This window comes from Rhizobium sp. BK316 (assembly GCF_014193695.1).
In the GTDB taxonomy this organism is placed as follows: domain Bacteria; phylum Pseudomonadota; class Alphaproteobacteria; order Rhizobiales; family Rhizobiaceae; genus Rhizobium.
Genome location: NZ_JACHZR010000007.1, coordinates 115,344 through 173,014 on the forward strand (window position 1 = coordinate 115,344; position 57,671 = coordinate 173,014).

The 57,671-nt window shown below is 59.9% G+C and carries 47 protein-coding genes, 1 pseudogene and 1 riboswitch (1 of these 49 only partly in view); of the genes and pseudogenes, 13 read left to right on the forward strand and 35 right to left on the reverse strand.

Annotated elements, in window-relative coordinates; all coding sequences use genetic code 11:
• The 6 genes from FHT87_RS27840 to metA form a co-directional block, all read right to left on the reverse strand.
• A protein-coding gene (locus tag FHT87_RS27840) for an SIS domain-containing protein (protein WP_183734471.1) crosses the window boundary here: on the reverse strand, positions 1–458 show its 5' portion. 271 nt of this gene lie to the left of the window's left edge; 458 of the gene's 729 nt are visible here — the first part of the coding sequence; its start codon is at positions 456–458; the stop codon falls past the left edge of the window.
• A gap of 13 nt (positions 459–471) precedes the next feature.
• Positions 472–1,623 carry an N-acetylglucosamine-6-phosphate deacetylase gene (nagA, locus tag FHT87_RS27845; protein ID WP_183734472.1) on the reverse strand — a complete coding sequence of 384 codons (1,152 nt, stop codon included), beginning with the start codon at positions 1,621–1,623 and terminating at the stop codon, positions 472–474.
• The gene (locus FHT87_RS27850; RefSeq protein ID WP_183734473.1) at positions 1,623–2,654 is read right to left on the reverse strand and encodes an SIS domain-containing protein; all 1,032 of its coding nucleotides are present in this window, start codon (positions 2,652–2,654) and stop codon (positions 1,623–1,625) included. Before FHT87_RS27850 ends, nagA begins: the two co-directional genes overlap by 1 nt.
• On the reverse strand, positions 2,651–3,424 hold the full coding sequence (locus FHT87_RS27855) for a GntR family transcriptional regulator (protein WP_183734474.1): 774 nt from the start codon (positions 3,422–3,424) through the stop codon (positions 2,651–2,653). Before FHT87_RS27855 ends, FHT87_RS27850 begins: the two co-directional genes overlap by 4 nt.
• A gap of 112 nt (positions 3,425–3,536) precedes the next feature.
• Positions 3,537–4,559 carry an aldose epimerase family protein gene (locus tag FHT87_RS27860; RefSeq protein WP_183734475.1) on the reverse strand — a complete coding sequence of 341 codons (1,023 nt, stop codon included), beginning with the start codon at positions 4,557–4,559 and terminating at the stop codon, positions 3,537–3,539.
• Between the two features lie 140 nt (positions 4,560–4,699).
• Positions 4,700–5,623 (reverse strand): homoserine O-succinyltransferase, encoded by a 924-nt coding sequence (metA, locus tag FHT87_RS27865; RefSeq protein WP_007825420.1) that lies wholly within the window; start codon positions 5,621–5,623, stop codon positions 4,700–4,702.
• Between the two features lie 47 nt (positions 5,624–5,670).
• Positions 5,671–5,748: riboswitch (SAM riboswitch) on the reverse strand.
• Positions 5,749–5,896: 148 nt separating this feature from the next.
• On the opposite strand from metA, the gene FHT87_RS27870 reads away from it, so the two are divergent.
• Positions 5,897–7,738, forward strand: coding sequence for an ABC transporter ATP-binding protein/permease (locus FHT87_RS27870; RefSeq protein ID WP_183734477.1), 1,842 nt, complete (start codon positions 5,897–5,899; stop codon positions 7,736–7,738).
• 50 nt (positions 7,739–7,788) lie between these two features.
• Here FHT87_RS27870 and FHT87_RS27875 read toward each other — a convergent pair whose 3' ends face one another.
• From FHT87_RS27875 to FHT87_RS27900, 6 genes are all read right to left on the reverse strand, one after another.
• Positions 7,789–8,418, reverse strand: a complete 630-nt coding sequence (locus FHT87_RS27875) for a DUF5666 domain-containing protein (protein WP_183734478.1) — start codon at positions 8,416–8,418, stop codon at positions 7,789–7,791.
• A 165-nt stretch (positions 8,419–8,583) separates the two neighbouring features.
• On the reverse strand, positions 8,584–8,982 hold the full coding sequence (locus FHT87_RS27880; protein ID WP_183805918.1) for a VOC family protein: 399 nt from the start codon (positions 8,980–8,982) through the stop codon (positions 8,584–8,586).
• Positions 8,983–9,085: 103 nt separating this feature from the next.
• On the reverse strand, positions 9,086–10,909 hold the full coding sequence (locus FHT87_RS27885) for an ABC-F family ATP-binding cassette domain-containing protein (RefSeq protein ID WP_183734480.1): 1,824 nt from the start codon (positions 10,907–10,909) through the stop codon (positions 9,086–9,088).
• Between the two features lie 3 nt (positions 10,910–10,912).
• Complete coding sequence (locus tag FHT87_RS27890; protein ID WP_246698184.1) at positions 10,913–11,569, reverse strand: thiamine diphosphokinase; 657 nt, start codon at positions 11,567–11,569, stop codon at positions 10,913–10,915.
• A gap of 60 nt (positions 11,570–11,629) precedes the next feature.
• A complete protein-coding gene (locus FHT87_RS27895; RefSeq protein WP_183734482.1) occupies positions 11,630–12,304 on the reverse strand; it encodes an OmpW family protein in 675 nt (224 codons plus the stop codon).
• A gap of 93 nt (positions 12,305–12,397) precedes the next feature.
• Complete coding sequence (locus tag FHT87_RS27900; protein ID WP_183734483.1) at positions 12,398–12,925, reverse strand: MarR family winged helix-turn-helix transcriptional regulator; 528 nt, start codon at positions 12,923–12,925, stop codon at positions 12,398–12,400.
• A gap of 114 nt (positions 12,926–13,039) precedes the next feature.
• On the opposite strand from FHT87_RS27900, the gene FHT87_RS27905 reads away from it, so the two are divergent.
• Together FHT87_RS27905 and FHT87_RS27910 are read left to right on the forward strand one after the other, a co-directional pair.
• Complete coding sequence (locus tag FHT87_RS27905; protein ID WP_183734484.1) at positions 13,040–14,581, forward strand: MDR family MFS transporter; 1,542 nt, start codon at positions 13,040–13,042, stop codon at positions 14,579–14,581.
• A gap of 382 nt (positions 14,582–14,963) precedes the next feature.
• Positions 14,964–16,508: a M48 family metalloprotease gene (locus FHT87_RS27910; protein WP_183734485.1), complete on the forward strand. Its 1,545-nt coding sequence runs from the start codon at positions 14,964–14,966 to the stop codon at positions 16,506–16,508.
• Between the two features lie 54 nt (positions 16,509–16,562).
• Here FHT87_RS27910 and FHT87_RS27915 read toward each other — a convergent pair whose 3' ends face one another.
• The 5 genes from FHT87_RS27915 to FHT87_RS27935 form a co-directional block, all read right to left on the reverse strand.
• A complete protein-coding gene (locus tag FHT87_RS27915) occupies positions 16,563–17,426 on the reverse strand; it encodes an RNA polymerase factor sigma-32 (protein WP_007825441.1) in 864 nt (287 codons plus the stop codon).
• Between the two features lie 379 nt (positions 17,427–17,805).
• Positions 17,806–18,378: a CarD family transcriptional regulator gene (locus tag FHT87_RS27920; protein ID WP_113299540.1), complete on the reverse strand. Its 573-nt coding sequence runs from the start codon at positions 18,376–18,378 to the stop codon at positions 17,806–17,808.
• Between the two features lie 400 nt (positions 18,379–18,778).
• Positions 18,779–19,117 carry a ferredoxin FdxA gene (fdxA, locus tag FHT87_RS27925; RefSeq protein WP_183734486.1) on the reverse strand — a complete coding sequence of 113 codons (339 nt, stop codon included), beginning with the start codon at positions 19,115–19,117 and terminating at the stop codon, positions 18,779–18,781.
• Between the two features lie 195 nt (positions 19,118–19,312).
• Entirely contained in the window at positions 19,313–19,717 is a 405-nt protein-coding gene (locus FHT87_RS27930; protein WP_183805920.1) for an RNA-binding S4 domain-containing protein, read from the reverse strand.
• A 2-nt stretch (positions 19,718–19,719) separates the two neighbouring features.
• Entirely contained in the window at positions 19,720–22,863 is a 3,144-nt protein-coding gene (locus FHT87_RS27935) for a helicase-related protein (RefSeq protein ID WP_183805921.1), read from the reverse strand.
• 858 nt (positions 22,864–23,721) lie between these two features.
• Between FHT87_RS27935 and FHT87_RS27940 the strand changes: the two genes are divergently transcribed.
• The 3 genes from FHT87_RS27940 (at position 23,722) to FHT87_RS27950 (ending at position 24,499) form a co-directional block, all read left to right on the forward strand.
• A complete protein-coding gene (locus tag FHT87_RS27940) occupies positions 23,722–23,877 on the forward strand; it encodes a DUF3309 family protein (protein WP_017962528.1) in 156 nt (51 codons plus the stop codon).
• A gap of 26 nt (positions 23,878–23,903) precedes the next feature.
• Entirely contained in the window at positions 23,904–24,158 is a 255-nt protein-coding gene (locus FHT87_RS27945) for a YMGG-like glycine zipper-containing protein (protein WP_007825452.1), read from the forward strand.
• A 194-nt stretch (positions 24,159–24,352) separates the two neighbouring features.
• Positions 24,353–24,499, forward strand: coding sequence for a hypothetical protein (locus tag FHT87_RS27950; RefSeq protein ID WP_183805922.1), 147 nt, complete (start codon positions 24,353–24,355; stop codon positions 24,497–24,499).
• Positions 24,500–24,683: 184 nt separating this feature from the next.
• On the opposite strand, the gene FHT87_RS27955 is transcribed toward FHT87_RS27950, so the two are convergent.
• A complete protein-coding gene (locus FHT87_RS27955; RefSeq protein WP_183734490.1) occupies positions 24,684–25,409 on the reverse strand; it encodes a beta-ketoacyl-ACP reductase in 726 nt (241 codons plus the stop codon).
• Positions 25,410–25,476: 67 nt separating this feature from the next.
• Positions 25,477–26,658 carry an acetyl-CoA C-acetyltransferase gene (locus FHT87_RS27960; RefSeq protein ID WP_183734491.1) on the reverse strand — a complete coding sequence of 394 codons (1,182 nt, stop codon included), beginning with the start codon at positions 26,656–26,658 and terminating at the stop codon, positions 25,477–25,479.
• A 233-nt stretch (positions 26,659–26,891) separates the two neighbouring features.
• On the opposite strand from FHT87_RS27960, the gene phaR reads away from it, so the two are divergent.
• Positions 26,892–27,464 carry a polyhydroxyalkanoate synthesis repressor PhaR gene (gene phaR / locus FHT87_RS27965; protein ID WP_183805923.1) on the forward strand — a complete coding sequence of 191 codons (573 nt, stop codon included), beginning with the start codon at positions 26,892–26,894 and terminating at the stop codon, positions 27,462–27,464.
• Here phaR and FHT87_RS27970 read toward each other — a convergent pair.
• The 5 genes and pseudogenes from FHT87_RS27970 to mtgA form a co-directional block, all read right to left on the reverse strand.
• Complete coding sequence (locus FHT87_RS27970) at positions 27,459–27,866, reverse strand: hypothetical protein (RefSeq protein ID WP_183805924.1); 408 nt, start codon at positions 27,864–27,866, stop codon at positions 27,459–27,461. The genes phaR and FHT87_RS27970 overlap by 6 nt on opposite strands.
• 146 nt (positions 27,867–28,012) lie before the next feature.
• On the reverse strand, positions 28,013–28,198 hold the full coding sequence (rpmF, locus tag FHT87_RS27975) for a 50S ribosomal protein L32 (protein WP_026186748.1): 186 nt from the start codon (positions 28,196–28,198) through the stop codon (positions 28,013–28,015).
• Between the two features lie 156 nt (positions 28,199–28,354).
• The gene (locus FHT87_RS27980) at positions 28,355–29,002 is read right to left on the reverse strand and encodes a glutathione S-transferase family protein (RefSeq protein WP_183805925.1); all 648 of its coding nucleotides are present in this window, start codon (positions 29,000–29,002) and stop codon (positions 28,355–28,357) included.
• 12 nt (positions 29,003–29,014) lie between these two features.
• Positions 29,015–29,730: pseudogene (locus FHT87_RS27985) on the reverse strand (DUF1868 domain-containing protein).
• A 98-nt stretch (positions 29,731–29,828) separates the two neighbouring features.
• Positions 29,829–30,566: a monofunctional biosynthetic peptidoglycan transglycosylase gene (gene mtgA, locus FHT87_RS27990; protein WP_183805926.1), complete on the reverse strand. Its 738-nt coding sequence runs from the start codon at positions 30,564–30,566 to the stop codon at positions 29,829–29,831.
• 134 nt (positions 30,567–30,700) lie between these two features.
• Between mtgA and FHT87_RS27995 the strand changes: the two genes are divergently transcribed.
• Complete coding sequence (locus FHT87_RS27995; RefSeq protein ID WP_183805927.1) at positions 30,701–31,615, forward strand: polyprenyl synthetase family protein; 915 nt, start codon at positions 30,701–30,703, stop codon at positions 31,613–31,615.
• Positions 31,616–31,674: 59 nt separating this feature from the next.
• Here FHT87_RS27995 and ispG read toward each other — a convergent pair whose 3' ends face one another.
• From ispG to FHT87_RS28010, 3 genes are all read right to left on the reverse strand, one after another.
• A complete protein-coding gene (ispG, locus tag FHT87_RS28000; protein WP_183805928.1) occupies positions 31,675–32,922 on the reverse strand; it encodes a flavodoxin-dependent (E)-4-hydroxy-3-methylbut-2-enyl-diphosphate synthase in 1,248 nt (415 codons plus the stop codon).
• Positions 32,923–33,017: 95 nt separating this feature from the next.
• Complete coding sequence (locus tag FHT87_RS28005) at positions 33,018–34,211, reverse strand: MFS transporter (protein ID WP_183805930.1); 1,194 nt, start codon at positions 34,209–34,211, stop codon at positions 33,018–33,020.
• Positions 34,212–34,271: 60 nt separating this feature from the next.
• Entirely contained in the window at positions 34,272–35,048 is a 777-nt protein-coding gene (locus tag FHT87_RS28010; protein ID WP_183734500.1) for a DeoR/GlpR family DNA-binding transcription regulator, read from the reverse strand.
• A gap of 132 nt (positions 35,049–35,180) precedes the next feature.
• Between FHT87_RS28010 and FHT87_RS28015 the strand changes: the two genes are divergently transcribed.
• From FHT87_RS28015 to FHT87_RS28030, 4 genes are all read left to right on the forward strand, one after another.
• Positions 35,181–36,128, forward strand: a complete 948-nt coding sequence (locus FHT87_RS28015) for a DMT family transporter (RefSeq protein WP_183805932.1) — start codon at positions 35,181–35,183, stop codon at positions 36,126–36,128.
• Positions 36,129–36,282: 154 nt separating this feature from the next.
• Positions 36,283–37,056 carry an amino acid ABC transporter substrate-binding protein gene (locus FHT87_RS28020; RefSeq protein ID WP_183734502.1) on the forward strand — a complete coding sequence of 258 codons (774 nt, stop codon included), beginning with the start codon at positions 36,283–36,285 and terminating at the stop codon, positions 37,054–37,056.
• A 104-nt stretch (positions 37,057–37,160) separates the two neighbouring features.
• Positions 37,161–37,841 carry an amino acid ABC transporter permease gene (locus tag FHT87_RS28025; protein ID WP_183734503.1) on the forward strand — a complete coding sequence of 227 codons (681 nt, stop codon included), beginning with the start codon at positions 37,161–37,163 and terminating at the stop codon, positions 37,839–37,841.
• On the forward strand, positions 37,838–38,599 hold the full coding sequence (locus tag FHT87_RS28030; protein WP_183734504.1) for an amino acid ABC transporter ATP-binding protein: 762 nt from the start codon (positions 37,838–37,840) through the stop codon (positions 38,597–38,599). Before FHT87_RS28025 ends, FHT87_RS28030 begins: the two co-directional genes overlap by 4 nt.
• A gap of 42 nt (positions 38,600–38,641) precedes the next feature.
• Here FHT87_RS28030 and FHT87_RS28035 read toward each other — a convergent pair whose 3' ends face one another.
• The 3 genes from FHT87_RS28035 to FHT87_RS28045 all read right to left on the reverse strand — a co-directional run bounded on the left by FHT87_RS28035 (position 38,642) and on the right by FHT87_RS28045 (position 43,705).
• Positions 38,642–39,214: an NAD(P)H-dependent oxidoreductase gene (locus FHT87_RS28035; RefSeq protein ID WP_183734505.1), complete on the reverse strand. Its 573-nt coding sequence runs from the start codon at positions 39,212–39,214 to the stop codon at positions 38,642–38,644.
• Positions 39,215–39,382: 168 nt separating this feature from the next.
• Positions 39,383–42,847 (reverse strand): pyruvate carboxylase, encoded by a 3,465-nt coding sequence (pyc, locus tag FHT87_RS28040; RefSeq protein WP_183734506.1) that lies wholly within the window; start codon positions 42,845–42,847, stop codon positions 39,383–39,385.
• A gap of 117 nt (positions 42,848–42,964) precedes the next feature.
• A complete protein-coding gene (locus FHT87_RS28045) occupies positions 42,965–43,705 on the reverse strand; it encodes a LuxR family transcriptional regulator (protein WP_183734507.1) in 741 nt (246 codons plus the stop codon).
• 308 nt (positions 43,706–44,013) lie between these two features.
• On the opposite strand from FHT87_RS28045, the gene FHT87_RS28050 reads away from it, so the two are divergent.
• Positions 44,014–45,777 (forward strand): glucan ABC transporter ATP-binding protein/ permease, encoded by a 1,764-nt coding sequence (locus FHT87_RS28050; protein ID WP_183734508.1) that lies wholly within the window; start codon positions 44,014–44,016, stop codon positions 45,775–45,777.
• 135 nt (positions 45,778–45,912) lie between these two features.
• On the opposite strand, the gene FHT87_RS28055 is transcribed toward FHT87_RS28050, so the two are convergent.
• From FHT87_RS28055 to FHT87_RS28075, 5 genes are all read right to left on the reverse strand, one after another.
• Complete coding sequence (locus FHT87_RS28055) at positions 45,913–46,152, reverse strand: hypothetical protein (protein ID WP_183734509.1); 240 nt, start codon at positions 46,150–46,152, stop codon at positions 45,913–45,915.
• On the reverse strand, positions 46,145–46,300 hold the full coding sequence (locus FHT87_RS28060; RefSeq protein WP_183734510.1) for a hypothetical protein: 156 nt from the start codon (positions 46,298–46,300) through the stop codon (positions 46,145–46,147). The genes FHT87_RS28055 and FHT87_RS28060 overlap by 8 nt, the downstream gene beginning before the upstream one ends.
• Positions 46,301–46,328: 28 nt before the next feature.
• Positions 46,329–47,099, reverse strand: coding sequence for a hydratase (locus FHT87_RS28065; protein WP_183734511.1), 771 nt, complete (start codon positions 47,097–47,099; stop codon positions 46,329–46,331).
• Positions 47,100–47,334: 235 nt separating this feature from the next.
• Complete coding sequence (opgC, locus tag FHT87_RS28070) at positions 47,335–48,564, reverse strand: OpgC domain-containing protein (RefSeq protein WP_183734512.1); 1,230 nt, start codon at positions 48,562–48,564, stop codon at positions 47,335–47,337.
• 98 nt (positions 48,565–48,662) lie between these two features.
• Positions 48,663–57,182, reverse strand: coding sequence for a glucoamylase family protein (locus FHT87_RS28075; protein ID WP_183805934.1), 8,520 nt, complete (start codon positions 57,180–57,182; stop codon positions 48,663–48,665).
• Positions 57,183–57,671 lie beyond the last annotated feature (489 nt).

Sequence of the window (57,671 nt, forward strand, 5' to 3'; positions counted from 1 at the left end):
CGGCCATTGGCGATCGCCGTCGAATAGGCGATCGAGGTGATGGCGATCACCTGGGCACCGATCTCGCGCGCATAATCGGCTGCTTCGATCGGTGCAGCATTCACGCCGGAATTGGAAGCGATGATGATGACGTCGCCCGGCTGCATGCCGTAGCGTTCCAGCATCGGCCGCACCAGGCCCTGCGTCCGCTCATAGACGGAGCTGATGACCGCGCCCTCATGCAGCATGGCCGAGCCGACGAGAACCGGCACCGTGAAGGCAAGCCCGCCGGCGCGGTAATGCACCTCTTCCGCCAACATATGCGAATGGCCGGTGCCAAAGACATAGACGCGCTTATCGTCACGGGCGGCCTCGAGGATCACGGCAGCGGCCTGCGCCATCGGCTCGGCAAGCGCCTGCTTCAGTTCTTGCAGCCGGCCGATCAGATCGGAGAAATAGGCATCGGTGATGTCAGTCATCGCCCATACTCCTTTACGCTGCTTCGCCGCTGAGCCAAATTGCCTTCACGTCGATCGTATCGGAGAAATGCACGAGATCGGCGCGCGCGCCCGGCGAAAGGTGGCCTCGATCGGCAAGCCGCAGGAAACGCGCTGGATAGAGCGTCGCCATCCTGAGCGCTTCGGCAAGCGTCAGATCCAGATAGGTGACGCCGTAGCGGATCGTTGAAGCCATATCGACATCCGAGCCTGCCAGCGTGCCGTCCGAAAGCACGAGTTTGGAACAGAAGCCGCCTCTCTCGCGCCGCACAGTGCGGCCATTCAGCGTGAACGTATCTTTCTCCGAGCCGACGAGCGACATGGCGTCGGTCACGAAGAACAGCTTGCCTTCGCCACGCTTGGCGCGCAGCGCCGTGCGCAGCGCCTTCGGATCGACGTGGTGGCCATCGGCGATGATGCCGCACCAGACGGCCGGATGGTCGATCGCCGCCCCGACGAGCCCCGGCGCGCGGTGCGCCAGCTGGCTCATGGCATTGAAGAGATGCGTGACACCCCGCGCGCCGGCGTCGAAACGAGCTTCCGCCGCCTCGCTGGTGCTATCGGAATGGCCGATACTGACGATGACGCCAGCTTCGCTGAGTTCGCGCACTTGCGAAACCGTCACCTGCTCCGCCGCGATCGTGACGAGCAGTGTGCCGATCGCCTCGCGTGCAGCGATGAAGGCCTTAACGTCCTTGTCCTCGACAGGGCGCATCAATTCGGCCAGATGCGCACCCTTGCGCGCCGGCGCCAGATGCGGACCTTCCAGATGCAGGCCGGCAACGCCGCGATTGGTCTTTACAGCGACTTCCGCCGCCTCGATCGCAGCGGCCGTTGCTTTGGCCGTATCGGTGATCAGAGTCGGCAGAAGCGCCGTCGTGCCATAGGGGCGATGCCCATCGGCGATCATGTACATGGAGTCAGACGACGGCTCATCGTTCAGCATGCGGCCGCCACCGCCGTTGACCTGCGCATCGATGAACCCGGCAGACAGGACGCCGCCATCAAGCGTCACGACTTGGCCTTCGGGCAGATCATTGCGGCCGACGATCGCCTCGATGCGTCCGTCCTTGACGATCAGCGCCCGCTCATCGTGGAAGCGTTCGCCGTCGAAGATACGTGCGCCGGTGAAGATCTTGCGGGTCATCAGACGGTCTCCGTCACCTTGAGCAGGTTTGCCGGCTTGTCCGGATCGAAACCCTTGCGGCGGGTGACGGACTCGATCAGGCGATAATAGACGAGCAGCGAAACCAGGGGATCGATGAGGCCGTTGCCGGTCGTGGGAACCTGCAGATTGACGCCGGCGAGCGGCTTTGTCGAGAAGGGCACGGTGGTGGCGCCGAGCGTCTGCAGCCGCTCCAGTGCCTTCACATTGTTGTCGAAGGCGGCATCTTCCGGCACGAAGCCGACAATCGGGAAGCCCGGCTGCACGAGGCGCATCGGTCCATGCATGAGCTCGGCGAGCGAGAAGGCCTCGGCATGCAAGCCGGCCGTCTCCTTGGCCTTCAGCGCTGCTTCGAGGGCAATGGCGAAGGCCGTACCGCGTCCACCGGTATAAAGCGATGCGGCGGTGAACAGTACATCCTCGGCAGCCTTCGTATCGATACCGGACGTCGCAGAGAGAGCGGCTGGAAGCTTATCGAGCGCGGTCTGCAGATCGGCCTTGCCGTCGATCGCAGCGGTAACGCCAGCAAGGGCGGCAACGGATGCGATGAAGGACTTGGTTGCTGCAACGCTCTTTTCAGCGCCAGCATTGAGGCCGAGAACGATATCGGCCTGCTTGGCGAGCGGACTGTCGGTGACGTTGACGACGGCAATCGTCGTCGCTCCGCCCTTCTTGGCCGCTTCTTGCAAAGCAACGATATCCGGGCTGGCGCCCGACTGTGAAACCGTGAAATGGATGCCACCTTTCAGATGCAGGGGCGCATTATAGACGGAAGCGATGGACGGGCCGATCGAGGCGACCGGCACGCCGCAGGTGATCTCGAAGAGGTATTTGAAAAAGGTCGCGGCGTGGTCGGAAGAGCCGCGCGCCGCTGTCGTCACGACACTTGGGCGGGTGGACGAGAATAGCCGGATGATTTCGGCGAAGACCGGCTTTTCCTTTTCGAGCAGGGTAGCGACCACTTCGGGCGACTGGCCGGCCTCCTGCAGCATCAGCGACTGGTTCTCACTCATAGGTCATCTCCAATTCTCAGTTCGGCGACAAAATCATAGGCATCGCCACGATAATGCGAGCGGGTGTATTCAACGACGCGCTGGTCTTCCAGGCGTGAAACGCGTTCGATCAGAAGGGCCGGCGCGCCGGCTTTGACATCGAGAATAGCGGCCGATGACGGATCAAGCGTGACGGCCGTCAATCGCTGTATGGCGCGTACCGGCTTGTGGCCACTCTGGGCGAGCGCATCGTAGAGCGAGCCTTCACCGCCGGCATCCTCGCCAAGAAACTTGACGGGTACGACGGCGCGCTCGATGGCGAGCGGCAGCCCGTCGGCCAGACGAAGGCGGTCGAGCCGCAGCACCGGTTCGTCGACGCCGAGGCCGAGCAGAAAGGATTCTTCAGGGGATGGATTGTTGACGGTGCGGGACAGGATCTTCGCCGCTGGCGAGCGCCCGCGCGAACGCATGTCCGCAGAGAAGGAGGAAAGCCGCCAGAGCGACTGTTCCATGCGCTCCACCTTGCTGGAAACGAAAGTGCCACTGCCATGACGCGATTCCAGCGCACCTGATGTCATGAGATCGCGATAGGCCGTCCGCACTGTGACGCGGCCGAGCTTCAGCGCTTCCGCCAGATCGCGCTCGCCGGGCAATGCCGTGCCGGGTTTCAAGAGGCCTTCCTGGATAAGGCCGGTCAACGCCTGCGCCAGCCGCTTGTAAAGCGGTCCTGCTGCCGCCTCGTCGTGCAGCGCGCGGCCCTTCAGTTCTGCGACCAGACTGGTTCTATCCATGGATAGATAATAGAACCTATTTAGAACCAATCAGCAAGCCGGATTCGCTCCATCAAAGAAAAACCCTCGCCGGACGCCGCGAGGGTTCATTGATCCAGATAGGACGACGAACTCAGTTCTTCGTGAAGATGTAATCCGTTTCCTGACGCAGCACTTCGCCTGGGCGCAGCACCGCATTGGGGAAGCCCTGGTGATTGATCGCGTCAGGCCAGATCTGTGTTTCCAGGCAGAAGCCGGCGAAGGGACCATATTTACGGCCGCCGAGACCCGGCACGGGCACGTTGAGCTTGAAACCGGCATAGAACTGCACGCCCGGCTCTGTCGTGCGCACTTCCAGCGAAACACCGGAATGCAGGCTGCGGGCAAGCACGACGGAGCGCTTGCCCGTGCGCTCGCTCGATAAGCAGAAATTATGGTCGTAGAGGGCCTGCTCCTGCCTGACGAAGCGCTTCATTGGCGCCATCTCGCGGAAATCGAACTCGCTCCCCTCAACAGGGCGGATCTCGCCGGTCGGTATCTGCTTCTCATTGGTCGGCAGATAGTGGTCGGCGGCGATCATGATCTCATGCGCCAAGGCATCTTCGCGGCCATCGAGATTGAAATAGGAATGCTGGCAGACGTTGGCAATCGTCGGCTGGTCCGTCGTCGTCTCGTAATTGACGGAAAGCTCGCCATTGCCATGCACACGATAGGTCGCCTGGATCGTGCAGTTGCCGGGATAACCAGCACGGCCATCGCGGTCGACGATCTTCAGCACTACGCGGTCGGCCTCGTGTTCGACGATCGTCCAGACGAGCGTGCCGATATTGTTGCTGCCGCCATGAAGATGCGTGACGCCCTTCTCGTTGAGTTCGAGTTGGTAAGCCTTGCCGTCGAGCGTGAACTTGCCATCGCCGACGCGGTTGGCGCAGCGGCCCGGCGTTGCCCCGAAGAAGGGCGAATGGGCGAGGTAGCTGCTGAAATCCTCGAAGCCGAGCACCAGCGGCGCATCATGGCCCTCCAGCCGCGCGTCCTGGATAACCGCACCCCAGGTCAACACCTTGACCGTCAGTCCACCACCGCGGATGACGACGCGATGGACGGTCTCCCCCTCCTTCGTCTGTCCGAAAACTTCCCGTTCCAATTTGTCCACCATGATCGACGCTCACTCCATCCCTAGGATTCAGGAACCGGAACCTGCCTCCATTCGCTGCAAATCGCAACCGGGCGGACCCAGAAAACAAAACGCCGTCGCGGAAGTGCGACGGCGCCATTTCTAAACCCACCCTGTAACGCTCAGATGTCCGAGCCGATCTCTTCGATATCGTAGGGCGTCGTCTGGTAGATCTCATTGATCCAGTTGCCGAAAAGCAGATGCGCATGGCTGCGCCAGCGGTTCTGCGGCGCAAGTGCCGGATCGTTATGCGGGAAGTAATTGTGCGGCATCTTGATCGGCACGCCGGCATTCACGTCGCGGAAATATTCGTCCGAGAGAGACGTGGAATCATATTCGACGTGATTGAAGATATAGAGCCGCCGACCCTTCGGCTCGTGGACGAGACAGACGCCCATCTCGCTCGATTCCATCAGGATCTCGAGGCCGTCGACCTTCTCGATGTCGGCCCGGCGCACCTCGGTCCAGCGCGACACCGGAACCTCGAAATTGTCAGAGAAACCATTGAGATAAACGGAAGAGGGCTTGAGATTTCGGTGGCGGTAAACGCCGAAGGCCTTTTCCTTCAGCTCATACTTCGGCACGCCGTGGAAATGATAAATCCCCGCCATCGCGCCCCAGCAGACATTCATGGTCGAATGGACGTTTGTCTGGGTCCAGTCGAAAATCTGCTGCATTTCCTTCCAATAGGTAACGTCCTCGTAAGGCAGCGTCTCGATCGGCGCCCCCGTGATGATGAAGCCGTCAAACTTGCGGTGCTTCACTTCCTCCCAGGTCTGGTAGAAGGCGAGCAGATGTTCTTCAGATGTATTCTTGGCCTTGTGGTTGCCGACACGGACCAGCGAGAATTCCACCTGCAGCGGCGAAGCACCCACCAGGCGCGCCATCTGCACCTCGGTCTTGATTTTGTTCGGCATGAGGTTCAGCAGCCCGATCTGCAGCGGGCGGATATCCTGGCGGATCGCCACCGTTTCGGTCATCACCCGCACACCTTCGTTCACAAGGGTTTCGAAGGCGGGCAGCGTATCGGGGATCTTGATGGGCATTGCGGTCAACTCGATCAAAATAAAAAACCGGCGGCGAAAGAATCGCTACCGGTCCGCACGCGGCCCTTTAGCGACTTATTTAACGTGGCTGCAAGCCGGCCGGCCAAATCACCACAAGGCATCCTAGATAGCGCCAGTCCAGCTTCGAATCAACTGTCAATGCAGATAGCTGCAAAAGCCATCACGCTTTCTTTATGCGTGGCGGAATCTGTTGATGGACCAGTGACGCCCCCATGTTATTAATATAGGGATGGGCGGATTTGGAAACTTGTAATGGCAAATAACATCGAAAGGGGGAGGGGCATCCAGAGTCAGGACCGGGTAGGGTATGATCTCAGCCTGACATATCGGCTTGGAGTGATGTTCTCCGCATTCTGGAATTCGCAGGTCCGCGGCAAGGTCGTGGGGCTTGCGATCCTGCTTGTCGTCATCATCCTGGCGACAGCCTACGGACAGGTGATCCTCAACGAATGGAACGCCCCCTTCTACGATTCCCTCGAACGCCGTGATCTTGGAGAGTTCTTCCACCAGCTCGAAATCTTCGCGATGATCGCCGGCGCGCTACTGCTACTCAACGTGCTGCAGGCCTGGCTGAACCAGATGACTGCGCTCTATATGCGCGAAGGGCTTTCGCGCGATCTCGTCGATCAATGGCTGAAGCGCAAGCGCGCCCTCAAACTCTCTACCATCGGCATTCTCGGCGTCAATCCGGACCAGCGGCTGCATGAGGACTCCCGCAACCTGGCCGAAAGCACCACCGGTCTCGTGCTCGGCCTCCTGCAGTCGACCATACTACTCGTCAGCTTCATCGGCGTGTTGTGGGAGCTTTCGAGCGGCTTCATCTTCCATATCAGCGGCTACAGTTTTTCCATTCCAGGCTACATGGTCTGGGCGGCAATCTTCTATGCTGCATCGGCCTCGGTACTAAGCCAGGTCGTCGGCCGCAAACTTGTCAAGCTCAATGCAGACCGCTTCTCCAAGGAAGCCGAATTGCGCTTCGCGCTGATGCACGCCAACGAGAACATGCCAGCGATTACAGTGGCGCACGGCGAGGAAAACGAGCGCAAGCGCATCAATATCGACATCAGCAACGTTCTCGCGGTTATCAAGCGTCTCGCCATGGCCAATACCAACCTCACCTGGGTTTCGGCAGGTTATGGCTGGCTGGTCATCGTCATTCCGATCATCGTTGCAGCACCCGCCTATTTCTCCGGCGGCCTTACCTTCGGCCAGCTGATGATGTCGGTCGGGGCCTTCAACCAGGTCAACACGGCACTGCGCTGGTATGTCGCCAACTTCGGCCCGATCGCCGAATGGCGCGCCACGCTGATGCGCGTCACCGATTTCCGCCAGGCACTGCAGGAGATGGACGACGACTTCGATCTGAAGGACGCCATCGTTTATGAGGAAACCGCAGCAGATACGCTGACGCTGAAGAATATCGTCATCTTCGCCAAGCTTGGCGAAGACATCGAGGATTGCGGCGGCTTCCGGATACGCGAAACGGATGTTACGATCAAGGCCGGCGAGAAGGTCATGATCAACGGCGATCACAGCGTGAACCGCCGCCTGCTCTTCCAGGCCATGGCCGGCCTCTGGCCGTGCGGTAAAGGTACGATGGGTCTGCCGCCGATTGCCGACATCCTGTTCATCCCGCAGGTCGCCTATGTCCCCGGCGGAACGCTGCGTGAGGCAATCTCATTCCCCGAAAAACCCGAGGCCTATGACACGGCGGCCATCGAAGCCGCGCTTGAGGCTGCCGGTCTGCATGCGCTGGTTGCCCGACTCGACAGCCGCGCGCGCTGGGACAAGCTTCTCGACGCCGACGAGCAAAAGGCAATCGGCTTTGCCCGTCTGCTTCTCGTCAAGCCCCGTTGGGTCGTTTTCGACGAAGTGCTCGAGGGCATGGAGCCGGAATGGCAGCATACGATGACGAAGCTGCTTGCCACTATGCCGGACACCGGCATGATCTATATCGGCCGCTCGGAGACCTATCTGGAAGCGCTGCATCCGCGCACATTGCATCTGCTGGCGCTGCCCTCGAAATCCGAGGAAGAGCCGGTAGTTTCGGTTCTCGGGTCGAGCGCCGCGGCAGCCCGCGCCCCGGCGCTTTAAGGCAATTCCCATAAAATTATGTAGCGGTTTTGCGTCCGGAACTGTGTGTCTTACATTGGCGGCATCACGCCGTGGACGCCGACGGTGACCTGCGCGGCCGAGATGCTGCCGTCGGCTGCCTTTTCCGCCATGACGATGACGCCTGCACCCGGCTTCAGGTCGTCCTTCGTCGCCGGCGCAAAGGTGACGATCGGCGTGCCGTCGGCAATCGAGATGGTCTTTTCCTTGCCTTGATAAGTCAGCGTGATCGTATGACCATCGACGGCCTTGACCGCATTGCTGACGGTCGCATTCGTCATCGAGCTGTTCGGCTGCACGTCCCACGGACGGTTGCCTTCGCCGGTACCCTTCATCGCTGCCGGGAAAATCAGCACCTCGATGGCACCATCGGGACCTGTGCCTTTCGGCAGGGAGGCGACGCCGACGAAATCGCCGACCTTGATGTCGTCCACCGACGCATTTTTGATGCCAGCGACCTTCCAGCCCGATTTAAGTGCCACCGTCGTGTCGCTGCCCTCGCGGGTCTTGACGGTCAGTGTATCGCCGCTAAGGCTCTCGATCGTGCCACGCACGCGCATGCGTTGCGTTTCCTGCGCGCTCGCTGCCTGCGAAAGGCCGAGCACGACAAAACTGCTGGCGGCAAGCGCCATGAATAGTCCGGTATAGGATTTGCGAGACATGTGACTCTTCCTTCTTGCCTCTGATCGGCACGGTCCCGGCTGCCGAGCGGCACTCTATGCCGCATGACGCAACACTGACGAATCAAGGAAAAGTGAGAGAAAATGGACTCCGGCAACTCGATCCCGGATACCGGAAGTCCACACCAGATCTTTGGAAATACCGGCTCAGCCGGCAGCAGACATATCCATATACATGATTTCCCAGACATGACCGTCGAGATCCTGGAAGCTGCATCCGTACATTGGACCCATGTCGAGGATCGGCTTCCAGGGCTTGCCGCCGGCTGCCAGCGCCTTCTTCAGGTAGTCATCCACCTCGGCGCGGCTGCCGGCCGAAAGGCAGGTCAGCACTTCCTTGCCCTTGGACGTATCGGCGATATCGCCTTCGATGAACTGTTGGAAGTGACCGTGGGTCAGCAGCATCACGTAGATATTTTCCTCGACGATCATACAGGCAGCGTCGTCGGTGGTAAAATTCGGATTGTAGGAAAAGCCGAGCGCCGAGAAGAACTCCTTCGACTTGACGAGGTCCTTGACCGGCAGGTTCACGAAAATCATGCGCATGAAAATCTCCCTTATGACGTGGCGGCACCATGCCGTTGATCACGCTCGGCCCAAGGACGGCCAATAACCACCCGATCCGACATTCGAGAAATTTTTATTCCGATCAACCTTCCAGCTCTTCCCGCAAGATTTCGAGCTCTAGCCATTCCTCTTCCATCTTGGTCAGGTTTTCGCGTAGCTTCTCCATTTCCGATGCCAGCCGGCTGAACGTCGCCGGGTCCTTGGTGAAGAGGCTCGGATCAGCCATTTTCTTCTCGCGCTTGGCGATCTCGGCCTCCGCCTTCGCCATTTCCTTCGGCAGGTTTTCGAGCGCGAATTTCTGCTTGTAGGAGAGCTTGCCCTTCGAGACGGACGGAGCGGCAGCCGCAGCCTCCTGCGACTTCGGCTTCTCCACCGCCTTCTCAGCCTTGCGGCGCTCTTCGGCGGCACCCTTGCGCTGTGCCAGCATATCGGAATAGCCGCCGGCATATTCGATCCAGCGTCCGTCCGGCGCTTCCGGATTGGCAGGCGCGATCGTCGAGGTCACCGTCCTGTCGAGAAAATCGCGATCGTGGCTGACGAGGATGACGGTGCCGGGAAAACCTGTGACAATTTCCTGCAGCAGATCCAGCGTCTCGATGTCGAGGTCGTTGGTCGGTTCGTCCAGGATCAGCAGGTTGGTCGGCCGCGACAGGATGCGCGCCAGCATCAACCGGGCACGCTCGCCGCCGGAGAGGTTCTTGATCGGTGTGCGCGCCTGCTCCGGCTGGAACAGGAATTCCTTCATGTAGCCGGTCACATGCCGCTGCTCGCCATTGACCAGCAGGTTTTCGCCACGCCCATCCGTCAAATAGTTGGCAAGTGTATCCTCGGGGTTCAGATCTTCGCGCTTCTGGTCGAGAGTGGCAATTTCGAGATTGGTGCCAAGCTTCACCGTACCGTTATCAGGCGCAAGCTGGCCGGTCAGCATCTTCAGAAGCGTCGTCTTGCCGGCGCCGTTGGGACCGACCAGACCGATACAATCGCCCCGATGCACGCGGATCGAGAACGGCGCGACGATCGGCCTGTCGTCATAGCTCTTGGTAATCTTGTCGGCCTCGATCACAAGCTTGCCGGATTCCTGTGCGTCGGATGTGGTCGCCTGCACGGTTCCCTGCGGCCCCTTATGGCCACGATATTGTGAGCGCATGGTCTGCAACTCGCCGAGCCGTCGCATATTGCGTTTGCGCCGTGCCGTCACGCCATAGCGCAGCCAGTGCTCTTCGCGCTCGATCGCCTTGCCGAGCTTGTGCTGTTCCATCTCTTCCGCCTCCAGCACCTGATCACGCCAGGCCTCGAAAAACGCAAAGCCCCTGTCGAGCCGACGCGACGTGCCGCGATCGAGCCAGACGGTCGCTGTCGAGACCTTCTCGAGGAAGCGGCGGTCGTGCGAGATCAGCACCAGCGCGCTGCGCGTCTTCTGCAGTTCGCCTTCCAGCCATTCGATGGTCGGCAGGTCGAGATGGTTGGTCGGCTCGTCGAGCAACAGGATATCAGGCTCCGGCGCCAGCACACGGGCAAGCGCTGCGCGGCGCGCCTCGCCGCCGGAAAGGTTCTTCGGGTCCTCTTCGCCCGTCAGCCCTAAGTGCGACAGCAGGTATGTGACCCGGTAAGGATCATCGCCCGGCCCGAGCCCCGCTTCGGCATAGGCCTGCACGGTCTTAAAGCCGGCAAAATCCGGTGCCTGCTCCAGATAGCGCACCGTTGATGCCGGATGCCGGAAGACCTCACCGGACTGGGCATCGACGAGACCGGCAGCAATCTTCAGAAGCGTCGATTTACCCGAGCCGTTGCGGCCGACGAGGCAGATCTTGTCGCCGGACTCCACTTGCAAGGCCGCGCCGGCAAGTAGCGGCGTGCCGCCGAAGCTCAGGAAAATATCGTCGAGTTTCAGAATGGGAGGCGCCAAGAATCAGACTCCGGAAAGATCATAGGGCCGCGCGAGCACGATGGCCCTGCCGCTGGCAAGCGAGAAGCGCACGGGGCCTTCCGCTACATTGGAAATGGTGCGCGACGAACCGAAGGGCAAATGGAAGTCGGCGAGCGGATAGCGGGCATTCTCGATGAAGAGCCCGGTCAGCTCGCTGAAACCCGGCACGGAAAACAGGCTACCCGGCGGAAGATCGATCTCCAACGAGCCGGGAAGCAAAGGTACCGCCTCTTCGCTGCCCGAGGTCAAGAGCACGTCGAAGCCTTCTTGCGCCAGTTCAACGCCATAGAGCAGATGTTGAAGCGCATGGTCGGAGCGTTCACCGCCCAATGCGCCTGCAAGGATCAGGCGTTTTGCGCCACGCTCGATTGCCTCGGAAACGGCGATCTCGCCATCGGTCGCCGCCTTTGCGGCCGGATAGGGTTGACGCGGCACATTGGGAAAGGCGCCGTCGAGATCGGGCGGTGTCGAATCGAAATCGCCAACCCACAATTCCGGCACCACGCCCAACGCCGCTGCGTGGCGCATGCCGCCGTCGGCCGCGATGAACCGGGTGTCCCGCACGGCTTCGCGCAGACGATCCGTCAGGCTGAGTACCCCGCCGAGCAGGATAGTGAAGGTGGATTGGCTCATGGGCATTGCCCATAGCGCAAACCGGGGGTGAAGGGGAAGAGGCGCCGAAGATCCGGCGCCTTTCTCTCAGAAGCGGTAGGTCACACCGGCGCCGATCAGCCAGGGATCGAGTTTCGCCTTGCCGCTGACATTGGCACCGCCGACGGTCGCATCGAAATCCGGACGCAGGAAGATCTTCTTCACATCCAGGTTCGCACCCCAATGCTCATCGAACATGTAATCGAAACCCGCCTGCAGCGCGACGCCGAATGTATTCTTCACATCGAGGCTGTCGGCGCTCTTGCCTGACTGATTGTAGAAGACCGTGTAATTCACGCCTGCACCGAGATACGGCTGGAAGGCACCGAAATCGGTGAAGTGATATTGCAATGTCAGCGTTGGCGGCAACAGCCACGTCTTGCCTATATCGCCGAGGCCGGCAATCGAGCCTTCGCCATGCACATTGGCATAGGTCGTGCCGAGAATGAGCTCCGCGGAAATATTGTCGGTGAAGAAATAGGAAATATCCGCTTCCGGAACCACTGTGTCCGAATAGGAAAGACCGGATCCGGAAATGCCGTCGACCGAGCCGTTATCGCGCGTCACCACGCCCAGCGCACGCAGGCGTACCTGCCACGGGCTTTGCGTGGCCATCGGCGGGCCAGCCGAAGGCGCCAGATCGGCGGAAAGCGCCGCGTGCCCGAAGGATGCGAAAACGATAGCGGCGAAAATGCCCCTCAGCCGAAGCGGATGATGTTTCATGTGAATCTCTCCTGATGTCGTCGAACGGGGAGAGACTTAGGCCTGCCTCAGGCGGGTCGGCTTGAGCGAGATCAAACGCTCAGACTATTTTCTTCAGCCTGGCGTATCCTTGTCACGGGACAGGAAGATTGCCTCATAGCCGCCGATGAATTTCTCGAACAAGACGGAGAAAGTGTCGATCTCTTCCTGCGGCCAGTCCCGCACGACCTCGGTAACGAAGGCGAGCTTCTGGGCCTGGATTTCCGCCAGCAGATTCTGTCCGACCTGAGTCATGACGACGACGATACGCCGCGCATCCGCCTGCGATGCCTCGCGGCGCAGAACATTACGGCCGACCATATCGGAAACGACGCGGCTGGCCCGCGACGGATCGATGCGCAGCATCTCGGCAATGGCACCAACGGTCACCTCGCCGTTTGCCTGCGCCCGCCTTACGGCATCCAGCACATCGAGATGCGAGAGCTCCAGATCCGGAGCCACGCTCTGGATCGCCAGCCGGCCAATCAGCCGGCGGCCCGTCATCATTCTCATGCGCGTCATGGAACGGCCGATGCGCAGCACGCTGTCCATGGGAGGCTCATCAATCTCTGTCGTTCTTGTCTTGGTCAGCGTCTCGTTCATGACGGAACCATAACAGACCGGAATCAAAAATAAAATATGCCAATGTCAATAATGTGCTATTGACAAATATATGCCATTAGCACATAAAGCATCGAAATAACGAAATTGGCCCCCATGGATATGCAACTTGCCCCTGCGCCGCTCGTGACGGATCCCCGTCGGCGGCTCATCCTCTTTTTTTTCCTGATGACCGCCATGTTCATGGCGACGCTGGATAATCAGATCGTCTCCACCGCGTTGCCGACCATCGTCGGCGAGTTCGGCCATCTGGACCGCTTCGGCTGGATCGGCTCGGCCTATCTACTGGCGCTGAGCGCGGTCATGCCGCTTTATGGAAAACTCGGCGATCTCTTCGGCCGCAAATATGTGATGATGACAGCGATCGCGATCTTCACGGTGGGCTCCGCCGTCTGCGGTCTCGCCGTCTCCATGAACACGCTGATCGCCGCCCGTGTGCTGCAGGGTTTCGGCGGCGGCGGTATCATGGTTTCGATCTTCGCCGTCAACGCCGACCTCTTCGAGCCGCGCGAACGCGCCCGCTACCAGAGCTATTCCAGCCTCGTGCTGATGGCCTCCGGCGCCATCGGCCCGGTCCTCGGCGGCACGATGAGCGATCTCTTCGGCTGGCGCTCGATCTTCCTCGTCAACGTGCCGATCGGCTTTATCGTGCTTGCCGGCCTCGCCTTCATGCTGCCCTACCGTAAACCGCATCGTCGACCGAAGATCGATTATGCCGGCGCACTTCTGCTAGCGTTGACGACGACCAGCATCGTGCTTGCGACCGACAGCAGCGAACTTTTCGGTGCGTTGATCTCCCCGCAGAGCATCAGCATCGTCGCCTTCGGCGTGGTTTGCGCCATCGCCTGGGTTTTCGTCGAACGCCGCGCGCCGGAGCCGATCGTCCCTCTGCCACTTTTCCGCAATTCCACCTTCAGCCTGCTGCTGGTGATCTCGATCATGGGCGGCGCGATCGCCATCGGCATGGTCAATTACCTCGCGCTGTTCCTGCAGACGACCACAGGCCTTTCGCCGTCTGGCGCAGGCCTGCTCTTCATTCTGCTGACAGGCGGCCTCGTCTGCGGCTCCCTGAACGCCGGCCGCATCATTTCGAAGACCGGTCGCTACAAGCCCTTCGCCATCGCCAGCCTCACCTGCAGCGCCATTGCTTTCGCACTGATGTCGCAGGTCCATGCCGGCACGCCGATCGCCTTCATCGGCGCGATCATGCTGCTGCACGGTATCGGCATCGGCCTTGCCCAGCAGGTTCCGGTCATCGGCGTACAGAACGCCGCGCCGGCCCGCGATGTGGGTGCGGCGACCGGCTCGGTCACGCTGTCGCGCATGGGAGGCGCTTCGATTGCCATCTCCATCTACGGTGCGATCATCGCATCGCAACTCGGCAAGCTCGGTTCCTCCATCCCGGGCGTGGCCAATATCGAGGAGCTGACGCCAAGAATGATGGCCGCACTTCCCGAAGCCAGCCGTCAGGCCGTCGCGGATGCTTATGCCGCCGCCTTCTCACCGCTGTTCATGACCTCTTGCGGCATTGCTTTGATCGGCCTGATAGCCGCCATCATGCTGAAACCAGTGCAGCTGCCCCGTGCCGGCGAACCAAAGACCGGCCCGACCAGCGCCGCCGCCGAAGCTGCGGAATAAGCATAGGCGCGCGGCCCGCACGCCTCTTCATTTCGATCAAGCAGCAAACACTACTATTAATTGTATTCTTCGCGCGGACGTTATGGTCGCCCGCATCGGTCGCCGTGCTGACCTATTTTTTCCGCAGTGTAGCCGGAATCTGCACTTGCGATGGAACTTTCGCCATAATTTCATCGGAGCGAGAAAGTGCCTCGACAGGCGAGGCATTGCCGAAATGCAACGGCACCACATTTAGATAGAGTCTCGCTATGCAACCCACGCGGAAATCAGCTACAGCAAAGACTTGGATCGGCCGATTGTGCAGCGCGAGAACCGAGGCGGAAGCCTATTGAATTTTTCTGGCAGCGGCCGGCCCGAAGATGCGGCAGACCGGCGACTTAAGATGATGGGGAGAGACAGACTGGACAGCATGACGACGTGGAAATCGCCCGCGCTTTCCAGTGATGCTTTTCTTGCGCCGTGCCGTTGGGCGCGCCGTCTCCTGCTGCTTTCAGTCTGCGCCATCGCGCTGAACGGCTGCGAGACGTTGATCGAACAATCCTATCAGCCGACCGTCGGCCCATCGTCCAATCCACAGATCGTCGACGAAGTACAAAAAAATGACCCGCGCGCTGCCATGGGCGCTCGCGAGCATCCGCGCATCGTCGCGAGCTATGGCGGCGAATATAAGGACGCCAAGACCGAGCGCCTCGTCGCCCGCATCACCGGCGCGCTGACGGCCGTGTCGGAAAATCCGAGCCAGTCCTATCGCATCACCATCCTGAATTCGCCCGCCATCAATGCCTTCGCGTTGCCGGGCGGTTACCTCTATGTCACCCGCGGCCTGCTGGCGCTCGCCAATGACGCCTCGGAAGTGGCGGCTGTACTGTCGCACGAGATGGGCCACGTCACCGCAAACCACGGCATCGAACGCCAGAAGCGCGAGGAAGCCGAAGTCATTGCCAGCCGCGTCGTGGCTGAGGTTCTGTCGAGCGATATAGCCGGCAAGCAGGCGCTTGCCCGCGGCAAGCTGCGCCTGGCCGCCTTCTCCCGCCAACAGGAGCTGCAGGCCGATGTCATCGGCGTGCGCATGCTCGGCGAAGCCGGCTACGATCCCTATGCCGCAACCCGCTTTCTCGATTCCATGGCCGCCTACAGCCGCTTCATGTCGGTCGATCCGGAAGCCGACCAGAGCCTGGACTTCCTGTCGAGCCATCCGAATTCTGCCCAGCGCATCGAGCTTGCCCGCAGCCATGCCCGCGCCTTCGGCCAGGAAGGTTCGGTCGGAGACAAGGGCCGCGATTACTATCTCGATGGCATCGACGGTCTTCTCTACGGCGACAGCCCGGAAGAAGGCTATGTGCGCGGCCAGACCTTCCTGCATGGCGGCCTCGGCATACGCTTCGACGTACCGCCGGACTTCAGTATCGACAACAAGGTCGAAGCGGTCATGGCGACCGGCCCGAACGATATCGCCATCCGCTTCGATGGCGTCGCCGACAACCAGAACCAGAGCCTGACGAATTATATCTCCAGCGGCTGGGTTACCGGGCTTGATCCCGCAAGCATCCGGCCGATCAACGTCAACGGTATGGAAGCTGTGACCGCCCGCGCCACTGCCGATCGCTGGGATTTCGATGTTACGGTCGTCAGAAACAACAACCAGATATTCCGCTTCCTGACGGCCGTGCCGAAGGGCAGCCCTTCGCTGGAGCCGACGGCAGACGTCCTGCGCGCCAGCTTCCGCCGTATGACGCCGGACGAAGCCGCCTCGCTGAAGCCGCTGCGCATCCGTGTCGTCACCGTTCGCTCTGGCGACAACATCACCACGCTCGCCTCCCGCATGATGGGTACCGATCGCAAGCTTGATCTCTTCAAGCTCATCAACGCCTTGCCGACGGGCGCTGCTGTTTCTCCCGGTGACCGCGTGAAGATCATCTCCGAATAAAAGAAAGCCCGGCTTATGCCGGGCCAGTATGTGCTGCTGGGGAGTAATTCTTGGTCAGGCATAGGCTGCCATATGCGGATCGGCGCTCACGAGCGCCGTGCGAAGCTTTTCCATCGCCCGGCTTTCGATCTGACGCACGCGCTCCTTGGAAATGCCGAGATCGGCGCCGAGCTCTTCGAGTGTCGCTCCGTCTTCTGCGAGCCGGCGCGCGCTGATGATCTTCATTTCGCGCTCGTTGAGATGCTTGAGGGCAGACGCAAGCCAGACGCGGCGGCGCTCGCCATCGATCATGTTGGAGACCTGCTCGTCCGGCAGCGGCTCGTCGCTGACGAGGAAATCCATCTTCTCTGCACTATCGGCGTCGCCGGAGACGGAAGGCGCCTGCAGCGACGCATCGTTGCCGGAAAGGCGCGCATCCATGGTCTGCACGTCGGCAAGGCTGACACCGAGAGCGGCGGCGATTTCCTGATGAATGGATTGCAGCGTCAGCTGCGTGTCGCCCTTGGCGAGCTTGGCGCGCAGGCGCCGCAGATTGAAGAACAGTGCCTTCTGGGCCGAACTCGTGCCGCCGCGCACGATCGACCAATTGCGCAGGATATAGTCCTGGATCGAAGCACGGATCCACCAGCTTGCATAAGTGGAAAAGCGTACATCGCGCGCCGGTTCAAAGCGAGCGGCCGCCTCCAGAAGCCCGACATAGCCTTCCTGCACGAGATCGCTCATCGGCAGGCCGAAGTTGCGGAACTTTCCTGCCATGGAAATGACGAGGCGCATGTGCGCCATGGCGATCTGGTTGCGGGCGCCGCGGTCCTCGTGATCCTTCCAGCGGATGGCGAGATTATGTTCCTCTTCACGGGCGAGATAGGGAGCCGCCATTGCTATTTTGATCATGCGCCGATCTGCAGACATGTTCTTCATATCGCTCTCCTGAACAGGCCACGTGCCTAAAAATAAACAAGCAAACATCGTTTCCGGAACATTGCTGCGCCGGAGCAAACTAGGCTCTTGAATGCATAAAGGCCTCGCTCCTGGACTTTTCAGGAGGAGGCCCTATCTCTCTTCATATGCCGCTGAAGCGGCTGGACTGGATCAGTTTCTTGAGATTGCCGGATAGGCAAATTCTGGAAATCATGATCCGCTCCTCATCGAACATTGACAGCTTTAGCGGAAGTCAAACCGAGCTTATGGGTTCCGGTGGAGTCCGCATTACTGTATATGAACGTCGCAGCGGCGAAAAAGTTCCAATAAAAAACCCGGCACCAGGCCGGGTTTTTTCATCAGCAAAAACAATGCGCTATTAAGCTGCTTCGTCCTGCGAATCGTCTTCCTCGATCGCCTTGCCGCGCTTCGGACCCTTGTTGAGGTTGGTCTCGACGAGGCGAACGGCTTCCGTTTCAGACATCTTGTTGACGGCAGCGATTTCGCGAGCCATCCGGTCGAGGGCAGCTTCATAAAGCTGACGTTCTGAATAGGACTGCTCCGGCTGGTTTTCAGCGCGATAGAGATCGCGAACGACTTCTGCGATGGAAATCAGGTCGCCGGAATTGATCTTGGCATCATATTCCTGGGCACGGCGAGACCACATGGTACGCTTGACGCGAGCCTTGCCCTGCACGACCTTGAGGGCGCGCTCGACAAAGTCGGTTTCGGAAAGCTTACGCATGCCGATGCTCATGGCCTTTGCGACCGGAACCTTCAGACGCATCTTGTCCTTTTCGAAATCGATGACGAAAAGTTCAAGCTTCATGCCGGCGACTTCTTGCTCTTCGATAGCCGTGATGGTACCGACGCCGTGAGCGGGGTACACGATCGATTCACCAGTTTTGAAGCCGTGACGTGCGGTAGAAGGTTTTTTCTGCTGGATGGTCATTCTAATCAAAAACTCCCTGTTACGCTTCCGGCAACGGCCGGAGCCCGGGTCAGTCAGGCCCGGATGAGACGGTTAGATCCGTCGGGTGACTTCACTCTGGTTCCACCAGACAGAAGCAAAAAGGTATCCTCGCGCGCGATCTTGGGATCCGACAGCTCAAGTTATTGATATGTCACGGAAACCGCGTGCGGATTTGCTTTTACTTTCGTGATGGTTTTGGGCATGCGTCATGCCACAAGTGGAACAGTGTGGTGAACGTATCACAAAAATATGAGGAAATCAATAATTTGCTTAACGTGAGTCATGTGGGCAACACATAGCCCCCATGTGACTCACGCGTAATTTGAAACGTTTAACCTGAGGCTGAACCCGGTTTCAACGGCGCTGCCCGTCGAGAATTTCAGTCGCCACTACCGGGCTTTTCAGAGAAGTATTTCTCGAATTTCCCGGTCTCGCCGTCCAGCTCCTTGGCCTCCGGCATCGGCTCCTTCTTAACAGTGATATTCGGCCAGATGCTCGCATATTCCGCGTTGATCTTCAGCCACTTGTCGAGACCCGGTTCGGTATCGGGCTTGATCGCCTCGGCCGGACATTCCGGCTCGCAGACACCGCAGTCGATGCATTCATCGGGATGGATGACGAGGAAATTCTCGCCCTCGTAGAAACAGTCGACAGGGCAGACTTCAACACAATCGGTGTATTTGCAGCGAATGCAATTGTCGGTCACGACATAGGTCATGAAGAACTCCAGGATTTCCATGCGGGCGGGGCCGGGCAACCTGGAACGTCGCGCCTGTCCCCTGAGCCGGAGAAAAAGCGTGAACAGGCTTGGGAGGCAAGCACACTACCCGGCAGGTTGTGTGTGACGTATCGACTTTGCAGCAGGATTTCAAGGACAAACGATCTTCGAAAGGCTTATGGCAGGAAGAGTTTTCTAATCCTCGTCCGACATCAGCCTGTCGATTGCGCGTCGTTCCTTTTTCGTCGGCCTGCCGGAACCAGTCGCCCGGATTGCCTGTTCGTATGGGGTGAGGCGTTTTGTCTCATCTGGAGGCGGCGACAGGTCCTCATAGAGCAGCCGCGCCTCCTCGTAGGGGCCGCGTCTGTCGCCGGGCAGCCGAACGACGAGAATGACGTCTCGCCGCTCCAGCTTCAACTCGATGCGATCACCGACTTTGATCATTTGACTAGGCTGCGTGCAGCGTGAGCCGTTGATGCTGACATGGCCTGACTGGATATGGCTTTGCGCCAGCGAGCGTGATTTCACCATACGTGTGAAAAACAGCCATTTGTCGATGCGCTGGCGCGAACCGCTTCCTGGCTGTGTTTCTCCGCCCATGATTACTTCTTCATCTGCTCCTTGAGCGCTGCAAGCTTGGCAAAGGGCGAATCCGGATCGATCGGCTTCTCCTTGCGCGGCGGCTTGGCCTCGAAACGCAGCGGCTGCGAATTGCCGCGGTTGTTGTTACGGTCGTTGCGGTCGCCACGATCCTTGCGATCACCACGGTCCTGACGGTCGCCGCGCTGCTCGTTACGGTCGTTGCGCGCCTGCTGCGGTCTGCCGCCATCACGATTCCCGCCTTCGCGGTTGCCGCCATCCCGGTTGCGGTTGTTGTGGCGGTTGCCATCTCGGGCCTCGCCGCCTTCACCGCCGCCAGGACGGCGATTACGGTCGCCACGTTCCTGACCTTGGCCATGACCTTGGCCATGACGTTCGCCCTGACCCTGCCCGCCGCGGCGGTCGCCATGGCCGCGCGCCTGGCGCTGGTTCTCGTTGCGGCCACCGAGACGCCACAGAAGAACCGGCTTCGGCTCTGCAGCCTCAGCTTCAGCCTCACCGACTTCAACCGAACCTTCGGCTGCCACAGGCGTCTCCGCAGCCGCAGGAGCGGCTTCGACAGCGGGCGTTTCTTCCGAAGCGCCATCTGCGTCGTCATGATCGGCCTTTTCAGCCGTTTCCTCTGCCACGGTCTCAATCGCCGTTACGGGAGCCGATGCCGCATCCTGCGTCGCAAGGAATGCTGCAGCCTCCTCGGCCTTTACCGCGTCTGCGCGATAGCCGAGACCCTTGAGGATCTCTTCCATGTCTTCCAGCGTCGCGCCGAGAATGGACAGCATCGCCGTCGTCGTCGTGAAGCGGCGGCCGTCATAAGCGCCTTCCGGACGGCTGGCTTGACCCGGCTTCCACTGCAAGAGCGGGCGGATGAGGTCGGCCAGACGCTCGAGGATATCGATACGCACCGCGCGCTTGCCGAGGAAACGGAAGCCGGCGAGCTTATAGAACATGCGCTCGAAGCTCGGATCGGTGACGACGGAGGTACGGCCGGCGGCCAGCACCGGAATGAGGTCGCCATAACCTGGCTTGTCGAGCCCGTCATTCTTCAGCGCCCAGAGCAGTGTGATGAGCTCTGCTGGCGCCGGCTTCAAAAGCGCCGGAACAAAAATGTGGTAGGCACCGAAGCGGATGCCGTAACGGCGCATGGAGGCGCGCGCATCCTGATCCAGAGACTTCACCTCTTCCGTCACGTCGCGGCGGAAGAGCACGCCGAGATTCTCGACGAGCTGGAAGGCGAGCCCCTTGGCAAGGCCCTGCAGGTCCTCAGCGCGCGACAGATCGTCGAGCGGCTTCAGCACCGTGCTGATATGATGATTGACGAAACGTTCGATACGGGCGGCGACATGATCGCGCGCATTGCCCGTAAGCTGCTCGTCGGCAAGCAGGATGACGCGCGGACGCATCACGTGATCGCTACCGGATAGACGTCCGACAGGGTCGCCGAGCCAACGCACAAGACCGTCCGAGCCGATCGCCAGATCGGCGTTGCCTGCCGCATGCAGGCGCGCGGCACGGGCTTCGAATTCAAGCGCGAGCGCCTTCTGCGACGCAGACTGAACCGCCTTGGCGTCCGGCCCATCCGTTCCACCCACAGGCGTAAAACGGAACCCGGTCAACTGCCCCACATGATGTCCTTCAACAAAGACATCGCCATTCACACTGATTTCAGCTTCCAGCATCGCATTCTCTCTCAGGCGCTTCATGAGCACAGATGTCCTGCGATCAACAAAGCGTTTCGTCAACCTTTCATGCAACGCGTCGGACAATCGATCTTCGATTTCCCGCGTCTTTTCCTGCCAGTGTGTCGGATCGGCAAGCCAGCCGGGCCGATTCGATACATAGGTCCAGGTTCTTATCTGCGCGATTCGCGCCGAAAGCGTGTCAATTTCTCCATCTGTCCGATCCGAGCGATGAACCTGTTCCGCGAGAAACTGCTCGTTTACCGTGCCATAGCGCACCAGATCGGAAAAGAGGGTAGAAATAAGATCGGCATGTTGCGCAGGCGTTATGCGCCGATAGTCCGGTAGAGCGCAAGCCTCCCAGAGCTTTTCGACGCGCGCCGGCGTGTTGGCGAGATCGGTGATTTCCGGATAGCGCGATAAATAGTCGAGCGCCTGCTGGTCGACCGCCGGCAGCGCCCGCGTCAGACCCGGCACGCGGGGTCCGGTCTCAAGGCTTGCCCGCAGGGATTGTATCGAGGAGAAATCGAGTTCCTTGGTCCGCCACTGCAGAACCTTGATATTATCAAATTCGTGGCCTTCAATGCGCTGCACCAGCTCCTCGTCGAACGGCGAGACCTGGCCGGTTACACCAAAGGTTCCGTCGCGCACATGACGTCCCGCGCGCCCGGCAATCTGGCCGAGTTCACCAGGATTGAGATTGCGGAACTGATAGCCGTCGAACTTCCGATCCTGCGCGAAGGCCACATGATCGACATCGAGATTGAGACCCATGCCGATCGCATCGGTCGCAACCAGATATTCGACGTCGCCCGCCTGGTAGAGCGCCACTTGCGCATTGCGGGTGCGCGGGCTCAGCGCCCCGAGCACCACGGCCGCTCCGCCACGCTGACGACGGATCAGTTCGGCGATCGCGTAAACCTCGTCCGCCGAGAAGGCGACGATAGCCGAACGCTGCGGCAGCCGGGTGATCTTCTTCTGTCCCGCATAGAGAAGGTGAGAAAGCCGCGGCCGCTCCGTGACGGTTATCCCCGGTAGAAGCTGCTGCAGGATCGGCCGCATGGTACCGGCGCCAAGCAGCAGCGTCTCGTCACGACCGCGCAGATGCAGGATACGGTCTGTGAAGATATGGCCGCGCTCGAGGTCTCCCGCGAGTTGCACCTCATCGATAGCAACAAAGGCGGCTTTGGTTTCCCGCGGCATCGCCTCGACCGTGCAGACGGAGAACCGCGCATTCGGCGGCGAGATCTTTTCTTCCCCGGTTACCAGCGCAACATTCTGGACGCCGACTTTTTCCACCACCCGCGTATAGACTTCGCGCGCGAGCAAGCGGAGCGGCAGGCCGATAACACCTGTGCCATGCGCCACCATGCGTTCGATCGCATAATGGGTCTTGCCGGTATTGGTCGGCCCAAGCACCGCGGTCACGCCGCGCCCGCTCAGTATCATCGGCTGCGAAGTCAGGGTCATGGTCCATGCAAGTGAGGCGGGGACGCCCCGGGTCAAGTCGGCTCCTGCGGGTAAGGCAGAGAACACATGGACAGCCGAAGCTCCAAACGCAAGGGCAGATTTGAAATAGACTTTGGATTGAGCATGGAAGTCACAGTCCGCTAAGTCCTTGATTTAAGATTCGGAACAGCTTGAGAACGAATCGGAGACGAATCGCTGACTCCGGCTGATTCAGCTTTTGTTCACGGCTAAGTATTGATTTTGAATCGCTTTTTTACACTAGATGCAGAATCGATAAATTCATTGGGGGAGAGATTTCATCAACCGCGATTAACGCTTCTTGCCGAACCGTAAAGACCGCAAGATCCGATCCAGAATTAACGCTTCGACCAAATCCGGAACGAATCGGAGACGAATCGCTGATATCGAGACTTTCCCTTTTTGTTCACGGCGAGATGTTGTGGGCCTTTCGCCGCCGCCACCAAGATACGGTTCCACCAATTCGGGAGAGCCGGGCCGAAGCGCCAGATCGCGTTAATCTTTTACATGTCGAATTTACGATGCCTTAAACGCGGGCGTATGCAAACCGACGGACGATCGGCACCGATCAAAGCCGGAACGAATCGGTGACGAATCGGAGACGTCACCACTTTCCCGCTTTGTTCACCACAACATGTTGTATTTAAACATATTTTTAACCATGCAGATAAAAGGCTGCGGAGTTCTTCGCCGACTTGGCTTTTGGCGAACCGGCTAAACTCCGCTTTGGAGAAATGACCGATAACGCCGCCGCGACATTCCGAGAGATTAGCCGGGAACAAAAATCGAAGATGCGTGTTTCTAGTCCAATCGAAATGAGGATGAGACAGGACAAACACCATGCTAGGCACGATACTTCTTATTATCCTTATTCTGCTATTGATCGGCGCCTTGCCGAATTGGGGTTATAGCCGCGGCTGGGGCTATGGACCTTCCGGTGGTTTGGGGTTAGTTCTCGTCATCATCATCATTCTTGTACTGATGGGCCGAATTTAAAAGGCCGGCAACCTGGGGAGTTAGACATGAAAAAGATTGTTCTTAGCTGCGCTCTTATCGGCGCTCTCGCATCCTGCACTCCGACGGAGCAGGGCACGGCGATCGGCGCCGGCACGGGCGCCATCATCGGCGGCGCCGTCAGCAACAGCTGGGGTGGCGCGGCAGTTGGCGCAGTCGCCGGCGGTCTGACAGGCGCACTGATCGGCCAGTCGGTTGAACGCCGTGGCTACTGCATCTATCGCGACCGTTACGGCCGCCGCTACGAAGCGCGTTGCCGCTAATAGACCCCGGTCCATCGGAAATTTTGAACGGGCGCTTCGGCGCCCGTTTTTCTTGCGCGCTTTTATCGTCAACATGGCGTTGACGATTGGTCGCTGAAGTCAAATCTACCGTGCCGCCGACGCCAGGCGCATATTCCCTTCAAGATCGCAAAGGGCAGAGCACCTGCCGCCCGCGAATGGAAAGGAACGCCATCATGGCCCAGATCCTGCTCAATTCCGCCGTCGCCGCCCTGATTGCCGCGGTCTTTCTCACGACAGCAATTGCCGCTCTCCGCAGCCAGGACCGCGCCCTTCAGAAGGTGCCCGTCAAGGCCAACGAACGGCATCATCCAAACGCCTGACACCATCAAAGAAACCGAAAACCGCGCGACGGCAACTATTCGAGCGCCCGTCCGCGGGAGACACGACCATGAACAGGATCATCGTGATCGCCGCCCTCATCACCATTGCCTTCGCGGCCTATGGTGCATCTGCCGGCCCCCATGACGGCACCGGCAGCTATGCCGACAATCAGAAGAAATAGGCTCAGACGAAGAACTGACCGCCATTGGCCGTCAGCGTCGAACCGGTAATGAAACCGGCGTCGTCCGAAACGAGGAAAGTCACGCAACGCGCGATCTCCTCGGGTTCACCGAGGCGCCCGACCGGGATTTGCGGAATGATCTTCTCATTCAGCACCTTTTCCGGCACGGCCAGCACCATCTCCGTACCGATGTAACCGGGGCAGATGGCGTTGACTGTTATGTTCTTGACAGCGCCTTCCTGAGCGAGCGCCTTGGTGAAACCGAGGTCGCCGGCCTTGGCGGCGGAATAATTCGCTTGTCCCATCTGGCCCTTCTGCCCGTTGATGGAGGAGATATTGACGATGCGCCCGAAGCTGCGGTCGCGCATGCCGCTCCAGACATGATGCGTCATGTTGAAGAGGCCGGTGAGGTTGGTATTGATCACCTCGTGCCACTGCTGCGGCGTCATCTTGTGGAACATCGCGTCACGCGTGATGCCGGCATTGTTGACGAGGATTTCGATCGGACCGAGCTCGGCCTGGACCCTCTCGATACCCTCGCCGCAGGCGACATAGTCGGACACGTCCCACTTGAAGGCCGGGATGCCGGTGACATCGTGAAATGCCCTGGCCTTTTCGTCATTGCCGGCATAGTTGGCGGCAACCTTATAGCCGGCATTCTTCAGCGCCATCGAAATTGCCGCGCCAATGCCGCGCGTACCCCCAGTGACCAGAGCCACCCTGCTCATGTTCCGCTCCCCTGTTGTTGTCAGCCTGCTCTCAGGCAGGCCTCAAAAAACATGCACTGTACGCTATTTATATTGCCTCAAAGCACATCGCGACACCCATGCCGCCACCGATGCACAGTGTAGCCAGCCCCTTTTTGGCGCCTCGCCGCTTCATCTCGAAGAGCAGCGTGTTGAGGACGCGTGCACCCGACGCGCCGATCGGATGACCGATCGCGATCGCGCCGCCATTGACGTTGACGATGTCAGGGTTCCAGCCGAGATCCTTGTTGACGGCGCAGGCCTGAGCCGCGAAGGCCTCATTGGCTTCGACGAGGTCGAGATCGCCGACGGACCAGCCGGCCTTTTCCAGCGCCTTGCGAGAGGCCGGGATCGGGCCTGTACCCATGACCTGCGGATCGACGCCGGCTGTTGCCCAGGAAACGATGCGGGCAAGCGGCTGGATGCCGCGTCGCGACGCTTCCGCTTCGCTCATCAGCACGGCTGCAGCAGCGCCGTCGTTGAGACCGGAGGCATTTGCCGCAGTCACCGTGCCGTCCTTGTCGAAAGCCGGTCGCAGCTTTGCCATGGCCTCCAGCGTCGCGCCGTAGCGGATATATTCGTCGGCATCAACGGTCACGTCACCCTTGCGACCCTGAATGACGAAAGGAACGATTTCGTCCTTGAAGCGGCCCGCCTTCTGCGCGGCCTCGGCCTTGTTCTGCGAACCGACGGCGAACTGATCCTGATCATCACGCGAAAGCTGCCATTGGCGTGCGATATTTTCTGCGGTAACGCCCATGTGATAGCCATAAAAGGCGTCGGTGAGACCGTCCTTGATCATGGTGTCGATCATCTTCATGTCGCCCATCTTCACGCCGCCGCGCAAATGCGCTGCGTGCGGCGCCATCGACATGGATTCCTGGCCGCCGGCGACGATGATCTTCGCATCGCCAAGCGCAATCTGCTGCATCCCGAGTGCGACAGCACGCAGGCCGGACCCACAGAGCTGGTTGACGCTCCAGGCTGTCGCCTCCTTGGGAACGCCGGCCTTCATTGCGGCCTGACGGGCCGGGTTCTGGCCTTCACCAGCCTGCAGGACCTGGCCAAGGATGACCTCGTCCACGTCTTCAGGAGAAACACCTGCCCGCTCCAGCGCGCCCTTGACGGCCGCCGCACCGAGTTCGTGAGCGGGAATTGTGCCGAAAGCACCGTTGAAGGAACCGACAGCGGTGCGCGCTGCAGAGGCGATGACGACGGATGAACTGCTCATAGGGTGGTTTCCTCGTTTCTCGTCACACATATAAGTGGAAACTGACAAAGCTGCAGGCGCAAGTCAAATGCCAAGACTGTCCCGCCATCTGCTGCAGCGCCCTCGAATGGATTTATCCGTACGGGGAAAGGGCTTGCCGCATCGCACAAAGAGATTGTCACCGCCCTTCTTTTGCGTCTACAGTCTCTGGTGGAGGAGTATACATACAATCAGATGGGGGTTCGGAGACTGATATGGCAAAGACCGAGGGTCAGATCGTAATCAAGAAATATGCCAATCGCCGCTTATACAATACGGGCACCAGCACCTATGTGACGCTGGAAGACCTGGCGGAGATGGTGAAGAAGGGGGAGGACTTTGTCGTCCAGGACGCCAAAAGCGGTGACGACATCACGCATTCGGTATTGACCCAGATTATTTTCGAGCAGGAATCGAAGACCGGCAACACGCTGCTTCCGATCTCCTTCCTGCGTCAGCTCATCACCTACTATGGTGACCAGATGCAGATGGTCGTTCCGAGCTTCCTGGAGCATTCCATGCGTGCATTCACGGAACAGCAGTCGCAGATCCGCGAGCAGATGAACCGCGCTTTCGGCGAAACGCCGCTCGGCAAAAACCTTCAGCTTCCCATGCAGATGATCGAGGATCAGGTCCGCCGGAACACCGAGATGTTCCAGCAGGCCATGCAGATGTTCTCGCCCTTCATGACGCCACCGCCCAAGGAAACCCGCAAGGCGGAGGCCAAGGACATCGACGAGCTGAAGGAACAGCTTCGCGCGCTGCAGAACAAACTCGACAACCTATAGGCCAATCGAAACGTCCCGGCCGGCGCTGCGGATCGACACCGCAAAGCCGCCGATCACGTCGATCAGCGCAATGGTCATCAGAATGAAGAAGACCTGGGTCGCCGCGTCCTGGACGAGAAGAAACTCGACCAGGAAGGCGATGAAGACCAGCATCGACAGCATATGATTGATCAGGTTGCCGGAACCGTTCCGGGTCGCCTTCAGGATCTCCAAGAAAAGCACGACGAGCGCCACGACGATGAAGAGATCGCCGAGCGCCATGCTCCACATCGCGCCTGAGAGCATCGACAGCACGATCACGTCGTGCTGGAGCGAGGGAATTCCGCCACCACCCAACAGGCCCAGCATCGCCAGATTGTAAAGAATAAATGGAATAACCATCAGCGGTATTGCGGTAATCATGCAGAAAAATCTCCCTGACCTCCAGGGAATACTGCCTGACATCACCGTCTCACTTCAAGGCATCGAAGATTATGATATCTTGAAAAGAAAAAGGCCGGCGTTTGAGCCGGCCTTTAAAACTTTCATCGGACAAGCCGCATAGAGAATTATGCGTTTTCCTTCGGCGTCAGAACCTGACGGCCACGGTACATACCGGTCTTCAGATCGATATGGTGCGGGCGGCGCAGTTCGCCGGAGTTCTTGTCTTCAACGTAGGTCGGAGCCTTCAGCGCATCAGCCGAACGGCGCATGCCGCGCTTGGACGGGCTCGTTTTTCTCTTCGGTACAGCCATTTCTCTTACTCCACTTGCGGGCAAAACATGTCCACGGCCAGACTGGCGGCCGAAACGGACATGTCGCGATTTCGGAAATTTTGCGCGCTTATACATGCAAGGGGCGGCCTTGACCAGTCCCCATATGGATTTTTTGCGATGCGGCTGATTCTCTGATCAGACCTCATCTTCCGGCACGATCCACGGCTCGACGCGGGCCGCCTCTTCCCACCTCCGCCAGGCCGGGTGCGCCTTCATCGCATCCATATAGGCCAGTGTATCCTTGCCGCTGACGAGATCATATATATCGAAGCGATTAACGACGGGCGCAAACATCGCGTCCACCCCGCTGAATTCACCGAAGAGGAACGGACCACCGGATTTCTGCAGAAGATCGCGCCAGATCGTCTCGATGCGGCTGATATCGGCGGAAACCCCGTCGGGAAGTGCGATCTTGCCCTTCGGCCGGCGGATATTCATCGGGCAGGCGCTGCGCAATGCCCGGAAGCTCGAAAGCATCTCCATGGAAACCGAACGGGCGAGCGCCCGCTCGGCACGATCCCCGGGCAGCAGTCCGGCTTCAGGGAAGAGCTCCGCTGCATATTCGATGATCGCAAAGGATTCCCAGATTTTCAGCGTTCCATGCTGCAGCATCGGCACATGGCCACTCGGCGAGATGGCCTTGATGTTGGGGTTACCGTTTGGATAGTCGAAGGGGATCAGCACCTCCTCGAAATCGATGCCGACGCCCATCAGCGCCATCCACGGCCGGAACGACCAGGAAGAGTAGTTCTTGTTGGCGATATAGAGCGTCAGCTTGTCCATGATGCTTTCCTGTCAGGGTTCGAAATCGAAGATCAGCAGTTCGTGGAAGTGATTCATATCCTCGTACACGCAGAAGGCCGGCGGGTTGAACTCCAGCACAGGCGCCGCGCGTCGGATATCTTCAGCAACCTCGTTGAGCATCGCCTGCCAGCGTGGCAAAGCTTCATCTTCCAGCCGCTCGATCGCATAGGCGAAGGTCATGTGGAGCCCTCATGGTTGGGTTGGCGATAACCCAGAAGATCGGCGAATGCATCGCGCCAGGCGCGCATCACCTTGCGATCACCTTCCGTCGCGCCCTCGAGCAGCAGGCCGGACGGACGAGCTTCAATGATAGCGACATTGAAGGGATCGAACATCGAGAAACCTTCGAGCCGCGCCGCCAGGAGCTCGCTCATGTCATCGATTGGCGTGTCGAGTGGAATATCATCAGGCCAACGATCCTGCTTGCGCTCCGTCTCGATTACGCCATCGAAAAGCGTCATGTGGAGGCTTGTAATCGGCGTGAAGAGAAACTGTGGCGCCTCAGGCATCGCAAGATATTTTTCGCGCGCCTGGATCAGTGCCTGCTGGGTTTCAGAGCCCTTCGCCGGATGGCAGACGATCGTGTTGCCCTGCTCCGGCAGAAAGCCCCCGACCTTGTGGTAACGAGTGCCTAAATGCACCGGCGGAGCTGGATTGTGGGTTTTCGAATATTGGAGAAGCTCAGGCGAAAGTGTTGTGGTGGTCATGGGGCGACTTAAGGGCTCTCGTTGGTACTGCATTCGCCCTTATGGCAGAACCAAGAATGTCAGATGACGCTTGCCGCTTCCAACGACAAGTTCTGATATCAATCATAGATGCACTTGATGTAATCGCCGGAGCCCTGCGCCCGCCGTTCGATGACCGCCGCGAGCCTGCGCAGCCCTCGTCCGGGTTTTCCGGCATTGCGGTCGATCGGGTTCGGCAGCGAAGCCGCCAGAAGCGATGCCTGCCGGCGCGTCAGCTTCGAAGCAGGCACCTTGAAATGATATTGCGCCGCCGCCTCGATACCGTAAATGCCAGGCCCCCATTCGGCGATATTGAGATAGATCTCCATCAACCGCCGCTTCGACCAGACGAAATCGGAAGCGACTGCGAGCGGTAGTTCCAGCCCCTTGCGAATGAAGGAGCGGCTGTTCCAGAGGAAGAGGTTCTTCGCCGTCTGCATGGGAATGGTGCTGCCGCCGCGTGTCTCCTGGCCCCCTAGCGTATCTTCGACCAGCATGCGCATTTCGCCCCAGTCGACGCCACCATGGAAACAATACTGCCCGTCTTCCGACATCATGACCGACTGCACGAGAACAGGCGCGACGTCGTCGATCGACACCCACCGCCGATCATAACCGCGCAGAAGCACGAGATCGCGCAGCATCAACGTCGAAACCGGATGAATGAAGGGCAGCAGATAGAGGAAGATCAGGACATAGGGCAAAAGCAACAGGGCCAGAACGGCAAGAACAATGCGCTTCAGCACCTGGCGGTCTCCAAACCAGCGCCGGCGAACCGGCGCCTCGGCGCTCTCCACTGTCTCTGGCGCTATATCCAATGTCCCAGTCCGTTTTCGCCCTCGTCGTTGTCATACCGCCTGAAAACCCGCATTGCCAGAGCGCAGCCGAAATCTTGGCGCAGTGATCTACAATTCCGTTGCCAGCAGCGGTTCCGCCGTGCCAAAGAGCGCGCATGGACGCGAAACGGGAAACATTCGAGACACGGTTGAAAAACGGCGCCACCGAGATCGAGGCGCTGCTTGACCTGCTGCTCTCCCCCACCGTTCTGTCCGATGAGATCGCCCGCCCCGACCTTTTGCGCAACGCCATGCACTACGCCGTCCTCAACGGTGGCAAACGTCTGCGCCCGTTCCTTGTCGTGGAGGCTGCCACGCTTCTCGGCGGCAACAGGCAGGCAGCTCTGCGCGTCGGTGCAGCACTTGAATGCATCCACTGCTATTCGCTCGTTCACGACGATCTGCCTGCCATGGACGATGACGACCTGCGCCGCGGCAAACCGACCGTGCACGTCAAATTCGATGAAGCGACCGCCATTCTAGCCGGCGACAGCCTGCTGACCTACGCCTTCGATATCATCGCCGCACCGGAAACGGATCTGCCGGACCGCAGCAAAACGGAACTCGTTCTGGCAATTGCCCGTGCGGCTGGCCTCGGCGGGATGGCCGGCGGCCAGGCGCTCGATCTTGCCGCGGAAAAACAGACGCCAGACGAAGCAGGCATCGTCCGCCTGCAGGCGATGAAGACAGGGGCGCTGATCCGCTTTGCCTGCGAGGCAGGCGCCATCATCGCCGGAGCGTCTGCGGAGGACCGTCAGCGCCTGCGCCGCTTCGGTGAAAAAATCGGCCTCGCCTTCCAGCTTGCCGACGATATCCTCGACCTGACTTCCGATTCCCAGACGATGGGCAAGGCGACCGGCAAGGATGCGGCCCGCGGCAAGGGAACGCTCGTGGCGCTTCACGGCATGGAGTGGGCAGAAAAACAGCTGCGCCAGCATGTCGCGGACGCGGAAGAACTGCTCGCCTCCTATGGCGAGCACGCTGCATTGTTGATCACGGCAGCCCACTTCATAGCCGAGCGCAAGAGCTGAGGCTGAGGAAAGGCGGCGCCGTTCGCCCCTTTGCAAGAGGTCATCGAAAAGCGGAATGATTACTCCGCCGCCGTCTTCCGGCCGAAGCGCTTCTCGATATAGTCGATGACGAGCGCCTCGAAATCCGAAGCGATATTCGGGCCGCGCAGCGTCAGGGCCTTCTTGCCGTCGATGAAGACGGGGGCAGCCGGCGTCTCGCCGGTGCCGGGGAGCGAAATGCCGATATCGGCATGCTTGCTTTCACCCGGTCCGTTGACGATACAGCCCATGACCGCGACGTTGAGCGCTTCCACGCCCGGATACTTCTCGCGCCAGACCGGCATATTCTTGCGGATGTCACTCTGGATGTTCTGCGCAAGTTCCTGGAACACCGTCGAGGTCGTGCGCCCGCAGCCCGGACAGGCCGCAACGACAGGCACGAACTGTCGGAAACCCATGACCTGCAGCAATTCCTGCGCCACCTGCACCTCGCGGGTGCGGTCACCGTTCGGCTCCGGTGTCAGCGAAATGCGGATCGTATCGCCGATGCCGTTCTGCAGCACATAGCCCATGGCAGCCGAAGAGGCGACGATGCCCTTCGTACCCATGCCGGCTTCGGTGAGGCCGAGATGCAGCGCATGGTTGGAGCGTTCGGCGAGCATGGAATTGACGGCGATCAGATCCTGAACCTGACTGACCTTGGCCGACAGGATGATGCGGTTGCGCGGCAGGCCGATCTCCTCGGCGAGCTGGGCAGACAGCAGCGCCGACTGCACGATCGCCTCATGCGTCACCTGCCGGGCCGAAAGCGGCGATCCCTCGGCCTGGTTCTTGTCCATGAGCTGCGTCAGCAGTTCCTGGTCCAGCGAACCCCAGTTGACGCCGATGCGCACCGGTTTGTCATAGCGGATCGCCATCTCGATGATTTCGGCGAACTGCTTGTCCTTCTTGTCCTTGAAGCCGACGTTGCCCGGATTGATGCGGTATTTCGCCAGTGCCTCAGCGCAGGCCGGATGATCGGCGAGCAGCTTATGGCCGATATAATGGAAGTCGCCGATCAGCGGCACATCCATGCCGAGGCGCAGCAGGCGCTCACGGATCTTCGGCACGGCGGCAGCACTTTCGTCGCGGTCGACGGTGATGCGGACAAGCTCGGAACCGGCGCGATGGAGTGCGGCCACCTGGGCGACGGTGGAATCCACATCCGCCGTATCGGTGTTGGTCATGGATTGCACAACGACCGGCGCACCGCCGCCGACGATGACACCGCCGACATCAACGGCAACGGAGGCGCGGCGCGGTTTCGGATCGAAATCGAAAGCAGACATGAAGAGCTCTTACACCCGGAAAACAGAGCCTTTCAGGTGGATCAAGCCCGCAGGCTTGTCAACCGCCCCGTATATCACTTTTGTTTGGAGGCGGCTCAGTGGCCGCCACCGGAGACCCCGTCGGCATAATGCGCCAGCCTGGAGAATGCGAGAACGACGAGCAACAGCACCGGCAGCGCCATGAAGACAGCCGCAAAGCCGACATGTTCAGCCACGAAGCCGATCACCGAAGGCGCAACCAGCATGCCGGAATAACCCATGGTTGTCACGACGGAGATAGCGATGCCGGGTTTCAGGCCGGGAATATTGCCTGCCGCCGAAAAGGCGATCGGCACCATGTTGGAAATGCCGATCCCGCAAAGCGCGAAGCCGAGGATGGCAATTTCCGCATTTGGCGCAAGGCTCGCAAGTAGCATACCGGCAATCGCAAACAAGGTGCAGATACGCAGCGTCTTGACGCCACCGAGACGGTCGCGAACCAGGTCGCCGGCAAAGCGCATGGTCGCCATGGTCGCCGAGAAGGCCGCAAAGCCGAGGCCGGAGAGGGCGACCGACGCACCCATTTCCTGCCTGAGATAGAGCGCACCCCAGTCCAGGACCGCACCTTCCGGCACCATGCAGAATAGCGCCATAATACCGAGCAGCCACGGCAGCGGCACCATCGGCAGCTTCGTCTTCTCCTTCTTGGTATCAGGATGCGGCGGGTCGGCCAGGATCATCGGCCAGGCGATGGCAAGGAAGATCGCGGCAAGCACGGTCGCCAGCTCCGCGTGACCAAGAATACCGAGTTTGGAGATCACCAGGCCGCCGAGACCGGAACCGATCAAACCGCCGAGACTCCAGAAGGCATGGCAGGACGACATAATGGCACGGCGCATGGATTTTTCCACCGCCACGGCATTGGCGTTCATTGCCACGTCCATCGCGCCGATGAAACCGCCGAACAGAAAGAGCGAGATCGCCCCTGTGATGACGTTGGGAGCCAGCGTCAGCGCCAGAAGCATCGGCAACAGGCAAACGGCCAGTACCTGCACGACAACCCGCGAGCCATGCTTGGCGATCTGCGCGCCGGCGATCGGCATCATGACGAGCGAACCGAGGCCGAAGACCAGGATCATCAGCCCGAGTTCGAACTTGGTGAGATCAAGCCGTTCGGCAAAGTCAGGAATCTTTGGCGCCCAGCCACCGATGACGAAACCGTTCATGAGAAAGAGCAGCGAGACCGCCGCTCTGTTGCTGGTGACAAAGCTGCTCCGCACCCTCGGAGCCACGCTCACGTTATTATCCATTTCCTTGTCTTTCCTCTCATCGGGCTTGACTACCCGATCCCCATAAAAGGCGGGACGGCCTCAAGCCGTCTTCTCCGCAACGATCGTCCGGCACCCGCGTGCACGGTATTCCTCGAGCATGAGAGCATCGGCGTCATGCTCCACGACAAGGCATTCGCAATGCGCGACCGGCAAAACGCTGTGCGGCGCTGCTGTGCCGAATTTTTCCGATGTGGCCGCAACCATGACCCGCTTGCTCCTGGATGTGGCGAACCGCTTGAACTCCGCATCCTCGAAGCCGAACGCTGTCAATCCTGCCTCGATATCGACGCCGCAGGCGCCCAGAATACAGAGGTCGGGCGAAAGCTGCTCCATGTCGCGCAGGGCCTTGGCGCCGAGCGAGCCACCGGTTTGACGGTCGACCAGGCCGCCGATCAGGATGACGTTGACTTCAGGTTTTTCGATCAGCGCCGCAGCGATCACCGGTGCATTCGTCGCTGCAGTCAGCGGCAAGTCAGCCGGCAACGCATTGGCGATTGCCAGATTGGTGCTGCCGGCATCGAAGAAAACCGTCATGCCGGCGGCGATTTCGCCTGCAGCGGCGCGCGCCAGAGCCTGCTTCCGGTCGGCAGCAAAACTCATGCGCTGGGTCAGGCTCCCGCGCGCCGGCGAGACCGGCAACGCTCCGCCGTAGACCCTTTCGCAGAGGCCTGCTGCAGCCATCTCGCGCAGGTCACGCCGCACCGTGTCTTCAGAGACTCCGAATTCGAGCGCAAGCTCCGCAGCCAGCACGCGGCCATGCGTCTTGAGCCGCTCGGAAATCACACTCTGACGTTCTCGCAACAGGAAATCCTGCATGTTCCTACCGGATCAATCTATCAACACCTATAATCATGCATAAACGCTGACGATCGTGCATGCAACATGCACGGTCACACGTTTTCTGACATTGTGAAACGAAGCTCCACCAGTAGGGCGAAATCTGGCCTATTGACCGGCTCCAAGGGCGCGAATATCGATCGGGCATTCCCGATTCCTGCCGGCATATCCCGCCTCTGGTGCATTCCCGTGAAAAACTCCGTCAGCTTGGGCATCGCGCTCACGACAGCAGCCTATATGGCGTTCACCTTCCATGACGCGATCGTCAAGGTTTTGACATCAGCGATCCCCGTCTGGCAGATCCTGTTTTTCCGCAGCCTCACAATTCTTATCGGCTGCCTCGCCTATGGCCGCGGCAAGCTTGTCCATCACGCTGTCACCTCTCCGATCATCAAACCGATGATCGCCCGCAGCATCCTACTGCTCTGCGCTTGGCTTTCTTACTATACCGCCGCACGCCACCTGCAACTCGCCGAAGTCACCACCCTTTACTACGCCGCTCCCGTCGTCGGCACCGTGCTTGCCTGGTTCATTCTGAGAGAAGAAGTGACACCCGCACGTTGGCTTGCGGTGGGCGTCGGCTTCGTGGGCGTGCTCATCGCCTGCAATCCCGTCGGCCTGACCATCTCCTGGTCAGTCTATCTGGCGCTGCAGGCAGCCGTGCTCTGGGCATCGGCCATGGTGCTGCTGCGTAAGACCTCGCTGCATGAGAAGACCATCGTCCAGCTAGCCGTCTCCAATGTCTTCTTTCTCATCATGACCGGCATCGCCGTCATCTATACCTGGCAGACGCCGACTCTCACACAACTCGGCTTGCTCATCGGCACCGGCGTCGTTGCCGGCTGCGCCCAGTTCGCGCTTTTCGAAGGCATGCGTCAGGCGCCGGTTTCGGTGCTCGCACCCTTCGAATATACCTCGCTCGTCTGGGCCTTCATCCTTGGCTACATGATCTGGGCCGACATTCCGACGTACAATGTCGTTGTCGGCGCGATCATGATCCTTGGAGCAGGGTTGATCATTATCGTCAGCGAAAGACTGCGCCATCGCGCGACGGCCTGATACCGGTTTCAGCCGGATTCGTAACCAGAATGGCGGCTTGAGAAAAATATTCGCAGTTGCCGCTTTTATTTGCAGTTTTCTACGCTTCCGATGCCGCAATTTTCTGCGATGTATCAACCATCCGAACACGCTCTTCCCAAGGATGGATAGAACAATGAACTGGTTGAAAACCGTCGCCGCCGCTGCCCTCATTCAGGCTGCAGCCCTTCTGCCTGCCCATGCCGGCGAAAACCTCGGCGCCATCAAGTCTGCCGGCGTCTTCAAGATCGGCACGGAAGGCACCTACGCCCCGTTCACCTATCATGACGAAAGCGGCAAGCTCGTCGGCTTCGACGTGGAGATCGGCGAAGCAGTCGCCGCCAAGCTCGGCGTCAAGGCAGAGTTCGTTGAAGGCAAGTGGGACGGCCTGATCGCCGGCCTCGACGCCAACCGCTATGACACGGTCATCAACCAGGTCGGCATTACCGATGCGCGCAAGCAGAAGTACGACTTCTCCGAGCCCTATATCGCTTCCAAGGCCGTTCTGATCGTCCGTGACGGCGACGACAGCATCAAGACCTTCGCCGATCTCAAGGGCAAGAAGGCCGCTCAGTCGCTGACCAGCAACTTCGGCAAGCTCGCCACGGAAGCGGGCGCCGAACTCGTCGGCACCGACGGCTTCGACCAGTCGATCCAGCTCGTGCTGACGAAGCGCGCCGATGCCACGATCAACGACAGCCTTTCCTTCCTCGACTTCAAGAAGCACAAACCGGACGCTCCGGTGAAGATCGTCGCCCAGCAGGAAAATGCTGACTATTCCGGTATCATCATCCGCAAGGGCGAACCGGAACTGCTCGAAGCGATTAACAAGGCGCTCGCCGACATCAAGGCTGACGGCACCTACAAGAAGATCGCCGACAAGTATTTCGGCCAGGACGTTTCCAAGTAAGTCCTGACACCGGCGGTTTCGCGCTGCCGCCATATCATCTATAGCTGCATGAGAAAGCGTCCGGCGAACACTCGCCGGACGCGTCTTTTCTTGAGGACACGCCCTTGCCGCACTGGCTCCAACTGATGGCGGAATCGCTTCCCTCGCTCCTCTGGGCGGGGCTGATCTTCACCATCCCCTTGACCCTGCTTTCCTTCGCCTTCGGATTGATCCTAGGCCTGATCACCGCGATCGCCCGTCTCTTCGGACCAGAACCTGTTGCAGCCATTGCCCGTTTTTATGTCTGGGTCATCCGCGGCACGCCTCTGCTCGTCCAGCTCTTCGTCATCTTCTACGGCCTGCCGAGCATCGGTATCTTGCTCGATGCCTTTCCGGCGGCCCTGATCGGCTTCACGCTGAATATCGGCGCCTACAGCTCCGAAATCATTCGCGCCGTCATCTCCTCCGTGCCCAAGGGCCAATGGGAAGCGGCCTATTCGATCGGCATGAGCTGGCGTCAGGCCATGAGCCGCACCATTCTGCCGCAAGCCGCCCGCGTAGCCGTGCCGCCGCTGTCGAACACCTTCATCTCGCTGGTCAAGGACACTTCGCTCGCAGCCGCCATCACCGTGCCGGAGCTCTTCCAGGCCGCGCAACGCATCGTCGCCACCACTTACGAGCCATTGATCCTTTATATCGAGGCAGCACTGATCTATCTCGTCCTGAGCTCCGTGCTCTCAACGCTGCAGCAAAGGCTGGAACGCCGCTTCGCGCGTTATGGCGGCATGCTGGAGGCAAATGCATGATCGAGCTTTCCAATATCGAAAAGCGCTTCGGTGACGCCGTCATCCTGAAGGACATCAGCATCCGCATTCCGGAAGGCAGCGTTACCGCTCTCGTCGGCCCGTCCGGCGGCGGCAAGAGCACGCTGCTTCGCTGCATCAATCTCCTGGAAATCCCGACCGCAGGCGTAATCCACCTCGGCGAAGAAACGCTTTCCTTCGCACCCGGCAAGCGTGTCGGCTGGCAGGCAATCCAGAAGATCCGTCGCCAGACTGGCATGGTGTTCCAGAACTTTCAGCTATTTCCGCATCAGACGGCGATCGAAAACGTCATGGAAGGTCTGGTCACAGTCCTGAAATGGCGAAGGGAAAAGGCGCGCGAACGCGCCATGGAACTGCTGACCAAGGTCGGCATGGCACACAAGACCGATGCCTGGCCCTCGACGCTCTCCGGCGGCCAGCAGCAGCGCGTGGCAATCGCCCGCGCTCTCGCGCCTTCGCCGCGCGTATTGCTCTGCGACGAGCCGACGTCTGCGCTTGATCCGGAACTGTCAGCGGAAGTGGTAGACGTGCTGGGCCAGCTTGCCCGTGAAGGCACGACCATGGTCATGGCGACCCATGATCTTCGCCTCGCCTCCAAGATTGCCAATGACGTGGTTTTTCTGGAAGCCGGCAGCGTGGTGGAAACGGGCAGCGCCAGGGCGATCTTCAATACGCCGGAGAAGGAGCGCACCAAGCGCTTTATCTCCACCATCAATGCGGCGCACACTTACGATATCTGAGCAATGCCGGGATGCGAACATCCCGCCACACGGAAATTCCAATTAAGCGGCCGTGACGACGGCGCGGGCTGCCTTCAGCGCATTGCCCCACCAGGTCAGCTGATCGAGCAGGTTCTTGGCGGCTTCGTTCAGATGCGCGTAGTCGCCGAGGTTCTTGCCTTCCTTGAGAACCGAAAGATATTCGCCGAACGAGATGTGAACGGCCGTCTTGACGGAAGCCGCGCTCATTTCGACGAAGACCAGACGAAGATGCTCGACCGCGCGTGCGCCACCGACGCCGCCATAACCGACAAAGCCGACCGGCTTCTGGATGAATTCGCCGAGATCGATCGCGTTCTTCAGAACGGCCGTCGGGGCATGATTATATTCGGCGGCCGTGAAGATGAAGCCATCGAATTCGCGTAGCTTCTTCTTCCAACGCTCGGCGGTTTCGCTTTCCGCCGCGGTGGCACGCGCTTCACCGAAGAAATGCATGGGGTAGTCGAGAAGATCGAGAATTTCGACTTCGAGTTCGGAACGCTGACCGACGAGTTCGGCGATCCACTTGGCCGGATGCTCGGCGAAACGGCCAATGCGCGTGCTGCCGACGATGACGGCAATCTTCAACTTGCTCATAGAGATGCTTTCCTGATTGGGCTTGGGGGCTGGTGGTGAGAGCGGAATTCTATGAGAAAGCCTCCTCGCCCGGCAAGGCGAGAAGGCTGCTAACTCTCAGAAAAATCAGCTTTTTAACAAGCCAATCGGACACAATCGGGTGATATCGGAGACAACGTCGCCTTCTGCTTAACCGGCATAGACGACGAGCAGATCCTTGGCATCAATCTGGTCGCCAGCCTTGACCAGCACTTCCGAGATCGTTCCGCCCTTCTCCGCGTGCAGGGCCGTTTCCATCTTCATCGCCTCGATGGAGACGAGCACGTCGCCGGCACTGACTGCCTGTCCCGGCGAGACGAAGACGCGCGAGATGACGCCCGGCATCGGCGCACCGACATGGACCGCATTGCCGGCTTCCGCCTTGCGCCTGATAGCGGCACCCGACGCACCATGCGCCCGGTCCGGCACCTTGATGCGGCGTGGCTGGCCGTTGAGCTCGAAGAAGACAGTGACCATGCCCTGGCTGTCGGTCTGGCTCATCGCCTGATTGACGATGACGAGCGTCTTGCCCTTTTCGATATCGGCAAAGAGTTCCTCGCCATCCTTGAGGCCGTAGAAATAAGCGGGCGTCGGCAGCACCGAGACCGGGCCGTAGGTATCCGAAGCCAGCGCAAAATCGGTGAAGACCTTTGGATACATGAGGTAGGAGGCGAACTCGAAATCGCTCACCTCACGCTCGAGCTTGGTTTCGATCGCCTTGCGCTCCGCATCGAGATCAGCATCGTCAAGCAGAGAACCTGGACGCACGGTATAGGGCTGCTCGCCCTTCAGAGCTTTCTTCTGCAGCGCTTCCGGCCATCCCGACGGAGGCTGGCCGAGATCGCCCTTCAGCATCGAAACCACCGATTCCGGGAAAGAAACCTCCCTGTCCGGGCTGACGACGTCGGCAACCGTCAGATCTTGAGAGACCATCATCAGCGCCATGTCGCCGACAACCTTGGAGGACGGCGTCACCTTGACGATATCGCCGAACATCTGGTTGGCGTCGGCATAGGCCTGCGCCACCTGGTGCCAACGGGTTTCGAGACCGAGCGACCGGGCCTGTTCCTTGAGGTTGGTGAACTGACCACCCGGCATTTCGTGCAGGTAGACTTCCGATGCCGGCCCCTTCAGATCGCTCTCGAAGGCCGCATACTGATTGCGAACCGCTTCCCAATAGAAGGAGATGCGGCGGATCCATTCCGGATCGAGGCCCGGATCGCGCTTGGAGCCGCGCAGCGCCTCGACGATCGAGCCTAGGCAGGGCTGCGAGGTATTGCCCGAGAGCGCATCCATCGCCGCATCGACGGCATCGACGCCGGCATCCACGGCAGCAAGAACCGTGGCAGCAGCGATGCCCGACGTATCATGCGTATGGAAATGGATCGGCAGGCTGGTCGCTTCGCGCAGCGCCTTGAAGAGGACCTTGGCGGCGGCCGGCTTCAACAGGCCCGCCATGTCCTTCAGTGCGATGATATGCGCGCCGGCCTTTTCGAGCTGGACGGCAAGGTCCGTATAATATTTGAGGTCGTATTTCGGCCGGGCGGAATTGAGGATATCGCCCGTGTAGCAGATCGCCGCTTCGCAGAGCTTGTTTTCCTCGGCAACGGCGTCCATCGACACGCGCATGTTCTCCACCCAGTTCAGGCAGTCGAAGACGCGGAAGAGATCGATACCGCCTTTCGCAGCCTGGCGGACGAAATATTTCACGACGTTGTCAGGGTAGTTCTTGTAGCCGACGCCATTCGCTCCGCGCAGCAGCATTTGCAGCAGCAAGTTGGGAGCTGCCTCGCGGATCAGCCCCAGACGCTCCCACGGATCTTCCGTCAGGAAGCGCATGGAAACATCGAAGGTAGCCCCGCCCCAGCATTCCAGTGACAAGAGGTTCGGCAGCGCATGCGCATAAGTGCCGGCGATCCCGGCAATGTCATATGTGCGCATGCGGGTGGCGAGCAGCGACTGGTGTCCGTCGCGCATCGTCGTATCGGTCAGCAGCACCTGTTTCTGCTCGCGCATCCACTCGCCGAATTTCTTCGGGCCAAGCTGGTCGAGACGTTGCTTCGTACCATCGGGGATCTTGCCGCCATTGATATAGGGTACGACAGGCTTGGCGGCATCCTCTGATGGCCGCGGGCGATCCTTCGCTTCCGGGTGGCCGTTGACGGTGACGTCGGCGAGATAGGTGAGAAGCTTGGTGGCACGGTCCTGGCGCTTGACCTGCTGGAAGAGTTCCGGCGTCGTGTCGATGAAGCGTGTCGTGTAGGAATTATCCTTGAACTTCGGATGCGTAATGATCGCCTCGAGGAAGGTCAGGTTGGTGGCGACACCGCGGATGCGGAATTCGCGCAGCGCGCGGTCCATACGGGAAATGGCTTCCAGCGGATTGGGTGCCCAGGCGGTCACCTTGACAAGCAAAGGGTCGTAGTAGCGGGTGATGATCGCGCCGGTATAAGACGTGCCGCCGTCGAGGCGTATACCGAAACCCGATGCCGAACGGTAGGCGGTGATGCGGCCGTAATCCGGAATGAAATTATGCTCGGGGTCCTCTGTCGTGATGCGGCACTGCAGTGCATGGCCGTTGAGGCGGATATCCGCCTGCTTTGGTACGCCGGATTCCTCAGTGCCGATCGCAAATCCGTCGAGAATGTGGATCTGCGCCTTGACGATATCGATGCCGGTGACGACTTCGGTGACCGTATGCTCCACCTGGATGCGTGGATTGACTTCGATGAAGTAGAATTTGCCGGTGTCGGCATCCATCAGGTACTCGACGGTGCCGGCACCGACATAGCTCGTCGCCTCGGCGATCTTCAGCGAATAGGCGGCGAGTTCCTGTCGCTGTGCTTCCGAAAGATACGGCGCGGGCGCGCGCTCGACGACTTTCTGGTTACGGCGCTGGATGGAGCAGTCGCGCTCGAAGAGATGCACGACATTGCCGTGCGTATCACCCAGGATCTGGCTTTCGACATGACGAGCACGTTCCACCAGCTTTTCGAGATAGACCTCGTCCTTGCCGAAGGCGGCCATCGCTTCACGCTTGGCTTCCGTCACTTCGCGGGCGAGATCGGCTTCGGAGCGGATGACACGCATGCCACGACCGCCGCCGCCCCACGAGGCTTTCAGCATGACGGGATAGCCGATCGTGGCCGCCATGCGTGCGACCTCCGCCATATCGTCCGGCAGCGGCTCGGTCGCCGGAACGACCGGAACGCCGACGGAAATGGCAAGGTTTCGCGCCGCAACCTTGTTGCCGAGCTGGCGCATCGTTTCGGCCCTCGGGCCGATGAAAGTGATGCCTGCGGCATTGCAGGCATCGACGAATTCAGGGCTTTCCGAAAGCAGGCCGTAGCCGGGATGAATGGCGTCGGCACCGGAAAGCTTAGCGACGCGGATCACTTCGTCGATCGAAAGATAGCTTTCGATCGGCCCAAGATCGCGGGCGAGATGCGGGCCGCGGCCGACTTGATAGCTCTCGTCGGCCTTGAAACGATGCAGCGCCAGCTTGTCTTCCTCAGCCCATATCGCGACCGTTTTTATCCCGAGCTCGTTGGCCGCGCGGAAGACACGGATGGCGATTTCGGAACGGTTGGCGACAAGAATCTTCGATATGGGCAATGTACTCTCCTCAAAGCACGGAAACGGGCCATGCTGCACCCGCGAAGAGAATTCTTAACGTGCTGTTACAGAAAGTTCAATTTCCCTTGCCGTGACGAAATAGAATTTCTCTAGATCTCAGGTGATCAGCCCGTGCCGGAAAGCCAGAGCCACTGCCTGCTGCCGATTCTTGGCCTTCAGCTTGTCCTGCAGGCCGTTCATGTACCAGTCGACTGTGTGATTGGAGATCTTCAGATGCTTACTGATCTCCATCGAGGTCATGCCCTCGGCAAGATAATGCAGGATTTCCATTTCGCGCCTGGTCAACTGCGTATCGCTGATCGGCACCGTTTCCAGCGTCGCAGCCTCGCCCTGCATATCGAGCAGCCGCCAGAAGGCCTTGCGGGCGATCGCCTCGAAAAGCGAGATCTCCGGCGGCGAAAGCTCAATCGGCTTGCCGCCGACGCTGAGGCTGCCGAGGATGCCGTTTCGCCCATAGATCGGGAAGATATAGCCGTCTTCCAGCCCATGGCCGTAGGCATCGACCATCATCTGCTCCATGCGGCGTTGATGCGGGTCATCCCGGAAAGCCGCCATGCTGTCGCGCCAGCGGAAAGGCCGCTGCGCATGCGCAAGATACCGTACGGTCGGATCGACGAGCACGTATTTTTTCACCGCATAGATGTGCGACCATCTCTCCGGCCATCGGCTGGCCATAGTCACACCCCACGGGTTGTCTCCCTGCTTGGGATGACGAAGCAGACCGTAGAAATCGAATCCGCTCGCGCGGATCACCTTTTCGAGTTCGTCGAGCACACTTTGGCTATCGGAACTTTCCTCTAAAATGACAAGCAATTGAATTAAAGAATGAATTTGCACAAAATGCCCCTTGCCCGGACCAACGAGGCCGCCGGAGCAGGCCTGTTAACCCGCCGCTGAACGGTCTTTCCTAAAAATTGCAGTTCGCAAGTTGGATGGTGCGCTAGACGCTCCAGCGAATGCAAGCGCAAATTGTCGTGATGTATAGCTAAGCAACAATTTCAAAACCATGGTCACTTATCGCACTCTACGATCACAAATTTCGAAGCCGGATTCCAAACCCGAAGATCCTGTTAATCGTCGGTTCAGGTAGTTTTTTGTAGCATCGCACCATCCCGTTTTTCGCAGATGCAAAAAGAGGTTCCGACGTGTCGTTATTTAAGGTCTATGCAAGGGCTCTGCGCTATCTCGGCGCCTACAAGCTCCGCGTATCCCTCGTCGTTATCGCGAACATCGTATTGGCGGCCATCACCATTGCCGAGCCGATCCTGTTCGGCCGTATCATCGATGCGATTTCCGGCAAGGGCGAAGTCAAGCCAATCCTTATGATGTGGGCCGCCTTTGCGGTTTTCAATACCATCGCCTTCGTCCTCGTGGCACGCGAAGCAGACAGGCTGGCCCACGGCCGCCGCGCGACGCTTCTGACGGAGGCCTTCGGCCGCATCATCTCCATGCCGCTTTCCTGGCACCATCAGCGGGGTACGTCCAACGCGCTGCACACGCTGCTGCGCGCCTGCGAAACCCTGTTCGGCCTGTGGCTGGAGTTCATGCGCAACCATCTTTCGACAGTCATTGCGCTTGGCCTGCTCATCCCGACCGCGATATCCATGGATCTGCGTCTCTCCGCAGTCCTGATCGTGCTCGGCATCGCCTATTGGATCATCGGCCGCGTGGTCATGAGCCGCACGAAGGATGGCCAGGCTTCGGTCGAGAACCACTATCATACTGTCTTCGGTCACGTCAGCGATTCCATCAGCAACGTCTCGGTGCTGCATAGCTATAACCGTATCGATGCCGAAACGCGTGCGCTGAAGTCCTTCGCCGATCGCCTGCTGCAGGCGCAGTACCCGGTGCTCGACTGGTGGGCGCTTGCGAGCGCACTGAATCGCATGGCCTCCACGATCGCCATGATGATCGTGCTCGTCATCGGTACCGTGCTGGTCCAGAACGGCGAACTGCGTGTCGGCGACGTCATTGCCTTCATCGGCTTCGCTAACCTGCTGATCGCCCGCCTGGACCTGATGCGCCAGTTCGCCACGCAGATCTTCGAGGCCCGTTCGAAACTGGAAGACTTCTATAATCTGGAAGATTCCGTCCGCGAACGCGAAGAGCCGGCCGGCAACGGCGAGATCAAGGACGTCAAGGGCGACGTCGAGTTCAACGACGTCTCCTTCGGCTTCGCCAACAGCTCGCAGGGCCTGCACAACGTCTCCTTCAAAGTGAAGGCCGGCCAGACGGTTGCGATCGTCGGTCCGACCGGCGCCGGCAAGACGACGCTCGTCAATCTGCTGCAGCGTGTCTACGATCCGCAGGGCGGCCAGATCCTCGTCGACGGCACCGATATCAGCAAGGTCACGCGCAAGTCGCTTCGCCGCTATATCGCCACCGTCTTCCAGGATGCCGGCCTGCTCAATCGCTCGATTAGCGACAACATCCGCCTCGGCCGCGAGAACGCGTCTGAAGAGGATATGCGTCGCGCCGCCGAAGCCGCCGCCGCGTCCGACTTCATCGAGAACCGCGACGAGCAGTACGACACCCATGTCGGCGAACGTGGCAACAAGCTCTCCGGCGGCGAACGCCAGCGTATCGCGATCGCCCGCGCCATTCTCAAGGATGCGCCGATCCTGGTGCTGGACGAGGCGACCTCCGCGCTCGACGTCGAGACGGAAGCCCGCGTCAAGGCCGCGATCGACAACCTGCGCCAGAACCGCACCACCTTCATCATCGCCCACCGTCTCTCGACGGTCCGCGAGGCGGATATGGTGCTGTTCCTCGACAACGGCCGCATTGTCGAGCACGGCAGCTTCGACGAGCTCAGCCACTCCAACGGCCGCTTCGCTGCTCTGCTGCGCGCCAGCGGCATCCTGACGGACGATGAAGTCCGCAAGGCCCACACGACCGAAGCTGCCTGATCGGCTTCGCAAGGACACGACGAAAGGCCGGAAGGGCATCGCTCTTCCGGCCTTTTTGTTGCGTGGATTCCCTGTGAAACGCTGTGGGCAGACCCGCTTGTCATCGTCCTCGGTAGGGATAGATCTGTAGAACCTCTAAGCCGCTTCTGCATAGACCAGGTCAGGTGCAAGGATCCATTCGCCCTGTTTGAGCGACATGACATCAAGCCTGCCGCGGCCATCCCTGGCGGCGATGCCGACAAACCGATAGCGGCCACCGTTCCGGTCGATGACCACGGCAGAAATCGGTTTACCGCGAAGATGACCGACAACAGGGCCGTCTGCCTTCGCGGCATCAAGCACGAAATATTCGTGAGGAACGTTGCGACTAACCATCACGCGCGACCTCGCTCCGGCCGACATCCATCTTTGTCCCTGCCTTCATTGCGGCATCCGGGCGATTGGCCTCGGCCGGAACCGGCTTGCGGCAGAACTGTTTCGTCTTCTTGATCTCGGTAATGAATGGCTTTCGCTGCGGCCTCATAACTTGTCCTTTCGGTTTGAAATGCGTGTCACGCAAAGATGCATTCCACCTGTCCAAGTGGTCCGAAATCAGCCGCCATATGCTGGCCGGGCCAAACCTGAAGAATGGTCGTGCACGATCCCGTCGCAACGATATCGTTGGCCTGAAGCTGCCTGCCGTTCGCCGAAAGCTGGCCTGCCAGCCAGACGACGGCATTGAGCGGATTGCCCATGACCGATGCGGATGTCCCCGAAAAGACCATCTGCTTGAACAGGAAGGTCGTAATATCGATGCCGGCAAGATCGGCTGATGCCAGCGCCCCGGTATGATCACCGCAGAGGGTTGCGACATGCAGGCCGAAGTCGGCGATCGCTGCGTGGTCTCCCGTGAAGACCCGCCGCGTGCGCCGGCCGAGAATGCCGACGGCCGGGCGGCAATCGAGCACGGCTTCAGCAGCACTGTCGAGGTTGATCGGCTCTCCGATATCCGGATAGGACCGCAGCATCGTGAAAACCAGCTCACACTGGACACCGATGGTGCCTGGCGGCAGCCGGAATTCCTTCGTGCCGGCAAGAAGTGCAGAACCGGGAATTTCGGAATAGATCGGCCTTGCGAGACCGAGGATGTGGCGCGATTCCTCGCTCGTGCCGACAAGCACGTAGCCCTTGCGCTCGAAACCCAGCGCATCCTGTGCGATCGCCTGGATGTCATAAGCCTCGCGTTCGGAGGAGATCAGGTCAAGGGGAAGATCGCAGAGTTCATTATGCCGACGGCTCCTGGCGAGGATATCGGCTGTGGCGTCCTTGAGTTCGAAGTACATCTTCGTGCTCCCTATCATTGGCATTGCCTCAGGAAGCCAAAATGGAGCCAGGCGCGTAACCGTTCCATTCGTGATGAACAGCTAAAAAATCAAAATCTCATAGTGATCCCGGAGGTTTGCCCTCGCGCTTCCACCTGGAGCAACTGCGTCAAGGCGTAGCCATCCACGCTCGGCGAAAAGAAAAAAGCCGGCGGCCTCTTCGACCGCCAGCTTAATATTGTTTGAGGAAGCCGGCCTATTTGCGCTTGCCCTGACCGTAGGAATCCGCCGCCCGGTTGACACGGACCGGTACCGGAATGGCGCCGCCGGCAAGAGGCCGGGTCTTTTCCTGTTCGCGTTTGTATTCAAGATAATAGGCATAGGCGAACTGGGCGGCGATACCGGCAAGCACGAAGATCGGGCCGATGATCTGGTCTCGATTGGTGATGTAGAGCAGCACTTGCCCGGCCATTGCAAGGATGGTGCCGGCGACGAAGATATTGAGCGAGTGCCGGCCGAGGATCGTCAGCGGATGATCGGCCGGGCGGCGGAAAGCCTGCGATACCGCCGGAATATTGATCACCAGATAGGCGAGCGCCAGCACGTGCATAAGACGCGGCAGCGACAGGAAGGTTTTGTCGAAACCGGTGAGCACTACCGGCAGGCCGAGCGCCGCAAGATAGTTTCCGAGATCCCAGAGACGGGCTGTCACCCAGATGAAGGAGAGCACGACATAGCTGAGTGCGAGCGCGAAAAGCAGCGGATGGCGGGGAAGCGTGCCGCCGCGCTTGACATGCATCATCGACACGATGCCGATCGTGAACAGGAACTGCCAGGAGAAGGGATTGAGGAACCAGTCTCCTTCAAACAGCATGTTCTGCGGCGCAATCTGATAGACGCCCGCAAGCAGCCAAACGGTGCCGGAAACGACTAGCGCCAACAGCGTGCTCTTCTCGTTCAGAAGCAGGATCAGCGGCACCATCAACATCAGCGCGCCGTACATCGGCAGAATGTTGTTGTAGCCGATCTGGTGGCCGAGCAGCAGCAGTGCGGGAATGCCCTCCTTCAGGTTCATCAGCACCGCCAGAATATTGATCTCGACCAGTAGCCCCGGCCGATGGAACAGCCAAGCGCCGCAGATAAAGAGCGCCAGCGTCACGAAGGTGGTGATCATATGAGCGAGATAAAGCGTGAAGGCGCGCTTTGCCGCCTTGATCGCCATTTCCAGCCGTCTGCCCGCCTTGAAGCGCGAACCATAAGCAAGACCGACTGCAATGCCCGAGATCAGCACGAAGGCTTCGGCGGCATCGGAAAAGCCGAAATTCTTCGTCGTGATATATTCGAAGATTTGCCCTGGGACGTGATTGATGAAGATCGTGATCAGGGCAAGACCACGAATCACATCGAGCCTCGTATCACGCTTCGACGCCGCTACTGATATGGAACTTCGTTGGGCGCCAATGGCTTTGGTCGGCATACCTGCCATGGTGTCTCTCCTGTTATCCGTTTTGCAAACGCTACGCCGGCCAAAAGGGTTCCCCTTTGGCCGCGCGAATCGCCGGAAAATCAGCTTGGAGATTGCTGTTATCCGACCGGATATCCCTCGTGGGGATTGGCGACTTCGCTGCCGTTTATAGACAGAGTGTAGCCTTCAGCATTGGACGCTTTTGAGACCGAAATGCGGTATTTGCTTCCGCCGCGCTTGATCTCTGCCGCAAACCCGTCCCAATTGGAAGGGAGCGACGGGTTCACAAAAAGTTGTCCACCCTTTAGCCGGATACCGAGGATGCCTTCTACCGCCGCGCGGTAGAGCCAGCCGGCCGAACCCGTGTACCAGGTCCAGCCGCCACGCCCGATATAGGGATCGTCGCCGTAGACATCGGCCGCTACGACGTAGGGCTCTACGCGGTACCGTTCGGCCGCCGCCTTATTCAGCGAATGGGTGATCGGATTGAGGATTTGGAAGCAACGCAGCGCGTCGTCCCCCCGTTTCAAATTTGCCAGTGCCATGACCACCCAAGTCGAGGCATGTGTGTATTGGCCACCGTTCTCGCGAACGCCGGGCGGATAGGCCTTGATATAGCCCGGATCCTTTGACGACTTCTCGAAAGGCGGCGTGAAGAGGCGGATGACCCGCGCCTCCTCATCCACCAACTGGGCGAGCACCGCATCCATCGCTTTGGCGGCCCGCTCCGAATCGCCTTCGCCCGAGAGCACACTCCAGGACTGGGCGATCGAATCGATCTGGCATTCCAGGTTTTCCTTCGATCCGAGCGGCGTGCCGTCATCGAATGTGCCGCGACGATAATAACCGCCATCCCACGCAGCGCTTTCGAGCGCCCTCTTGAGTTCGGTGAGGTGGGTCCTCCAGCGTTCGGCACGAGCCTTGTCGCCCCGTTCTTCGGCATATGGGACGAAAGAGCGCAGTGTGCCGGCAAGGAACCAGCCGAGCCAGACGCTCGTGCCCTGGCCGCCGATGCCGACTCGGTTCATGCCGTCATTCCAGTCGCCGCCGAGGAAGAGCGGCAGGCCGTTTGTGCCCTTGCGGGCAATGGCGAGATCGAGCGCCAGGGCCGCATGTTCGTAGACGCTTGCCGTATCCTCGGACATCTCCGGCTTGGAGAAGGAGTCGTGCTGACCTTCCAGCAGCGCCGGGCCTTCAAGAAAGGGAAGCTGCTCGTCAAGCACGCTCCTGTCGCCACTGACGCTGCAATAATGATCGATCGCATAAGCGAGCCATACAACGTCGTCGGAAATCATGGTGCGCACGCCGGCGCCCGTTCCCGGCAGCCACCAGTGCTGCACGTCGCCTTCGCGGAACTGACGCGAGGCGGCGTTGACGATCTGGCGCCGCGCAAGCGCAGGTTCCTGCAGCACAAAGGCGAGCGTATCCTGCAATTGGTCGCGGAAGCCGAAGGCACCGCTCGCCTGATAGAAGGCGGTGCGGGCCATGATGCGGCAGCCGAGGCTTTGATAGGGCAGCCAGGTATTGACGAGATTGTTCATGCCCTGATCCGGCGTCGAAATCTGCAGCTTGCCGGTGAATTCCTGCCAGAAGCCCTGGTTCGCCTGCACCGCCTCATCGAACGAGCCCTTTCGAATATCGGCAAGCAAGGCGCGCGCGGCCTCTTCCGTCGGCGCATCCCCCAGGAAGAAGGTGACGTCGCGCTCTTCGTCGGCGCCGAGCTCGATATCGATCGCAAGGATCGCTGCTGGATCGCCGTCGAGGTCCGTGGAGCCGGAAAGAGCCGCCGCTGCTGTCACAGCGAAAGGCGCCTCAATCGTCCCGGTTTTGCCAAGAAACTCACGACGACTTGCTGAGAAACTCGAAACCGTTTCGCTCGCGGCGAAGAAGGCGGTACGGCCCGAATAATCGATGCTGTAGAGGTTCGTAGCAAACAGCGCCCCTGTCTCCTCGTCGTGTTTCGACAAGATGAAGGAGGCAGTCTTCTGCGGATTATTCCCAAGGACCCATTCGACATAAGCGTAGAGCCGAAGCTTGCGGCTTTCCGAGCCTGTATTGCGCAACCGCAGGCGCTGCAGCTTCACCGGCTTCTCGCGACACACCGTCTGCGTCACTTCCAGCGCAATTTCATGCTGCATGCTGGAGAAAGTGGAATAGCCGAGACCATGCCGCGCTTCAAAGCGAATGTCGTTGCGACGGGAAAGCGTTGCAAATGGCGTCATGACCGCCCCGCTTTCGAGATCCGCTATGTAGAGGGCTTCGCCGGAACGGTTGATGACTGCATCGTTCGACCAGGAGGTGAGCTGATAATCGCGCGAATTGACGCTCCAGGTGAAACCCGCACCTTCCGCCGACACATGGAAGCCGAACTGGTCGTTCGAGATGACGTTGATCCATGGCTGTGGCGTCGCCCGCCCGCCCGGCAGACGTGTGACATATTCACGGCCGTCGCGGCTAAAGCCACCGATGCCATTCCAGAAGTCGAGATCGCCTTCCTCCTCAATGGCGACGGTCTTGATAGCCGGGGCCGGCAGGGGCGGTATGCGCTTGACCGGCATCCCCGCGCGTTCGGTCTTTTCCGTCTCCTCAAGCTCTTCCTTGCCGAGCGCAAACAGCATGAGGGTGCGGTTGATCTGATCGACCACCTTGCCGTTCCTGGCATGCAGCGTCACCCGCGAGGCAGCAATCAGTGCCTGATAGGTGCTCTCTTCCATCAAGTCCCTGCGGACCGCAAAGATGTGCTGGCGCAGGCCGTCAGCCTGGCCCATGCGGCGCACGTTTTCGCACATCGCGTCGAGCGCATGCTGCATATCCTGCACATAGGAAGAGGCCCGTTCGTTCATGATGACGAGATCGGCGGTCACGCCGCGCGAGCGCAGATATTCCTGCGCCAGCAACGCCTCGCGGGCAATCTCGAGATCCATGTCGTCATCGATGCGCAGCGTGAAGATCGGGAAATCGCCCGAAATTGCCAACGGCCAGAGCGCCGACTGCGACTGCATGCCGGTCCGGACGACCATGTGATCGCCGCGAAGCTGCATGTCCGGATAGACAAGATAACGACCGAGATGCTGGAAGGCGGCCGCCTGCTGCGAGCTGACGCCGACATGGCGCATCTGCGCCTGTGTGCGCGTCCAGGCTTGAACGAGTTCGTGGTTGAAAGCATCCGGATGGCGATAGCGGTCGACGGCCTTGTCCACCTCGGCACGATCAGGCGCCGCGATTGTCCAGAAGATCACGCTGACCTTCTTTCCGGTCGGAACGCGGACAGTACGACGCAGCGACAGGACGGGATCCAGCGTGAAACCATCAGTGCCTGAAAGCGCCGCACCTGGATCGAACGCGGCAGCGTTCGCCAGGCTGCGACCGCGGCCGAGGAACTTGCGCCGCTCGGTTTCGAATTCGGTGTGGCGCGCATCGCCGGCATTGTCGACGATCAGATGTGCGATGCTCATGGCCGCTTCGTTCGGGTCGCGCTTGTTGCGCCAGGCGCGGATAGCGTCGCCGCGCTTGTCGATCTCCGTCCTCACGAACATTCGGGCGAAAGCCGGATGTGCATTGTCCATGTCGTCCGATGCGATCACCGGTTCGAGATAGGAAGTCACTTCGATGAAGCGATCTTCCGCGCCCATATTGAACAGCGTCAGGCGGCGGGCTTCCGCATCATGTTCGGTGGCGACGATGCATTCGACCTCGCTCGTGAGCTCGCCAAGCACCTTGCTGAAGACGGCCTTCTCGTCAGCAAATTCCACCCTGACCGTTTCGCCTTCAACGCTCTTCGGTTCCGCCGTCGCCGACCACCACTCATTGGTCGCCATGTCGCGCAGGAAGATGAAGTTGCCCCAGCGATCCTCGGTCGGATCGGGCTTCCAGCGGGAGACGGAAAGACCGTTCCAGCGGGCATAACCCGCGCCCGTCGCCGTCAGCATCAGGGAATAATGACCGTTCGACAGGAAGACGAGCTCGCGGTCGCGCGATGCCGGATCGGCAAGCTTGCGGATGACCGGACGCATGAGTTCGTCCTGGATGGCGGCGGGTGTAACGGATTCGTCCTTGCCGCTCATGACCGGGATGTCGCGCGGCGCCTTTTCCTGCAGCAGCAGTTCGGCCGCTTCGATGACCGGATCCGAGTGGAAGAGCTCGCGCAACAGCCCGTCGAAAGCGACGTTGGCGACAGCCGCAATCGACATGCCGTGATGGTGCGCATAGTAGTTATAGACGACCACACATTTCTTGCCCTCAGGCACTCGTGTCGGCGTGAAATCGACGGCATCATGAAAACCGAACTTGCCGAGAGCACCGAGCTTGCGAAGCTTCTGCAGGTTTTCGAGCGCCGCCGCCGGATAATACTGGCTGGCGAGCAGCGAGGCATAGGGCGCGATGACGGCATTGTGGCCGAGACCGCGCTTCAGGCCGAGCGTCGGCACACCGAAGTTCGTGTATTGATAGTTGAGGTTATGGTCGCGGGCATTGAAAGCCGCTTCCGAGATGCCCCAGGGCGTACCGAGCTTGCGGGCATGGTTCATCTGCTCGACGATGACGAGATTGTTGGTCTGGTTGAGAATGCCGCCGCCGCGCTCCTGCATGACGAGCGGGGCCATCAGATATTCGAACATCGAACCGGACCAGGAAACCAGCGCGCCACGCGAACCGACCGGCACGACCTGGCGGCCAAGCTTGTACCAATGCTCCGTCGGCAGGTCACCTTTGGCGATGCCGAAGAGTGAGGTCAGGCGGCATTCGGACGCGAGAAGGTCGTAGCAGGCAGCATCCAGTTCGCCGCTTTCCACACGGTAGCCGATCGACAGCAGGCGACGCTCCGAACGGAACAGAAAGCCGAAATCCATCGAAAAGGCGAGATCGCGCGCCTTGTCGCGAAGTGCGACGAGGCGCGGACGCAAGGCATCGATATTGGAAAGGTCGAAGGTACTATCGGAGATATGTGCCTCGCAGACCTTGACGAGCGAAGCCGCCCACAACGTGACCTCTTCCGTCTGCTTCGACTTCACCTCATGATGCAGGTTGCCGGCGAGGTTCTGAATGTCGCGCGCCAGGACCGCGAGGTTGATGACACGGATCGAGGCAAACTCGTGCTCGCGCTTGACCGCGGCAAGCGCGTTCTGGAAGCCGGCGATGCGCTCTTCCAGACGGCGGCGCAGCGGCCGCACGGTCTTGCGGTCGTCAGGCAGGTCGTCCAACACTTCACCGAGAATGCCGGCCGTATCACCGACACCGTCGAGATTGCCCTGGACATGTGCCGAGGGCGCCTCCGCCCAGTCGCGGCAGGCTGAGGAAATGGCAATCAGGTGACCGGCGAGATTACCGCTGTCGACCGCCGAAACATAGCGAGGCCCCAGCGTCTGCAGCGTATCGGTGTGATACCAGTTGAAGAGATGGCCGCGGAACTTTTCCATGCGGTCGACCGTGGCGACCGTCTGCTCCAGGCGCTCGATCGTCTCCTCGAAGGAGAACCATCCGAAATAGCGGCCGGAAATGACGGACAGGAGATAGACGCCAATATTTGTGGGCGAAGTGCGCGTCGCCACGATGACATGCGGCGTTTCCTGCACGTTGTCGGGCGGCAGATAGTTCTGCTCCTCCGTCGTGAAGGTTTCGAAGTATCGCCAGGTGCGACGCGCGACCTTTCGCAACTCGTCGGAGACGTCATCCGGCACGTCGAGACGATCTTCCGTCTCGGCCGACTGGCTTACATACCAGGCGACGGCTGGTGACAGGATCCAGAGGAGCGCGAAGGGAATACCAACGAGGAAGGCGTCGTCGCCTGACAGCGCCGCAAAACCTATCGCCAGGACCGCGAGGACCGGCGCATGCCACATCGCTTCGTAATAGGAAAGAATGGTGCCCTGCTTGCCGGCCTGGACGCTGGCCGCAGTACGCCACTGGAGCATCAGCCTGTGGCTGACGAACAGGCGGTATAGCGAACGGCTGATCGCATCCGCCATCATGCAGGCAGAGTCGGCGATGAAGATGATGCGCAGCGCCACCTGAGCATTGGCAGCCGTGATATCCGACCAGACGGTATGGAGATGAGCGCTGGCGACGATATCGCTGCTGCGCGGAATGATGCCGCTGACGAGCGACAGGGTGGGCGCCACGAACAGGCAGGAGATCAGCAGGATCTGCCAGATCAGCGCGCCGAACGGCTCCATCAGATACCAGCCGAGCACGGAAGCGAAGAACCAGGCGATCGGTGTCAGCGACCGGCGCAAATTATCGAACATCTTCCAGCGGCCGAGCGCGGTGACGCCGTATTTCGGATTGAGCATATAGGGCAGGAGCTGCCAGTCGCCGCGAGCCCAGCGATGCTGCCGCGAGGTCTCGACCTCATAGCGGACCGGGAAATCTTCGACGAGTTCGAGATCGGTGACGAGCGCGCAGCGCGCCATCGACCCCTCGAGAAGGTCGTGGCTGAGCACCGAATTCTCTGCGATGCGGCCTTTCAGCGAAGCCTCGAAAGCATCGACATGATAGAGGCCCTTGCCGGTGAACGTGCCCTCGCCGGCAAGATCCTGATAGACATCCGAAACCGTGAAAACATACGGGTCGAGACCGCGGTTGATCGAAAAGACGCGCTGGAAGACCGACGCATCCTTGCCCGTCGTCAGCGACGGCGTCACGCGCGGCTGCAGAATACCATAACCGCTTTCGACTCGACCAGTTTCCGGGTTGATGACCGGCCGGTTGATCGGGTGATGGAGCTTGCCGACGAGTTTGGTGACGGTATCACGCATGAGGCGGGTATCGGCATCGAGCGTCATGACGTATTTGATATCGGCAGGCACGGTATTGGCGCCTGGCAGGTAGGTCGTGTCGCGGTCGCCGCGCAGCAGCAGGTTCAGCTCGTGCAACTTGCCGCGCTTGCGCTCCCAGCCCATCCATACACCCTCGGACGGATTGTAGAGGCGGCGGCGATGCAGGAGATGGAAGCGCGTCCCGCCGTCATAGGCATAACGAGCTGAGAGATTGGCAACTTCACGGCGTGCATATTCCAGCACGTCCAGATCGGAAGAGCTTTCCTCCACATCGCTGTCCGGCCAATCGCTGAGCAGTGCAAAATGGATTTCGCCGTGCGGATTGGCGAGATAATGAACCTCGAGATTGCGCACCATCTCGTCAACGCTGTCACGATCGGAAATCAGACAAGGCACGACGACGAGCGTGCGCGCATCGTCAGGGATACCCCGCTTGAACTCGTAACCGACGAGCCGCGCCGGCGTGACGAAGAAGGACAGCACGGTATTGAAGAGGCCATTTGCACCTTCCGACGCCGGCAGCGAGAATAGGATGAGCAGCAGGGCGATTTCGATCGACGCCATGCCGGCAATGGCCATGAACCCGCCGACAACAGCCATGGCGATGATCGTGATCAGCACGACCGGAACGGCGATCGCCATCCAATTGAACTTGCGGACGGCGCGGAAGACGTGCTGCGCCAGCGTTGGACGGTAATCCGCGCGCGCTTCGAACTTCAGGCGTTGAGCGCCTGTAATGAAGCCGCCGATATCAGGCTCATGCGGCTGCGCCTCGTCGGAATGCCTGACCTCAGCCACCATGTCGACGGCGAGTTGGGCGATTTGCACCTCGCTCAGCGGCGAGCGTCTGGCAAGCTTTTCGATCTGCCTGCGATAGCTGTTGCGCGAACCGGGATCGAGATCACCGTAGTCGGACTTGTCCCAGAGCAACCTGTCGACATGGCTGACCTGCTCGATCCAGACCGACCACTCCGTATCGTTGATCTCGCGTAGGCTGCGGATGATATTGCCCGTTGTGACATTGCCGGCAGAGAGGCGGCTATGCTCCGCCATCGTCACTTCTTCGCTGTCACGCCCGAGCCGCTCCAGCCGCTGGTCCAACCAGGAGATCGCCATGCTCGAAGTCTGCGAACCATCACGCATGCGGTAGAGGAATTGCGTCGAGAAAGTATTGTCCTCGGCAAGTTCCTCCAGCGTCCTCAGATAGGCGGCAGCCTTTGCGGTGTCGGCTAAGCGAACCAGTACGTCGGCGGCCTCATTGGCGCGGCGGCGCATGCCGCGGCTGCGCTCGACTCGGCTCGAAATACGGCGGAGGTTTTCGACCAGCACGTAGCGCACCAGAGACGGCAGCGCCCAGAGCTCGCCAATTCTCAGTGTCTCATGCTGCTGGAAGCCATCGACGAGCGCCGTCAGGCTTTCCTGCGAGATGGTGCTGTGGGTATGGGCGACATAGAGCCAGGCCAGTACGAGCGTGCGCGGGATTTCGGCATCGCCGATATCAGTCAAAGGCAGTTCGCGATAGAAGCGGCGCGGGAAATCACGACGGACTTCCTGGATAGCTTCTTCGACGATGTAATGATTGTCGAGCAGCCATTCCGCGGCTGGCGTGATCCTCCCGCCGGCCTCGGCGTCGGCCGCTGTCGTGCGGTAGACGCGCAGGATTTCCTTCTCGTTCTCCCTGTGGCGCGCGAAGAAATCGAACGGTGCGAAGCCTGGCAACTCGTTCACAGTACGGCAGGCGACGCTTTCACCCATTGCCCTGATGTCCTCATTGGACAGATAGGTTGAGCGGATCGAATCACTGTGGTCGATCTGCTTCTTCTCAGACTCGCGCGGTAGGCTCGGAGACGGATTGGCAATGGACATAGGTTCGGTTCTGGATCCAAACGACATTGTTGAATGTGGGCGGGCTTTCTACATTGCTTATGATGCCTCTCGCATGAACGGACCGATCCTCGCCGACGGCCGGAAAACCAAGATAAACGAGCGGTCCGAGAGCGTTGCAGCAAGGGAGCGACCCCATTCAGCCGTGACTTTGCGATGGTCACGGGTGCCCGATACCCTCCCCGCAAGGCCATTCGGGAAAGTTGGACAGGCTTGCGATAATTCAAGTCGTGAGACCTGTTTCCAGAGCGCCATACGCCCATGCGGACGCACTAAGGACGCCCTAGCTCTTTGAATCTACGCATCAGGCTTTCCGTAAGTCGCCCGACCCACAGGCATGAAAAGCCGCGTGGATGACGTCCATGGGCTGGACGGCCTTATCAGCGCCTCACGCCTAATTTCGGGGATGAGCGGGATTTCGCGGAACAGGTGAAGATGGATGATGGCCGGGATCGGGATACCCAGCGACCA

Bases quoted from the DNA above. Each gene is read 5' to 3' on its own strand.
- nagA (WP_183734472.1), bottom strand. From the start codon at position 1,623: ATGACCCGCAAGATCTTCACCGGCGCACGTATCTTCGACGGCGAACGC.
- FHT87_RS27850 (WP_183734473.1), bottom strand. From the start codon at position 2,654: ATGAGTGAGAACCAGTCGCTGATGCTGCAGGAGGCCGGCCAGTCGCCC.
- FHT87_RS27855 (WP_183734474.1), bottom strand. From the start codon at position 3,424: ATGGATAGAACCAGTCTGGTCGCAGAACTGAAGGGCCGCGCGCTGCAC.
- FHT87_RS27860 (WP_183734475.1), bottom strand. From the start codon at position 4,559: ATGGTGGACAAATTGGAACGGGAAGTTTTCGGACAGACGAAGGAGGGG.
- metA (WP_007825420.1), bottom strand. From the start codon at position 5,623: ATGCCCATCAAGATCCCCGATACGCTGCCCGCCTTCGAAACCCTTGTG.
- FHT87_RS27870 (WP_183734477.1), top strand. From the start codon at position 5,897: ATGGCAAATAACATCGAAAGGGGGAGGGGCATCCAGAGTCAGGACCGG.
- FHT87_RS27875 (WP_183734478.1), bottom strand. From the start codon at position 8,418: ATGTCTCGCAAATCCTATACCGGACTATTCATGGCGCTTGCCGCCAGC.
- FHT87_RS27880 (WP_183805918.1), bottom strand. From the start codon at position 8,982: ATGCGCATGATTTTCGTGAACCTGCCGGTCAAGGACCTCGTCAAGTCG.
- FHT87_RS27890 (WP_246698184.1), bottom strand. From the start codon at position 11,569: ATGCCCATGAGCCAATCCACCTTCACTATCCTGCTCGGCGGGGTACTC.
- FHT87_RS27895 (WP_183734482.1), bottom strand. From the start codon at position 12,304: ATGAAACATCATCCGCTTCGGCTGAGGGGCATTTTCGCCGCTATCGTT.
- FHT87_RS27900 (WP_183734483.1), bottom strand. From the start codon at position 12,925: ATGAACGAGACGCTGACCAAGACAAGAACGACAGAGATTGATGAGCCT.
- FHT87_RS27905 (WP_183734484.1), top strand. From the start codon at position 13,040: ATGGATATGCAACTTGCCCCTGCGCCGCTCGTGACGGATCCCCGTCGG.
- FHT87_RS27910 (WP_183734485.1), top strand. From the start codon at position 14,964: ATGATGGGGAGAGACAGACTGGACAGCATGACGACGTGGAAATCGCCC.
- FHT87_RS27915 (WP_007825441.1), bottom strand. From the start codon at position 17,426: ATGAAGAACATGTCTGCAGATCGGCGCATGATCAAAATAGCAATGGCG.
- FHT87_RS27920 (WP_113299540.1), bottom strand. From the start codon at position 18,378: ATGACCATCCAGCAGAAAAAACCTTCTACCGCACGTCACGGCTTCAAA.
- fdxA (WP_183734486.1), bottom strand. From the start codon at position 19,117: ATGACCTATGTCGTGACCGACAATTGCATTCGCTGCAAATACACCGAT.
- FHT87_RS27930 (WP_183805920.1), bottom strand. From the start codon at position 19,717: ATGGGCGGAGAAACACAGCCAGGAAGCGGTTCGCGCCAGCGCATCGAC.
- FHT87_RS27935 (WP_183805921.1), bottom strand. From the start codon at position 22,863: ATGACCCTGACTTCGCAGCCGATGATACTGAGCGGGCGCGGCGTGACC.
- FHT87_RS27940 (WP_017962528.1), top strand. From the start codon at position 23,722: ATGCTAGGCACGATACTTCTTATTATCCTTATTCTGCTATTGATCGGC.
- FHT87_RS27945 (WP_007825452.1), top strand. From the start codon at position 23,904: ATGAAAAAGATTGTTCTTAGCTGCGCTCTTATCGGCGCTCTCGCATCC.
- FHT87_RS27950 (WP_183805922.1), top strand. From the start codon at position 24,353: ATGGCCCAGATCCTGCTCAATTCCGCCGTCGCCGCCCTGATTGCCGCG.
- FHT87_RS27955 (WP_183734490.1), bottom strand. From the start codon at position 25,409: ATGAGCAGGGTGGCTCTGGTCACTGGGGGTACGCGCGGCATTGGCGCG.
- FHT87_RS27960 (WP_183734491.1), bottom strand. From the start codon at position 26,658: ATGAGCAGTTCATCCGTCGTCATCGCCTCTGCAGCGCGCACCGCTGTC.
- phaR (WP_183805923.1), top strand. From the start codon at position 26,892: ATGGCAAAGACCGAGGGTCAGATCGTAATCAAGAAATATGCCAATCGC.
- FHT87_RS27970 (WP_183805924.1), bottom strand. From the start codon at position 27,866: ATGATTACCGCAATACCGCTGATGGTTATTCCATTTATTCTTTACAAT.
- rpmF (WP_026186748.1), bottom strand. From the start codon at position 28,198: ATGGCTGTACCGAAGAGAAAAACGAGCCCGTCCAAGCGCGGCATGCGC.
- FHT87_RS27980 (WP_183805925.1), bottom strand. From the start codon at position 29,002: ATGGACAAGCTGACGCTCTATATCGCCAACAAGAACTACTCTTCCTGG.
- FHT87_RS27995 (WP_183805927.1), top strand. From the start codon at position 30,701: ATGGACGCGAAACGGGAAACATTCGAGACACGGTTGAAAAACGGCGCC.
- ispG (WP_183805928.1), bottom strand. From the start codon at position 32,922: ATGTCTGCTTTCGATTTCGATCCGAAACCGCGCCGCGCCTCCGTTGCC.
- FHT87_RS28005 (WP_183805930.1), bottom strand. From the start codon at position 34,211: ATGGATAATAACGTGAGCGTGGCTCCGAGGGTGCGGAGCAGCTTTGTC.
- FHT87_RS28010 (WP_183734500.1), bottom strand. From the start codon at position 35,048: ATGCAGGATTTCCTGTTGCGAGAACGTCAGAGTGTGATTTCCGAGCGG.
- FHT87_RS28020 (WP_183734502.1), top strand. From the start codon at position 36,283: ATGAACTGGTTGAAAACCGTCGCCGCCGCTGCCCTCATTCAGGCTGCA.
- FHT87_RS28030 (WP_183734504.1), top strand. From the start codon at position 37,838: ATGATCGAGCTTTCCAATATCGAAAAGCGCTTCGGTGACGCCGTCATC.
- FHT87_RS28035 (WP_183734505.1), bottom strand. From the start codon at position 39,214: ATGAGCAAGTTGAAGATTGCCGTCATCGTCGGCAGCACGCGCATTGGC.
- FHT87_RS28055 (WP_183734509.1), bottom strand. From the start codon at position 46,152: ATGGTTAGTCGCAACGTTCCTCACGAATATTTCGTGCTTGATGCCGCG.
- FHT87_RS28060 (WP_183734510.1), bottom strand. From the start codon at position 46,300: ATGAGGCCGCAGCGAAAGCCATTCATTACCGAGATCAAGAAGACGAAA.
- FHT87_RS28065 (WP_183734511.1), bottom strand. From the start codon at position 47,099: ATGTACTTCGAACTCAAGGACGCCACAGCCGATATCCTCGCCAGGAGC.
- opgC (WP_183734512.1), bottom strand. From the start codon at position 48,564: ATGGCAGGTATGCCGACCAAAGCCATTGGCGCCCAACGAAGTTCCATA.
- FHT87_RS28075 (WP_183805934.1), bottom strand. From the start codon at position 57,182: ATGTCCATTGCCAATCCGTCTCCGAGCCTACCGCGCGAGTCTGAGAAG.